This is a genomic window from Pseudomonas thivervalensis (assembly GCF_001269655.1).
GTDB classification, from domain to species: Bacteria; Pseudomonadota; Gammaproteobacteria; order Pseudomonadales; family Pseudomonadaceae; genus Aquipseudomonas; species Aquipseudomonas thivervalensis.
Genome location: NZ_LHVE01000017.1, coordinates 57,672 through 115,342, shown reverse-complemented (window position 1 = coordinate 115,342; position 57,671 = coordinate 57,672). Strand labels below are relative to the sequence as shown.

Annotated in this window: 46 protein-coding genes and 3 tRNA genes (2 of these 49 cut by a window edge); 16 read left to right on the top strand and 33 right to left on the bottom strand. The window is 61.3% G+C overall.

The features are described from left to right. The 3 genes from AD659_RS23590 to AD659_RS23580 form a co-directional block, all read right to left on the bottom strand. On the bottom strand, nucleotides 1-590 hold the 5' portion of the coding sequence (locus AD659_RS23590) for a halovibrin HvnC (protein WP_231987695.1). It extends 406 nt beyond the left edge of the window; the window shows 590 of its 996 coding nt (coding positions 1-590); the start codon lies at nucleotides 588-590; its stop codon lies off the left edge, out of view. Continuing rightward, complete coding sequence (locus tag AD659_RS23585; RefSeq protein ID WP_053125522.1) at nucleotides 587-1,513, bottom strand: hypothetical protein; 927 nt, start codon at nucleotides 1,511-1,513, stop codon at nucleotides 587-589. The genes AD659_RS23590 and AD659_RS23585 overlap by 4 nt, the downstream gene beginning before the upstream one ends. 71 nt (nucleotides 1,514-1,584) lie before the next feature. Next, nucleotides 1,585-2,970: a hypothetical protein gene (locus AD659_RS23580; RefSeq protein ID WP_053125521.1), complete on the bottom strand. Its 1,386-nt coding sequence runs from the start codon at nucleotides 2,968-2,970 to the stop codon at nucleotides 1,585-1,587. Nucleotides 2,971-3,230: 260 nt separating this feature from the next. On the opposite strand from AD659_RS23580, the gene AD659_RS23575 reads away from it, so the two are divergent. The 8 genes from AD659_RS23575 (at nucleotide 3,231) to nudC (ending at nucleotide 15,851) form a co-directional block, all read left to right on the top strand. Further along, entirely contained in the window at nucleotides 3,231-3,902 is a 672-nt protein-coding gene (locus AD659_RS23575; RefSeq protein WP_053125520.1) for a DUF3313 domain-containing protein, read from the top strand. A 235-nt stretch (nucleotides 3,903-4,137) separates the two neighbouring features. Beyond that, on the top strand, nucleotides 4,138-4,638 hold the full coding sequence (tpx, locus tag AD659_RS23570; RefSeq protein WP_018602018.1) for a thiol peroxidase: 501 nt from the start codon (nucleotides 4,138-4,140) through the stop codon (nucleotides 4,636-4,638). Nucleotides 4,639-4,829: 191 nt separating this feature from the next. Beyond that, nucleotides 4,830-6,146, top strand: a complete 1,317-nt coding sequence (locus tag AD659_RS23565; protein WP_053125519.1) for an MdtA/MuxA family multidrug efflux RND transporter periplasmic adaptor subunit — start codon at nucleotides 4,830-4,832, stop codon at nucleotides 6,144-6,146. Beyond that, nucleotides 6,143-9,238, top strand: coding sequence for an MdtB/MuxB family multidrug efflux RND transporter permease subunit (locus tag AD659_RS23560; protein ID WP_053125518.1), 3,096 nt, complete (start codon nucleotides 6,143-6,145; stop codon nucleotides 9,236-9,238). The genes AD659_RS23565 and AD659_RS23560 overlap by 4 nt, the downstream gene beginning before the upstream one ends. A 151-nt stretch (nucleotides 9,239-9,389) precedes the next feature. Further along, nucleotides 9,390-12,494 carry an efflux RND transporter permease subunit gene (locus tag AD659_RS23555; protein WP_053125517.1) on the top strand — a complete coding sequence of 1,035 codons (3,105 nt, stop codon included), beginning with the start codon at nucleotides 9,390-9,392 and terminating at the stop codon, nucleotides 12,492-12,494. Further along, on the top strand, nucleotides 12,491-13,972 hold the full coding sequence (locus tag AD659_RS23550; RefSeq protein WP_053125516.1) for an efflux transporter outer membrane subunit: 1,482 nt from the start codon (nucleotides 12,491-12,493) through the stop codon (nucleotides 13,970-13,972). The genes AD659_RS23555 and AD659_RS23550 overlap by 4 nt, the downstream gene beginning before the upstream one ends. A gap of 229 nt (nucleotides 13,973-14,201) precedes the next feature. Next, nucleotides 14,202-15,014 (top strand): crotonase/enoyl-CoA hydratase family protein, encoded by an 813-nt coding sequence (locus AD659_RS23545; protein WP_053125515.1) that lies wholly within the window; start codon nucleotides 14,202-14,204, stop codon nucleotides 15,012-15,014. A 6-nt stretch (nucleotides 15,015-15,020) separates the two neighbouring features. Further along, nucleotides 15,021-15,851: an NAD(+) diphosphatase gene (nudC, locus tag AD659_RS23540; protein ID WP_053125514.1), complete on the top strand. Its 831-nt coding sequence runs from the start codon at nucleotides 15,021-15,023 to the stop codon at nucleotides 15,849-15,851. Here nudC and AD659_RS23535 read toward each other — a convergent pair. From AD659_RS23535 to AD659_RS23525, 3 genes are all read right to left on the bottom strand, one after another. Further along, nucleotides 15,819-16,598, bottom strand: coding sequence for a TSUP family transporter (locus tag AD659_RS23535; RefSeq protein ID WP_053125513.1), 780 nt, complete (start codon nucleotides 16,596-16,598; stop codon nucleotides 15,819-15,821). The two genes, nudC and AD659_RS23535, sit on opposite strands and share 33 nt — an antisense overlap. Nucleotides 16,599-16,838: 240 nt before the next feature. Continuing rightward, entirely contained in the window at nucleotides 16,839-18,011 is a 1,173-nt protein-coding gene (locus tag AD659_RS23530; protein WP_053125512.1) for a zinc-dependent alcohol dehydrogenase, read from the bottom strand. Next, nucleotides 18,011-18,832 carry an SRPBCC family protein gene (locus AD659_RS23525; protein WP_063680153.1) on the bottom strand — a complete coding sequence of 274 codons (822 nt, stop codon included), beginning with the start codon at nucleotides 18,830-18,832 and terminating at the stop codon, nucleotides 18,011-18,013. Before AD659_RS23525 ends, AD659_RS23530 begins: the two co-directional genes overlap by 1 nt. 362 nt (nucleotides 18,833-19,194) lie before the next feature. Between AD659_RS23525 and AD659_RS23520 the strand changes: the two genes are divergently transcribed. Together AD659_RS23520 and AD659_RS23515 are read left to right on the top strand one after the other, a co-directional pair. Further along, a tRNA-Cys gene (locus tag AD659_RS23520) sits at nucleotides 19,195-19,268 on the top strand. 186 nt (nucleotides 19,269-19,454) lie between these two features. Further along, nucleotides 19,455-19,541, top strand: a tRNA-Leu gene (locus tag AD659_RS23515). A gap of 103 nt (nucleotides 19,542-19,644) precedes the next feature. On the opposite strand, the gene AD659_RS23510 is transcribed toward AD659_RS23515, so the two are convergent. Then, nucleotides 19,645-20,007 carry an NUDIX hydrolase gene (locus tag AD659_RS23510; RefSeq protein WP_053125510.1) on the bottom strand — a complete coding sequence of 121 codons (363 nt, stop codon included), beginning with the start codon at nucleotides 20,005-20,007 and terminating at the stop codon, nucleotides 19,645-19,647. Between the two features lie 283 nt (nucleotides 20,008-20,290). Here AD659_RS23510 and AD659_RS23505 point away from each other — a divergent pair, with 283 nt between their 5' ends. After that, nucleotides 20,291-20,476 (top strand): hypothetical protein, encoded by a 186-nt coding sequence (locus AD659_RS23505; protein WP_024618849.1) that lies wholly within the window; start codon nucleotides 20,291-20,293, stop codon nucleotides 20,474-20,476. A gap of 76 nt (nucleotides 20,477-20,552) precedes the next feature. Beyond that, the gene (locus tag AD659_RS23500) at nucleotides 20,553-20,780 is read left to right on the top strand and encodes a PLD nuclease N-terminal domain-containing protein (protein ID WP_053125509.1); all 228 of its coding nucleotides are present in this window, start codon (nucleotides 20,553-20,555) and stop codon (nucleotides 20,778-20,780) included. Between the two features lie 33 nt (nucleotides 20,781-20,813). Here AD659_RS23500 and AD659_RS23495 read toward each other — a convergent pair whose 3' ends face one another. The 3 genes from AD659_RS23495 to AD659_RS23485 form a co-directional block, all read right to left on the bottom strand. Further along, complete coding sequence (locus AD659_RS23495; protein ID WP_053125508.1) at nucleotides 20,814-21,239, bottom strand: hypothetical protein; 426 nt, start codon at nucleotides 21,237-21,239, stop codon at nucleotides 20,814-20,816. Between the two features lie 124 nt (nucleotides 21,240-21,363). Continuing rightward, the gene (locus AD659_RS23490) at nucleotides 21,364-21,594 is read right to left on the bottom strand and encodes a hypothetical protein (RefSeq protein ID WP_003201752.1); all 231 of its coding nucleotides are present in this window, start codon (nucleotides 21,592-21,594) and stop codon (nucleotides 21,364-21,366) included. A gap of 150 nt (nucleotides 21,595-21,744) precedes the next feature. Further along, a complete protein-coding gene (locus tag AD659_RS23485) occupies nucleotides 21,745-21,999 on the bottom strand; it encodes a DUF6555 family protein (RefSeq protein ID WP_053125507.1) in 255 nt (84 codons plus the stop codon). Between the two features lie 240 nt (nucleotides 22,000-22,239). Between AD659_RS23485 and AD659_RS23480 the strand changes: the two genes are divergently transcribed. Further along, a complete protein-coding gene (locus AD659_RS23480) occupies nucleotides 22,240-23,139 on the top strand; it encodes a polysaccharide deacetylase family protein (protein ID WP_053125506.1) in 900 nt (299 codons plus the stop codon). Between the two features lie 84 nt (nucleotides 23,140-23,223). Then, complete coding sequence (locus AD659_RS30290) at nucleotides 23,224-23,415, top strand: DUF2188 domain-containing protein (RefSeq protein WP_082342035.1); 192 nt, start codon at nucleotides 23,224-23,226, stop codon at nucleotides 23,413-23,415. A gap of 189 nt (nucleotides 23,416-23,604) precedes the next feature. Here the strand turns inward: AD659_RS30290 and AD659_RS23475 are convergent, their stop codons facing one another. From AD659_RS23475 to AD659_RS23465, 3 genes are all read right to left on the bottom strand, one after another. Then, on the bottom strand, nucleotides 23,605-25,401 hold the full coding sequence (locus tag AD659_RS23475) for a DAHL domain-containing protein (RefSeq protein WP_053125505.1): 1,797 nt from the start codon (nucleotides 25,399-25,401) through the stop codon (nucleotides 23,605-23,607). A 266-nt stretch (nucleotides 25,402-25,667) separates the two neighbouring features. After that, the gene (locus tag AD659_RS23470; RefSeq protein ID WP_053125504.1) at nucleotides 25,668-26,522 is read right to left on the bottom strand and encodes a prohibitin family protein; all 855 of its coding nucleotides are present in this window, start codon (nucleotides 26,520-26,522) and stop codon (nucleotides 25,668-25,670) included. A gap of 123 nt (nucleotides 26,523-26,645) precedes the next feature. Then, nucleotides 26,646-26,733: transfer RNA gene (locus AD659_RS23465), tRNA-Ser, on the bottom strand. Nucleotides 26,734-26,857: 124 nt separating this feature from the next. Between AD659_RS23465 and AD659_RS23460 the strand changes: the two genes are divergently transcribed. After that, nucleotides 26,858-27,529 (top strand): Bax inhibitor-1/YccA family protein, encoded by a 672-nt coding sequence (locus tag AD659_RS23460; protein ID WP_014338124.1) that lies wholly within the window; start codon nucleotides 26,858-26,860, stop codon nucleotides 27,527-27,529. A gap of 246 nt (nucleotides 27,530-27,775) precedes the next feature. Here AD659_RS23460 and AD659_RS23455 read toward each other — a convergent pair whose 3' ends face one another. Then, nucleotides 27,776-28,213, bottom strand: coding sequence for an Lrp/AsnC family transcriptional regulator (locus tag AD659_RS23455; protein WP_053125503.1), 438 nt, complete (start codon nucleotides 28,211-28,213; stop codon nucleotides 27,776-27,778). Between the two features lie 133 nt (nucleotides 28,214-28,346). On the opposite strand from AD659_RS23455, the gene AD659_RS23450 reads away from it, so the two are divergent. Then, the gene (locus AD659_RS23450) at nucleotides 28,347-29,240 is read left to right on the top strand and encodes a DMT family transporter (RefSeq protein WP_053125502.1); all 894 of its coding nucleotides are present in this window, start codon (nucleotides 28,347-28,349) and stop codon (nucleotides 29,238-29,240) included. An 18-nt stretch (nucleotides 29,241-29,258) separates the two neighbouring features. Here the strand turns inward: AD659_RS23450 and AD659_RS23445 are convergent, their stop codons facing one another. The 19 genes from AD659_RS23445 to AD659_RS23355 all read right to left on the bottom strand — a co-directional run. After that, nucleotides 29,259-30,884: an NADP-dependent glyceraldehyde-3-phosphate dehydrogenase gene (locus AD659_RS23445; RefSeq protein WP_053125501.1), complete on the bottom strand. Its 1,626-nt coding sequence runs from the start codon at nucleotides 30,882-30,884 to the stop codon at nucleotides 29,259-29,261. Between the two features lie 270 nt (nucleotides 30,885-31,154). Then, nucleotides 31,155-32,069, bottom strand: coding sequence for an autotransporter domain-containing protein (locus tag AD659_RS23440; RefSeq protein WP_053125500.1), 915 nt, complete (start codon nucleotides 32,067-32,069; stop codon nucleotides 31,155-31,157). 295 nt (nucleotides 32,070-32,364) lie between these two features. Next, nucleotides 32,365-34,824 (bottom strand): autotransporter family protein, encoded by a 2,460-nt coding sequence (locus tag AD659_RS23435; protein WP_053125499.1) that lies wholly within the window; start codon nucleotides 34,822-34,824, stop codon nucleotides 32,365-32,367. Between the two features lie 181 nt (nucleotides 34,825-35,005). Continuing rightward, complete coding sequence (locus AD659_RS23430; protein WP_053125498.1) at nucleotides 35,006-35,770, bottom strand: endonuclease/exonuclease/phosphatase family protein; 765 nt, start codon at nucleotides 35,768-35,770, stop codon at nucleotides 35,006-35,008. Nucleotides 35,771-36,042: 272 nt separating this feature from the next. Further along, nucleotides 36,043-36,807, bottom strand: coding sequence for a PIG-L deacetylase family protein (locus AD659_RS23425; protein ID WP_053125497.1), 765 nt, complete (start codon nucleotides 36,805-36,807; stop codon nucleotides 36,043-36,045). Between the two features lie 237 nt (nucleotides 36,808-37,044). After that, nucleotides 37,045-39,204, bottom strand: coding sequence for a glycogen debranching protein GlgX (gene glgX / locus AD659_RS23420; RefSeq protein ID WP_053125496.1), 2,160 nt, complete (start codon nucleotides 39,202-39,204; stop codon nucleotides 37,045-37,047). 228 nt (nucleotides 39,205-39,432) lie between these two features. Next, complete coding sequence (locus tag AD659_RS23415) at nucleotides 39,433-39,783, bottom strand: DUF2934 domain-containing protein (RefSeq protein WP_053125495.1); 351 nt, start codon at nucleotides 39,781-39,783, stop codon at nucleotides 39,433-39,435. 20 nt (nucleotides 39,784-39,803) lie between these two features. Then, nucleotides 39,804-42,590 (bottom strand): malto-oligosyltrehalose synthase, encoded by a 2,787-nt coding sequence (locus AD659_RS23410; RefSeq protein WP_053125494.1) that lies wholly within the window; start codon nucleotides 42,588-42,590, stop codon nucleotides 39,804-39,806. After that, on the bottom strand, nucleotides 42,587-44,665 hold the full coding sequence (gene malQ / locus AD659_RS23405) for a 4-alpha-glucanotransferase (protein WP_053125493.1): 2,079 nt from the start codon (nucleotides 44,663-44,665) through the stop codon (nucleotides 42,587-42,589). Before malQ ends, AD659_RS23410 begins: the two co-directional genes overlap by 4 nt. Then, complete coding sequence (gene treZ, locus AD659_RS23400; RefSeq protein WP_053125492.1) at nucleotides 44,662-46,464, bottom strand: malto-oligosyltrehalose trehalohydrolase; 1,803 nt, start codon at nucleotides 46,462-46,464, stop codon at nucleotides 44,662-44,664. The genes malQ and treZ overlap by 4 nt, the downstream gene beginning before the upstream one ends. A gap of 7 nt (nucleotides 46,465-46,471) precedes the next feature. Next, nucleotides 46,472-48,043, bottom strand: a complete 1,572-nt coding sequence (glgA, locus tag AD659_RS23395) for a glycogen synthase GlgA (protein WP_053125491.1) — start codon at nucleotides 48,041-48,043, stop codon at nucleotides 46,472-46,474. A gap of 628 nt (nucleotides 48,044-48,671) precedes the next feature. Then, nucleotides 48,672-49,634 carry a D-2-hydroxyacid dehydrogenase family protein gene (locus tag AD659_RS23390; protein WP_053125490.1) on the bottom strand — a complete coding sequence of 321 codons (963 nt, stop codon included), beginning with the start codon at nucleotides 49,632-49,634 and terminating at the stop codon, nucleotides 48,672-48,674. Nucleotides 49,635-49,645: 11 nt separating this feature from the next. Continuing rightward, complete coding sequence (locus AD659_RS23385; RefSeq protein ID WP_053125489.1) at nucleotides 49,646-50,677, bottom strand: alpha/beta fold hydrolase; 1,032 nt, start codon at nucleotides 50,675-50,677, stop codon at nucleotides 49,646-49,648. An 85-nt stretch (nucleotides 50,678-50,762) separates the two neighbouring features. Next, nucleotides 50,763-51,197, bottom strand: a complete 435-nt coding sequence (locus AD659_RS23380) for a YqaA family protein (protein ID WP_053125488.1) — start codon at nucleotides 51,195-51,197, stop codon at nucleotides 50,763-50,765. Beyond that, a complete protein-coding gene (locus AD659_RS23375) occupies nucleotides 51,197-51,643 on the bottom strand; it encodes a DUF411 domain-containing protein (RefSeq protein WP_053125487.1) in 447 nt (148 codons plus the stop codon). The genes AD659_RS23380 and AD659_RS23375 overlap by 1 nt, the downstream gene beginning before the upstream one ends. 263 nt (nucleotides 51,644-51,906) lie before the next feature. Further along, nucleotides 51,907-53,901, bottom strand: coding sequence for a methyl-accepting chemotaxis protein (locus AD659_RS23370; RefSeq protein ID WP_053125486.1), 1,995 nt, complete (start codon nucleotides 53,899-53,901; stop codon nucleotides 51,907-51,909). Nucleotides 53,902-54,004: 103 nt separating this feature from the next. Next, nucleotides 54,005-54,949, bottom strand: coding sequence for a GNAT family N-acetyltransferase (locus tag AD659_RS23365; protein ID WP_053125485.1), 945 nt, complete (start codon nucleotides 54,947-54,949; stop codon nucleotides 54,005-54,007). After that, nucleotides 54,946-56,220: a phenylacetate--CoA ligase family protein gene (locus tag AD659_RS23360; protein ID WP_053125484.1), complete on the bottom strand. Its 1,275-nt coding sequence runs from the start codon at nucleotides 56,218-56,220 to the stop codon at nucleotides 54,946-54,948. Before AD659_RS23360 ends, AD659_RS23365 begins: the two co-directional genes overlap by 4 nt. 53 nt (nucleotides 56,221-56,273) lie before the next feature. After that, nucleotides 56,274-57,671, bottom strand: partial view of an acyl-CoA reductase gene (locus AD659_RS23355; protein WP_053125483.1) — the 3' portion only. It continues 1,014 nt past the right edge of the window; 1,398 of the gene's 2,412 nt are visible here — the last part of the coding sequence; its start codon lies off the right edge, out of view; it ends in the stop codon at nucleotides 56,274-56,276.

Below are 57,671 nucleotides of genomic sequence, written 5' to 3'. Positions count from 1 at the left end.
CATACATACACCCATTGCTCCGCGATGGTGACGTTATGGTATTGGCACAGGTTGCTGTGATGGGGATAAAGATGGTACGGGCCACACACCGGGCTGCGCAGAAGGCTCCTCGCATCCATCGGGTATGAGCACATATAAAACAGCTGAGTTTTGCCCGCCGGGGCCTCGAGGAAGGGGTAGAGGATATAGCCATTGTGGTTGCCATTCTCAAAGGCATTGAAGTTGGTATCTATCCGTAAATAAGAAAAGGACACCCCGCCATTGGCGATCGAGGCTGGGCGGGGATCCCAGACTTTGTACCGCTCGGCGGGGTCTTTTATGGTGGGCTTGAACGTTACGCCGGAACAGAGGAAGGCCGGTTGAGATTCGCTCCGGTGGCAGTTGCCAAAGTTGCGGTTGTAAAGTGTGCTCAGATAAGCGGCGGTGTTCGGTCCATCGAGCACGTTGGCGCCGTTGACGCTGGTGATTTCAGGCGGTTTTGTCGTGGCCTGTGCGCAATTGACCATCAAGGTGATAAGCAGTAGGCCCATTGATCCCTGTATCAGTTGCCGCAGTGTCTTGCCCCTGCGTAGAAACAAAGAGAGTTTCATTGAGTCACTGCCTGATCGGATACGACATAAGTGAAGGTGGCGCTTCCGGCAGCGCTATTGGCGGGGGTCAGGCGAATGATCGGCACCACAATCCTTGGATTGGTGGAATTGTAGAAGTCCCGTTGGTTGTACCGAGCATCAGCCAAGCCCGCGTTGTCGCCTCCCGCAACGAAGAAAAACGCCATGATCGGAAAAGTGTTTGGCCGCCCCGGTGTCCAGGTCTTGATGATGATTTCGTTGTGCTCGTTGAACCCGCTCGTTCCTAGCAGGCCTTTGGCCCGAATGGATTCGTAAAACGCGGGCCCAGCCAGGTAATTGCGGTCATCCTGGACATCGAATCCGCATTGGCGCAGATATGCATTGCCCCCCGGCAGTGTCCATACGCCCAGCCATTGTGCTGCGGTGGTCACGCCGGCCACATGACAGGGGCGGCTGTAATTGGGATAGTCCGCGGAGGCGCCACAAGGGGTGGTTCGATTCCAGGTCCAGCCATCCATCGGGAATGAACACAAATAGTCGAGGTCAATCTTGTCAGGCGGTGCAAATTCGAAGATGGGATAGAGGATAAAGCCGTTGCCGTGCCCCCACGCCAACCTTCCGAAATTGGCGTCTGCCCGTAGATAGGAGAAGGACACGCCGCCACTGATGATTGAGTTTGGGCTGGGGTCCCAGACTTTGTATTTCTCGGCGGGGTCTTTCACCGTTACCCTCAGAGTGATGCCCGAACAGAGAAATGAGGGTTGAGAGTCGGTATTGTGGCAGTTGGGAAATCTGCGATTGTAAAGCGTGGTCAGGACCCCAGCGGTTCCCGGTCCATCAATTACCTGGACCCCGTTGACGTTGACGATATCAGGCGGTGCCGTGGTGACTTGCGAGCAACCGACCATTAACGCGATTAACAGCAGACCCATTAATTTACGCACGGTACGTTCTCCTGCAGTGGAACAGCAGCGTCAGGTATTGATCGAGATGGTGGCTAAGTCGAAAGCCCGGATCAGGCGGTCAATCTCAGAAACCATGAAAAAATAATAGGCGTGCCGGTGCCGGTTTCCCTGAGTGTCCAGTTGACCATGATGGGTTTTCCGCGGTTTTCTGCTATCCAGGCAGGGGGCACGGCCAGGTCGGTTTGGCTGGTACCGGCTGTTATCCGAATTTCGTCACCGTAGCGAGCCGTCACGCCAAACAGCGCCATTCGGGCGGTATGCGGCGTGAACAGGGCTGGATGGTAGGCCCTGAGATTGGTTTTGCTGCCGTCCAACGTTGGTTCGCGTAACGCGTGTTTTTGTGGCGTGACCGTAATGTCCAGGTCTCTGGATGGAATATCCGTAGCCGTGCCAGGCAGCCTGACGGTATAGCGAACCTCTGCGCCGGTGCCGATGCAATCCACCACTTCGTTCCTGGGCACCTGGAAGTTCAAGGTCTGTCCGGCAAAAGCGACAGTCTGGATCTCGCTACCGTAGGTCGCGTTGCGCCCAATCCAAAACACCTTTACCGTCTGCCCGGGCGCTGACCCGATGTAGTTCACTTCGACGTTGGCGAATTCCGCATAGTAGAAGTCTCTTTCGAAGTTCAGGCGCTCGCCGTTGAGTTCCATGGCCTCCAATACCCTGGGTTTTGTCAGGTCGAGGGACGGTTGGCGAATATGCACGTCGATGTAAGTGGTTCTCGACCATATCGCTTGCGGGCCGCTGGAGTTGCCCAACTGATCCGTGACCCTGAACCGCAAGGCGAACCTGGGATTGTCTTGCCAGAAGTCGGCGGTTCTCAGAATGATGTCGACTTTGCCGGCAGCGGCCTCGTTGGCATTGACGGTGTACGACATTTCCTGGCTGTCACGATCCAGTGTGATGACATCCCTATCCCTCATGTAGGGGTAGCTGAGGGTCACGATCACCCCTTGGGCGGCCCTTGCCGCATCCACGCCGTTGGCGATGACATCGGCTGGCAGGGCTAGGGACAGGTTCGGGTTGTCGCCGGGAGTCGAGACCTCGCCCCCCGGCTGTGGCCGGTGGAACAGTACGGTCAAAGGCCGCGATGTTTCGGGCTGTGTATGGCCCACACGGAGTACGCTCAAGCGCAGCTTGTTGATGCCATTGCTCAGCAGGGCATCCGGCAGGTTCAGCGTGAAATCTTGATTTTTTTCCCCCGGCAGAATGGTTTTGTTCAAGACCGGGGTGTCGGAATCACCCAGCAATAGGCGGGCGTCGTCATATTCTTCCTGCTCGATCCAGGGCCGCACCAGTAGCGGTAGCAGTCCATTGCTCAGTAAACGAAGCGGGACACCGCCGTCCGGATTCACTGGATGTACAACCGAAACCATCCCTACGATGATGGCGGGGTCAATTGCCAGGATTTCTTTTTCTTCGTTCTGGTTGGTCATTTCGCCTGCTCCTACTTGCCAAGCATCATCAGGTTTATCGTCTTGGCGTGTTGCTCTATCAAACCTCCGGCATGTGGCTTTGACTACTGTCAACTCTGACAGGTGGGCTAAGAAAGACGGTAAAACCCCATCCTTGAGGGCTGTCCCTCAGGGTTCCTTTTTGGGCCAAAAGAGTTTTCGGTTCCAGACAAGCAAAAGCCCGTCCATTGGCTATACCTGTAGTTCCGGCCCCGCCTCGTGTGGCTTACAGGAGTGACAGCATGAAGTTTTCGTCGATGATCGGCTTTGTTTGCATCGCCTCGCTCGCCTTGGCGGGTTGCTCGAGCAAAGTCACCCAGCCGGATGAGTATTCCGGGTTCCTCGGCGATTACAGCCGGCTCAAGGAAGAAAAGTCGCCGTCGGGGGCCGAGGTCATGCGTTGGATCGATCCGAAGATTGACCCGGACAAATACACCAGCCTTTATATCGAGCCGACACAGCTTTATCCGAAGCCGCAGCCGACCGTGAAGATCCCCCAGGCCACACTGTCGGGAATCACCGCGTACTACGATCAGGCCCTCAAGCGCGAAGCGGGGAAGTCCTTGCCCCTGGCGACCGCGCCAGGGCCAGGTGTCTTGGTGATGCGGGCGGCGATCACGGCCGTCAGCAGCAAGACCGAAGGCTTGAAACCTTATGAGGTGATCCCGATTGCGCTGGTGGCGGCGGCTGTCAGCACCGCCAGCGGTATTCGCGACCAGGAAACCACCCTGGGCACCGAAGCGGTCTTTCTCGACGGTGGCACTCACGCGGTGGTCGCCCAGGTGGTGCGCAAGGGCACCGGCAAGCCGCTGTCCAACGAGTCCCAGGTCATGAAGCCCGATGATGTCAAAGGGGTCATCGATGGCTGGGCGTCGGATCTGCATCAGTCGTTCCTGAAGCTCAAGGCCAAATAACATGTAGGGGCACGTAGGAACACGTAGGAGCACGTAGGAGCTGTCGAGTGAAACGAGGCTGCGATCTTTCCCCAGACACTTGAGTCTCAAGCGAAGATCAAAGGATCGCAGGCTTCGCCAGCTCCTACAAAGAATGGCGACGCCGTGTCTTTTTATGTCCGGGCATAGGTCGCACGAGCATTTCGTGGTTAACTCCGGCCTCACCATTTTCAAACCTGTCAGAAGGAATCCGTTCATGGCTCAAGTCACTCTCAAAGGCAACCCAGTCCAAGTCAACGGTCAGTTGCCACAAGCCGGTTCCAAGGCGCCAGCCTTTTCCCTGGTTGCCGGCAATCTGTCGGACGTTTCCCTGAAGGACTTCGCCGGCAAGCGCAAAGTGTTGAACATTTTCCCAAGCGTCGATACGCCGACCTGCGCCACCTCCGTGCGCAAGTTCAATGCCCAGGCCAACGAGCTGAACAACACCGTGGTGCTGTGCATCTCCGCCGACCTGCCATTTGCCCAGGCGCGTTTCTGCGGCGCTGAAGGCCTGGAAAACGTCCAGAACCTGTCGACCCTGCGCGGTGCCGAATTCATCCAGGATTACGGTGTGGCAATTGCCGACGGTCCACTGAAAGGCCTGACCGCCCGTGCCGTGGTTGTGCTGGACGAAAACGACACCGTGCTGCACAGCGAGTTGGTCAAGGAAATCGCTGAAGAGCCGAACTACGACGCTGCCCTGGCCGTTCTGAAATAAGCGGATTGAAATAAAGTATTTATTACAATTGTTAACGGCCTGGCCCTGTCCAGGCCGTTTTCTTTTGTGCTTCAAGGCTTTAGCCGACCCTGCCAAAGGTAAGCCCAAGGTAAATTGCCGGTAAAGGCGCTTTGCTAAACACCCGCCAGTGCTTATCGTTCAGCCTCCTGAAAAAGAAGTCCACGCGCCCAATGGTTGATCACCCCATGCAATCCTCTGTTTCCCGCAATTCCCGTCGCTGGCTGTTTGGCTTGTTCGTCCTGTTGGTCGTCGTGGCGCTGGCTTGGAAGTTCTGGCCCAGTGCCTGGACCGAAAAAAATGTGGCAGGGGAGAAGGCCGCCGCAGGGCATGTGGGACGCTCCGGTAGCATGCGACCGGGGTTCGGTGGGGCGACAGGGCCGATCCCGGTGCGGGTGGCGCCGGTGGCGACCGGGGATTTCCCGCTGTACTTCAAGGCGCTGGGGACGGTCACGGCCCTCAATACCATCAACGTGCGCAGCCGTGTGAGTGGCGAGTTGGTCAAGATCGCCTTCGAAGAGGGGCAAATGGTCAAGGCCGGGGACTTGCTGGCCGAGATCGACCCACGCCCCTACCAGAACGCCTTGCTCCAGGCCGAAGGCACGCTGTTGCAGAACCAGGCTCAATTGAAAAATGCCCAGGTAGACCTTGAGCGCTACCGCGGCCTGTACGCCGAAGACAGTATTGCCAAGCAGACTCTGGACACCGCCGCGGCACTGGTGGGCCAGTACCAGGGCACGGTCAAGACCAATCAGGCGGCGGTCAACGACGCCAAGCTCAACCTGGAATTCACCAGGATCCGCGCGCCGATTGCCGGTCGCGTGGGCTTGCGTCAACTGGACATTGGCAATCTGGTGGCGGCCAACGACACCACGGCCTTGGCGGTCATCACCCAGACCCAGCCCATCAGTGTCGTGTTCACCTTGCCGGAGAACAACCTCGATACGGTGCTCGCCCGCTACCGCAGCGGGGCGAAACTGCCCGTCGAAGCCTGGGACCGTGGCGATGTGAAGCTCCAGGCCAGTGGCGTGCTGCAAAGCCTGGACAACCAGATCGACGTCACCACCGGCACCTTGAAATTCAAGGCCCGCTACGAGAACCGCGACCAGTCGCTGTTCCCCAACCAGTTCGTCAACGTCCATCTGCTGGCCGACACCCTCAAAGGCGTGGTCCTGGCGCCAACGGCCGCCATTCAGTTCGGCACCAATGGCACCTTTGTCTATGCCCTGGAGGGTGACAAGAAGGTCACGATCAAGAAGCTGAAGATCGGCGCCAGCGACGGTACCCACACCGTGGTCACCGAAGGCCTGGCTGCGGGCGACCGGGTGGTGCTCGAAGGCACCGATCGCTTGAAGGAAGGCAGCGAGGTGGAAGTGGTCAACGACAGCCAGGAAGTGCCCACCACGCCGACCGAGCACCTGCAGGGCAAGTCCGCGGCGGCGGCCCCTGAACCGGCCGCGGTCGACAAGGCGAAAAAGGGCGGCGCATGAATATCTCGCGGCTGTTCATCCTTCGCCCGGTCGCCACCACCCTGAGCATGCTGGCGATCATCCTGGCCGGCTTGATCGCTTACCGGTTGCTGCCGGTGTCGGCATTGCCCCAGGTCGATTACCCGACCATCCGCGTGATGACCTTGTACCCGGGCGCCAGCCCCGACGTGATGACCAGCGCGGTCACCGCGCCCCTGGAGCGACAGTTCGGGCAGATGCCGGGCCTGACGCAAATGGCCTCCACCAGTTCCGGCGGCGCGTCGGTGATTACCCTGCGCTTCAACCTCGACATCAACATGGACGTCGCCGAGCAGCAGGTGCAGGCCGCGATCAATGCGGCCACCAACCTGCTGCCCACGGATCTGCCGGCGCCGCCGGTGTACAACAAGGTCAACCCGGCCGACACCCCGGTACTGACCCTGGCAATCACCTCCAAGACCATGCTGCTGCCCAAGCTCAATGACTTGGTGGACACCCGCATGGCCCAGAGAATCGCCCAGATCAGCGGCGTCGGCATGGTCACCATCGCCGGTGGCCAGCGCCAGGCCGTGCGCATCAAGGTCAACCCCGAGGCCTTGGCGGCCAACGGCCTGAACCTGGCGGATGTGCGCACACTGATCGGTGCGTCCAACGTCAACCAGCCCAAGGGCAACTTCGACGGCCCGACCCGGGTCTCGATGCTCGACGCCAACGACCAACTGACGTCGCCCAAGGACTACGCCGAACTGATCCTGGCCTACGCCAACGGCGCGCCGCTGCGGCTCAAGGACGTGGCACAGATCGTCGACGGCGCCGAAAACGAACGCCTTGCCGCCTGGGCCAACGAAAACCAGGCCGTACTGGTGAACATCCAGCGCCAACCGGGGGCAAATGTCATCGAGGTGGTGGACCGGATCAAGGCCCTGCTGCCAAGCATCACCGACAACCTGCCGGCCGGCCTGGACGTCACCGTGCTGACCGACCGCACCCAGACCATCCGCGCCTCGGTTACCGACGTACAGCATGAATTGCTGATCGCCATCGCCCTGGTGGTCATGGTGACGTTCCTGTTCCTGCGTCGTGTCAGTGCCACGATCATTCCATCGGTGGCCGTGCCGCTGTCATTGATCGGCACCTTCGGCGTGATGTACCTGGCCGGTTTCTCCATCAATAACCTGACCCTGATGGCCCTCACCATCGCCACCGGTTTCGTGGTGGACGATGCCATCGTCATGCTGGAGAACATCGCTCGCTTCATCGAGGAAGGCGACAGCCCGTTGCAGGCTGCGCTCAAGGGCGCAAAGCAGATCGGCTTCACGCTGATTTCCCTGACGTTGTCGCTGATCGCCGTGCTGATTCCGCTGCTGTTCATGGCCGACGTGGTCGGGCGCTTGTTCCGCGAATTCGCCATCACCCTGGCGGTGGCGATCCTGATTTCCCTGGTGGTGTCCCTGACCCTGACGCCGATGATGTGCGCCCGCTTGCTCAAGCGCGAGCCCAAGGAAGCAGAGCAGGGCCGTTTCTACCGCGCCAGCGGCGCCTGGATCGACTGGCTGATCGCCGCCTACGGGCGCAAGTTGCAGTGGGTGCTCAAGCACCAGCCACTGACCCTGCTGGTGGCGGTGGGCAGTCTGGTGCTGACGGTGGTGCTGTACCTGGCCGTGCCCAAGGGCTTTTTCCCGGTGCAGGACACCGGGGTGATCCAGGGCATTTCCGAGGCGCCGCAATCGATCTCCTTTGCCGCCATGAGCGAGCGCCAGCAGCAATTGGCCAAGGTGATCCTCGCCGACCCGGCGGTGCAGAGCCTGTCGTCCTACATCGGCGTGGACGGTGACAATGCCACGCTCAACAGCGGGCGCCTGCTGATCAACCTCAAGCCCCACAGCGAGCGGGATGACAGCGCCAGCGAGATCATTGCCCGCTTGCAGCCGCAGCTGGATCGACTGGTGGGCATTCGCCTGTTCATGCAGCCGGTGCAGGACCTGACCATCGAGGATCGGGTCAGCCGGACCCAATACCAGTTCAGCCTGTCATCGCCGGACGCCGAATTGCTCAGCCTCTGGAGCGGACGTCTGGTCGAGGCCCTGGGCCGCCAGGCGGAACTCACCGACGTCGCCAGCGACTTGCAGGACAAAGGCTTGCAGGTCTACCTGGTGATCGATCGCGATGCGGCTTCACGCCTGGGTGTTTCGGTGTCGAATATCACCGATGCGCTGTATGACGCCTTCGGCCAGCGACAGATTTCCACTATCTACACCCAGGCCAGCCAGTACCGCGTGGTGTTGCAGGCCCAGGCCGGGGAGCGGATCGGGCCGCAGGCGCTGGACCAGATCCACGTCAAGACCACCGATGGCGGGCAGGTGCGTTTGTCGAGCCTGGCCCGGGTCGAAGAGCGTCAGGCTCAGTTGGCGATTGCTCACATCGGCCAGTTTCCAGCCGTAATGATGTCGTTCAACCTCGCGCCGGGCGTGGCCCTGGGGCATGCGGTGGAGGTGATCGAAAAAGTCCAGCAGGAGATCGGCATGCCCGTGGGCGTGCAGACCGAATTCCAGGGCGCGGCCCAGGCGTTCCAGGCATCGTTGTCGAGCACCTTGCTGCTGATCCTGGCGGCAGTGGTGACCATGTACATCGTCCTCGGCGTGCTGTACGAGAGCTACATCCATCCGATCACCATCCTTTCCACCTTGCCCTCGGCGGCCATCGGCGCCTTGCTGGCGTTGATCCTCAGCGGCAATGACCTGGGCATGATCGCGATCATCGGCATCATCCTGCTGATCGGCATCGTCAAGAAAAACGCCATCATGATGATCGACTTCGCCCTCGACGCCGAACGCAACCAGGGCATGGACCCGCAGACGGCGATCTACCAGGCGGCGTTGCTGCGCTTTCGCCCGATCCTGATGACCACCCTGGCGGCACTGTTCGGTGCCGTACCGCTGATGCTCGCCACCGGCTCCGGCGCCGAACTGCGCCAGCCCCTGGGCCTGGTGATGGTGGGTGGGTTGTTGGTGAGCCAGGTATTGACGTTGTTCACCACGCCGGTGATCTATCTGTACTTCGATCGACTGGGGCGTCGGTTTGCCCGGCCTGAGGCGAAAGAGGTGGAGGTATGACGGCATTCTTGGCGTGCAAGGGCTTTTTGTGGCGAGGGAGCTTGCTCCCGCTGGGCTGCGCAGCGGCCCCTTTTGTGAGCGCTGCGCACTCAAGCGGGAGCAAGCTCCCTCGCCACGAAAGCCTGTCCATTGAAGCAAGGGGCTGCGGCCGATGAACCTCTCCGGCCCCTTCATCCGCCGCCCCGTAGCAACCATGCTCCTGAGCTTCGCGATCATGCTGCTCGGTGGCGTCTGCTTCGGCCTGCTGCCGGTTTCGCCGCTGCCGCAAATGGATTTCCCAGTGATCGTGGTCCAGGCCAACCTGCCAGGGGCCAGCCCCGAGGTGATGGCCTCGACAGTGGCAACGCCCCTGGAGCGCTCCTTCGGCGCCATCGCCGGGGTCAACACCATGAGCAGCCGTTCCAGCCAGGGCTCGACCCGCGTCATCCTGCAATTTGACCTGGACCGTGACATCAACGGCGCCGCCCGGGAAGTGCAGGCGGCCATCAACGCCTCGCGCAACCTGTTGCCCAGCGGCATGCGCAGCATGCCCACCTATAAAAAGGTCAACCCGTCCCAGGCGCCGATCATGGTGCTGTCGCTGACTTCGGATGTGCTGGAAAAAGGCCAGCTCTACGATTTGGCGTCGACCATCCTGTCCCAGAGCCTGTCCCAGGTGTCGGGCGTCGGCGAGGTGCAGATCGGCGGCAGCTCGTTGCCGGCGGTGCGCATCGAGCTGGAGCCGCAGTTGCTCAATCAGTACGGCGTGGCCCTGGACGATGTGCGCACCGCCATTGCTGACAGTAACGTGCGCCGGCCCAAGGGTTCGGTGGAGGACGACCGGCGCATGTGGCAGGTCCAGGCCAACGACCAGTTGGAAAAAGCCAAGGACTACGAAACGCTGGTGATCCGCTATCAGGATGGCTCGGTGCTGCGGCTCAAGGACGTGGCGAAAGTCACCGACAGCGTCGAGGACCGCTACAACAGCGGTTTCTTCAATGACGATGCCGCCGTGTTGCTGGTGATCAACCGTCAGTCCGGCGCCAATATCATCGAGACGGTCAACGAGATCAAGGCGCAACTGCCGGCATTGCAGGCCGTGCTGCCGGCCAGCGTCAAGCTGAACCTGGCGATGGATCGCTCGCCGGTGATCAAGGCGACGTTGCATGAAGCGGAAATGACCCTGCTGATCGCCGTGGCCCTGGTGGTGCTGGTGGTGTTCCTGTTCCTCGGCAACTTCCGCGCCTCGCTGATCCCGACCCTGGCGGTGCCGGTGTCGCTGGTGGGCACGTTTGCGGTGATGTACTTGTACGGTTTCTCCCTGAATAACCTGTCGTTGATGGCGTTGATCCTGGCGACCGGGCTGGTGGTGGACGACGCCATCGTGGTGCTGGAAAACATTTCCCGGCACATCGATGAAGGCGTGCCGCCGATGGAGGCGGCGTACCGGGGCGCCGAGGAAGTGGGCTTCACCTTGCTGTCGATGAACGTCTCGCTGGTGGCGGTGTTCCTGTCGATCCTGTTCATGGGCGGCATCATCGAAAGCCTGTTCCGCGAGTTTTCCATCACCCTGGCGGCGTCCATCGTGGTGTCGCTGGTGGTCTCGCTGACCCTCACGCCGATGCTCTGCGCCCGTTGGCTCAAGCCCCACGTACCCGGGCAGGAAAACCGCTTGCAGCGCTGGAGCCAACGACTCAATGAACGGATGGTCCGTGGCTACGCCTCCAGCCTGGACTGGGTGCTGCGCCATCGGCGTTTGACCTTGCTGAGCCTGCTGGTGACCATCGGCGTAAACGTCGCGTTGTATGTGGTTGTGCCGAAAACCTTCATGCCGCAGCAGGACACCGGCCAACTGATCGGTTTTGTGCGTGGCGACGATGGATTGTCGTTCGGCGTGATGCAGCCGAAGATGGAAATCTTCCGCCGCGCCGTGCTCAAGGACGAGGCGGTGCAAAGCGTCGCCGGCTTCATCGGCGGCAACAACGGCACCAACAACGCCTTCATGCTGGTGCGCCTCAAGCCGATCAAGGAACGTAATATTTCTGCGCAAAAGGTCATCGAGCGCCTTCGTAAAGAAATGCCCAAGGTCCCCGGCGCCCAGTTGATGTTGATGGCCGACCAGGACCTGCAGTTCGGGGGCGGTCGCGAGCAGACCACTTCCCAATATTCCTACATCCTGCAAAGCGCCGACCTGGCGTCGTTGCGCACCTGGTACCCCAAGGTCGTGGCGGCCTTCCGGGCCTTGCCGGAACTGACCGCCATCGATGCCCGCGACGGTGGCGGGGCGCAGCAAGTGACGCTGGTGGTGGATCGTGACCAGGCCAAGCGCCTGGGCATCGACATGGACATGGTCACCTCGGTGCTCAACAACGCCTACAGCCAACGGCAGATTTCCACCATCTATGACAGCCTCAACCAGTACCAGGTGGTGATGGAGGTCAATCCCAAGTACGCCCAGGACCCGAGCACCCTCGAACAGGTCCAGGTGATCACCGCTGACGGCGCACGCGTGCCGCTGTCGACCATTGCCCATTACGAGAACAGCCTGGAGGACGATCGGGTCAGCCATGAAGGCCAGTTCGCTTCCGAGGGCATCTCCTTCGACATGGCCGAAGGCGTCACGGTGGAGCAGGGCACCGCCGCCATCGAGCGGACGATTGCCAAGCTCGGGATGCCCGAGGATGTCATCGTGAAGATGGCCGGCACCGCCGACGCGTTCGCCGCGACCCAGAAGAGCCAGCCGTTCATGATCCTCGGCGCGTTGCTGGCGGTGTACCTGGTGTTGGGGGTGCTGTATGAAAGCTACATTCATCCGCTGACCATCTTGTCCACCTTGCCCTCGGCCGGGGTCGGCGCCTTGCTGTCGATCTACGCACTGGGCAGCGAGTTCAGCCTGATCTCGTTGTTGGGGCTGTTCCTGCTGATCGGCGTGGTGAAGAAAAACGCCATCCTGATGATCGATCTGGCCTTGCAGCTGGAGCGTGCCGGGCAGACGCCGCTGGAATCGATTCGCAGTGCTTGCCTGTTGCGGTTGCGGCCGATCCTGATGACCACATTGGCGGCGATCCTGGGCGCCTTGCCGCTGCTGCTCGGCGCCGCCGAAGGCTCGGAAATGCGCCAACCGCTGGGCCTGACCATCATCGGCGGGCTGGTGTTCAGCCAGGTGCTGACGCTCTATACCACGCCGGTGGTTTACCTTTATCTCGACAAGCTGCGCCATCGCTTCAACCGCTGGCGTGGCGTGCGCACTGATGCTGCCCTGGAAACTCCGCTATGACCGACCGTTCGCCTTTCAATCTTGCCGCCACGCTGGCGACCGCCCGCGGTTCGCGGGTGCTGAGCCTGGCGCTGTGCGTGGCGATGCTCAGCGCCTGCGCCATCGGCCCGGACTACCAGCGTCCCGCGGCTGCCGCTCCGGTGCAGTACAAGGAGGCCCAGGGCTGGCGCCAGGCCAATCCCAGCGATGCACTGGCCCGGGGCGCCTGGTGGGAGCTCTACGGCGATCCTCAACTCAATGGCCTGGTGGACAAGCTCAATGCATCCAACCAGACCGTGGCCCAGGCCGAAGCCCAGTACCGGCAGGCCCAGGCGCTGGTGCGCAATGCCCGTGGCGCCTTTTTCCCCACCGTGGACCTGACCGTTGGCAAGACGCGTTCCAGCCAGGGCACCGGTAGCAGCAGTTCGAGCCTGAGCAGTTCCTCCAGCGGTATTCGCGACACCTACAGTGCCCAGGCCGGCGTCAGTTGGGAGGCGGACGTGTGGGGCAAGTTGCGCCGTACCCTGGAAGCTGATGAGGCGAGCGCGCAAGCCAGTTTCGCCGACCTCGCGGCGATGCGCCTGAGCCAGCAATCGGAACTGGTGCAGAATTACTTGCAGTTGCGGGTGATCGATGAGCAGAAGCGCTTGTTGCAGACCACCGTCGACAACTACCAGCGCTCGCTGAAAATGACCGAAAACCAGTACCGCGCCGGGGTGTCCGGCAAGGACGCGGTGGCCCAGGCGCAGAACCAGCTCAAGACCACCCAGGGCGACCTGATCGATCTGATCTGGCAACGGGCCCAGTTCGAAAACGCCATCGCCGTGCTGATCGGCCTGCCTCCGGCCGAATTCAACCTGGCCGAGTCCCAGAACATTCCGACACTGCCGCAAATCCCGGTGGCGCTGCCGTCGCAACTGCTCGAGCGCCGGCCGGACATCGCCTCGGCGGAGCGCTCGGTGATGGCCGCCAACGCCAACATCGGCGTTGCCAAGGCCGCGTATTACCCGGACCTGACCCTGAGCCTCAGCGGCGGCTACAGCAGCAGTACCTATGACAACTGGGTGAGCGTGCCGAACCGCTTCTGGTCGGTCGGGCCGCAATTGGCGATGACGCTGTTCGATGGCGGCCAGCGCTCGGCGGAGGTCGACCGTACCGTCGCGGCCTACGACCAGACTGTCGCCACCTATCGCCAGACCGTGCTCGACGGCTTGCGCGAGGTGGAAAACTACATGATCCAGCTCAAGGTGCTGGAAGACGAAGCCCGCGTGCGCCAGGAAGCCCTGGACGCCGCCCGGGAATCCCTGCGCCTGACACAGAACCAGTACAAGGCCGGATTGATTGCCTACCTCGACGTGGTCACTGTGCAGGCCACGGCGCTGAGCAACGAACGCAGCGTGCTGAGCCTGCAGCAGAGCCGCCTGATTGCCAGTGTGCAATTGATTGCGGCGCTGGGTGGGGGTTGGGATGGGCAGTTGCAGGCGGACGAGAAGCCCTGAATGATTGGGTAGCGCCGCAACGTGCTTTTGTGGCGAGGGAGCTTGCTCCCGCTTGAGTGCGCAGCGCTCATAAAATAGGGGGCTGCTACGCAGCCCAGCGGGAGCAAGCTCCCTCGCCACAGAGTTATGGCTGCCAACAGTCCCGCTTTTGGCCGATGCACTGCCTACGTCCCGTGGCGATGGCTTGTTATAGTTCAGGCCTCTTTTCAGCCGGTAAAGGATCACTGCCATGTCGCAATACCAAGCGTTCAACGTCGAACTTGCAGACAATATCGCCCATGTGCAGATCAACCGCCCGGAAAAGATCAACGCGATGAACGCGGTTTTCTGGCGCGAGATCATCGAGATCTTCCAATGGATCGACGACACCGATGAAGCGCGGGTGGTGGTGCTCAGCGGTGCCGGCAAGCATTTTTCCTCCGGCATCGACCTGATGATGCTCGCGGGCGTGGCCAACGAACTGGGCAAGGACGTGGGGCGCAACGCACGGCTGCTGCGGCGCAAGATCCTGCAGCTGCAAGCGTCGTTCAACGCCGTGGACAAGTGCCGCAAGCCGGTGCTTGCGGCCATCCAGGGTTATTGCCTGGGCGGTGCCATTGACCTGATCTCCGCGTGCGACATGCGTTATGCCGCCGAGGACGCCCAGTTCTCCATCAAGGAAATCGATATCGGCATGGCCGCCGATGTTGGCACATTGCAACGCTTGCCCCGGATCATCGGGGACGGCATGCTGCGTGAACTCGCTTATACGGGGCGCACCTTCGGTGCCGACGAAGCGCGCAGCATCGGTCTGGTCAATCGTGTCTACAGCGACACCGCCAGCCTGCTCGACGGCGTGATGGGCATCGCTCGGGAAATAGCCGCCAAGTCGCCGATTGCCGTGACCGGCACCAAGGCAATGATCAGCTACATGCGCGACCACAGCATCGATGACGGCCTGGAATACGTCGCCACCTGGAACGCCGCCATGTTGCAATCGACCGACCTGCGCGTGGCCATGGCCGCCCATATGAGCAAACAGAAACCCGAATTTCTGGACTGACTGACCATGATTTCACGCTGGACCACCGCAGTACTCGATACCGATCTTCCTGGCGGCTGGGCCGTCGCCCGTAGTCCGGAAGGTTTTCTGTTCGATGACAATGGCGCGCTGTTTCCCCGCGAATGGCTCAAGCGCCAGGATTTGTCGATCCTCGCCGAACACGGTATTGGTCACCTGGATGGCGAGCCGGTCTACCTGTTGGAATTGCATAGCCCGTTGGACATCCCCGGTTGCAACTGGAAAGGCCTGCGGGCGTTCATGCTCGAGGACGACCACACGCTGTACAAGGTGTTGGGTTATGCGGCGCAGGTCGGCACTTGGGCTCGGGAACATCGTTTCTGCGGCAGTTGCGGCACGCGCATGAGCCAGATTCCATTGGAGCGGGCCATGTATTGCGACGCCTGCGACCTGCGCCATTACCCACGGATTTCACCGAGCATGATCGTGTTGATTACCCGCGGCGATGAAGTCCTGCTGGCCCGTTCGCCGCGTTTCGTCACGGGGGTCTACAGCACCCTGGCGGGGTTTGCCGAGCCCGGCGAGTCGGCTGAGGATTGCCTGGTCCGCGAAGTGCGTGAAGAAGTCAGTATCGAGGTAAAGAACATCCAGTACATGGGCAGCCAGTGCTGGCCGTTCCCTCATTCGATGATGCTGGGTTTCCATGCCGAATATGCCAGCGGCGACATCGTGCCCCAGGAAGATGAAATCGAGGACGCCCAATGGTTCAACGTCCACGACCTGCCACCGTTGCCGGCCTCGCGCTCGATCGCCCGCTACCTGATCGACCTGTATGTGGCGCGGCGTTTAGGCCACGCTGAACCAGTGCTGCCAGGCTAGGCGCACGGTCAAGCCCAGCACCACGGTGATGAACACCGGTCGGATGAATTTCGCGCCGCCACTGATGGCGGTGCGAGCACCGAAGAACGCGCCGACCATCACCGACAGGCCCATGCTCAGGCCGATGACCCAGTCCACCTGGCCGGAAAAGATGAACACCGACAGCGCCGCGATGTTGCTGACGAAATTCATGCTGCGGGCCACGCCACTGGCCTTGACCAGATCGATGGGGTAGAGCAGCAGGCTGCTGACGGTCCAGAACGCACCGGTGCCCGGCCCGGCCACGCCGTCATAGAAGCCCAGGCTGAACCCCTGGGGAGACTGCCACTTCTTCTTGATCGGTGCGTCGCTGTCCAGCGGTGCCTTGGGTGTGCCGCCAAACAACAGGTACAGGCCGCAGGCGAAGACGATTACCGGCAGCATCTTGTTCAGCCATTCGGCCGGCAGGTAATGGGCGACAATGGCGCCGGTCAGGGCCCCGACCAGTGTGCCGACGAGGGCATGGGTCCACTGCCTTGGGTGGAACAGCTTGCGCTTGTAGAACGTGAAGCTGGCCGTGGCGGAGCCGAAGGTCGAGCTGAGTTTGTTGGTCCCCAGGACCAGGTGAGGCGGCAAACCTGCAGTCAGCAGCGCCGGCGTGGTCAGCAGCCCACCGCCGCCGGCGATGGCATCGATGAAACCGGCAATGAAGGCGACAACGGCAAGGATAGCGAGGGTAGTGAGGTCAACGCTGAGTTCGAAAGGCATGGAATGGGCTTATTTGGCAGGACGCAGAAGGGCTGCGGGGAAGGCCGGTATGTTACCCATAATGGTGCAAGGCTGCGACTGCCTCCAAGATCGCTGACATTCTTTGTGGCGAGGGAGCTTGCTCCCGCTGGGTCGCGGAGCGGCCCCAAACTTCCAATCAGCGCACCACAGACCGAGCCGCCTGCCTCAAGGCTGCTGCGCAACCAGCGGGAGCAAGCTCCCTCGCCACAAGTTCGATCGTCACTCTGGCCGAAACACCGCTCGCAGACAGTTCTGCGTCTTCTCCTTGAACATCGCATAACCTTCCACCGACTGCTCCAACCCCATCGGGTGGGTCAGCAGATAGGAAGGGTCCAGTTCACCTTTCTGGATGTGCTCGAACAATCGCTCCACATAACGCTGCCCCGGTTGCTGGCCGGCGCGCAAGGTCAAGGATTTATTGACGATGGCCCCCATCGGGAACTTGTCCAGCAGCCCGCCATACACGCCGACCACCGACACGGTGCCGCCTTTGCGACAGGCCCGGATCGATTGGCGCAGCACGGTCCCGCGTTCAGTGTGCAGGCGCATCATCTGCTTGGTCTTGTCGTAGAAGTAATCGATCTCTGTGCCGTGGGCTTCCATGCCCACGCAGTCGATGCAGCGATCCGGACCCCGGCCACCGGTCAGCTCCAGCAGGGCGGCATGCACGTCGGTGGTTTCATAATTGAGGGCGATGGCGCCGGCTTTTTCTTCGGCCAGTTGCAAGCGGTCGGGCAAGCGATCGATCGCTATGACCCGTTCGGCCCCCAACAGGTAGGCGCTGGAAATCGCCATCAGTCCGACCCCGCCACACCCCCATACCGCCACCGTATCGCCCCGTTGGATATTGGCGTTATCGGCAGCGAAATAACCGGTGGGCACGGCGTCGGAGACGAATACCGCCTGTTCGTCGCGGACACCGTCGGGGATGCTGAACAGGTTGACGTCGGCGAACGGTACGCGGATATAGGTCGCGTGACTGCCGGCATAACCGCCAAACGCATGGCTGTAGCCGATGATGCCGCACGCCGGTTGGCCATAGGCGATGTCTGTTGCGCTGGGGTTGGGGTTGGAGTTGTCACAGCAGGAAAAATCCGAGCGCCTGCAATGTTCGCATTCGCCGCAACCGATGATCGATACCGTGACAACCCGGTCGCCTTTGCTGAACGACCTGACGGCGGAGCCGACCTCCACGACTTCGCCCATGAACTCATGGCCAATGATATCGCCGGCCTGCATGGTCGGCACGTAGCCGCCCAGCAAATGCAGGTCTGATCCGCACACCGACGACATCTGCACCCGTACGATCGCGTCGCGGGGGTTGAGGATGGACGGATCGTCGACGGTTTCGACTTGTAGTTGGTTAGGGCCTTGCCAAGTCAATGCGCGCATCAGGCGTTACCTCCAGTAGAAGGCTGGTAGGGCGGTGTTTGAGGGGCCTCTTTGGCCGGATGAACGAACAGGAAGTCCTTCGTACCAGAGGCGTGCATGCGGTTGGTGCTCACTTCGCCGGTTTCCAGTTGTTGCTTGATGCTGCGCAGCAGGTGCAACAAGGCTTTGTCCGAGAACTTGGAAATGGCCGCGGCCAAGGCATATCCCGCGGCACCGAGGGGAGCCTGGCAGGCGACGATGACCTTGAGCTGCGTGCCTCGGCCGGCAGGCGCGTCATTGAAGTGCATCTGGATGTCATGCTTGAATCGTGTACCCGGGCCGGCAGTCCAATGCAGCTTGCGGCCGTCCTTGGGCTCGTTCTGTTCGATGTCGCAGTGCAGGGTCTTGTCCATCGGACCGTGGGCCACCCAGCGGTAGGTGTGCTCACCGGTCTGTTCGATCGCATCGATCCAAGGCACCAGTGCGCCCAGGTTGCCTGGGTTGCGACAGAACGCGAAAACCTCTTCCCGTGGCTTGCCCACCGTAATGCTGCGGGAGATGATCTTGCTGCCGCTCCAGTCGCGATCCTGTTCAAAGGCCTGCTCGAACGGGGTGTGGGTCAGCGCACGCTTGATCCTGCACGTGCCCGAATAGCCACGCCAGGCGGCACAAGCGCCCAACAGCACCTGGGGCCAGCCTCGGAGCCCGCCCTGACGCAGCCCGTTGGCGATCAGCAGCGTGCCGGCCAGCAGAGACACTGTCCGTTCCGGTGTGCCGAGATTGGGGTGCGACGGGGTCGGCACGGCTGCCCGGCTCGCAACCAGCTTGGGTCGTTCAGACATGATGGTTTCCTCATTCTCCAGGGGCGACATAAGGAATGAACCGAGGGCAGGTGCGGTTGTTCCATCAACGTGCGTGCTTTCCGATGAGGCGAATCATGGCGCTGTGGTCCAGAGGTTCGCCAGGCAGTCAGGGCTTCGCCGGCAGGTTTGGCCAGGGAAGGGCAAAGCCGACCGTTCGACGATTTTTTTTTGAAATCAAGGGGTTGTCAGCCTAGGTAAATGAGTACATAATTGCGCCCATCGAACGCACTGGGACGTAAAAAATCTCAATGTTTTCAAGGAGATAGCGCTGAGTAATTGTCCTGTTTCCTGATCAGGTTTGTACCGCGGTTGATGTAGCTGCATCGCATCAAGCGTCTTGAGGCCGAATAGCAAAATGGTTATGCAGTGGATTGCAAATCCACCTACGCCGGTTCGATTCCGACTTCGGCCTCCACTTTTAAAAAGCTCTGTAGATCTATGATTTACAGAGCTTTTTTATTTGCGAAGCATTTGAAAGTTTTTGTCTTGAAAAGGGCATGAGCCACCTTGCTTCACGGGGGAGGGATGTATATATTCCCCCTCTTGCTGCACCAGCCAGGACATCGGATTTACCGATGTTGCCAGGACTGACCGCGCTACCGCCCGAATGGCGAAACTGGTAGACGCATGGGACTTAAAATCCCCCGCTCGTAAGGGCGTGCCGGTTCGATTCCGGCTTCGGGCACCATATAAAATCAAGGGTTTGCGAGCGAAAGCTAATGCAAACCCTTGTTCATATCCGGCTTTTGAACGCTTACGATTTCTTCGCTCCAACTGTCCGTGCCAGCTCGTCACAACCGACGGCGAAACGCCTCCAAGATATCCCGCATGCCCTTTTTCATTTGCAGTTGGGCAATGGCATCCAGTGGGTGCCAGAGGCAATCGATGATTTCATTCTGTGGCCTGGCCGCCGTCAAGTCGCCGACCGACGCTTCGAATACATGATGCTCGGTTTGGCCGTCATTGATTCGCATCAGGTAGAGCAGGTTCTCGACATCCAGGCCTGTTTCCTCTGCCAATTCCCGAATGGCTGCCCCGGCATGGGTTTCGCCGCGTTCGACGGTGCCCCCGGGTAACGCCCAGCGGCTGTTGGCTTTACGAACCAGCAGGATGTGGCGATTGTCCTCGCAGATGACGGTCGCTCGAATTTTCATGGCGGTACTCGATCTGTGACTGTCATTAAACTGAAATATATCTGCAATATTTGAGCCTGGCATTAACTGCTCGTTCAAATACCCGATTTTTTTCACAGTCTTATCAGTACGACCGCGGCGGGCTGGAAACGACTGAGTTCATTTAGGCAGTCATTGCTTCAGACGATCTGTCCGACCGCCAGCGCCGGGCTTTCGACCGGCTATCGCCTCAAATTGAATCAGCTCCCGAAAAATGAATCCATCTTGGGTGCAATGGCTGGCCCCGAAGGGGAAGGACAGACAGATGACCACCGTTGAAGACTTCAAGATCAAATCCCATGAGCTCCTGGTGGAGCTCGATACGGCGACAGCGGAAATGATGAAGCTCATATGTGTCCATCAAATGAGCGGATCGACTTGGGATGAGGCGGTCCAGCGTCAACATGAAGCCTATGAGCAGTGGGTCGCTTATCTGAATGAGCGGGGTTAGGTGCCCTGGGCGAAAATTCTTTGAACGGCGACTGAGCAGCTGTGCCTAATCCTTAGACCGACAAGAGGATTGGACCATGTCTGAATTAGCCAGTTACTTCTGGATCGCTGTGGCGGTGCTTTTGCTGCTCGTGGACTTGTGGGCGATCGTCAGTGTGTTTCGAAGCGACAAGTCGGCCGGCACCAAGGCCGGCTGGGCGCTGCTGCTGATCGTCCTGCCGGTGCTGGGCCTGGTCATCTGGGGCGTCGCCGGGCCTCGTGGCGTCAAGGAGCCACCGTCGTCACCGGAACACAGCAAGGGCTAGCCAGGAACAAACGGTGTTGCGCGGGCCGGCCCGTCACTGGTTCTTCCACTCGCCGCCGGTGGTTTCGCAGTCTTCCTGGGCCTGCTGCAACTGCTCGACGCCGTAGTAGTACCACGCCACGTTGGCGTTATCGGGAAGGTTGGCCGAGCCGCCGCGCTTGTCTTTACTGGTTGAGCGAGGGTTGGCCAACGCTTCCTGGGTCAGCCTGGCCTGGCATGTCGCCACATACCCTTGGGCACAACGCTCGACTTTGCGCTTTTGGGTGCTGAGCGTTCCCTTGCTTTCGTTGCTGCAAGACCAATCGAGGGTTTCGGCGGGTACACCTTTGTATTCGTAGCAGCTATGGCTTTCGATCACCGGCACCGACGGGCTCTGGGATCGGGTGATGACGTCGCAGCCTTGGGCCATGACGGCGGCGGGGCTCGCACAAACGATCAATAGCAGGATTCTGGCATTCATTGTGATTTCTCCCTTTGCGGCTTTTTGCACCCATGCCTATCAGTTTCGAGGCGCAAAAAAAGCCCGCGTTCCATCAGTTTTCCAACCGGTAGAACCCAGGGGGAAACACCGCTGGCGCGGCGCGTCAGCGGAACTTGGGCAGCGGCGGTTCAGCGGGCTTGAGTGAGGTCAGCGCGCTCTGGATCGACGGAGCATCCTTGTCGATGTCATTGAGCCGGTCCCGGATGCGTACAGCGGTAGGGTGCCCGCCTTGGTGGTCGACCCAGTCGGCGATTTCCTTGCAGGCTGCCGTGAGCCTGGCCTGGCGCGATTCCAGCAAGGTGAGCAGGGTGGTGATGGACTCTTTTTCGGACATGTCACACCTCCATTCAGGGTTGATGAGGCAGCACGAAACCCGCCAGGGGCGGGTCTTGCTGTGGTTTAAGCGTAGTTGAGTTCTTTCGGATCTGTCGAAGAATCCGGCGCCCGGCTGGACAGCCGGTGCGCCGATAACGTCGTGAGTATGTCAGCCGGACTCCTTGACCCAGGACGGCGCGACGCTCGCCCGCCAGCGCACATCGGTAATGCCATATTTTTCCGCAAGGGGTTTGGAAACCCGCTTGACCTTCTCCCTGCCAAACTTCGGTATGCGCCCGACCCCCGCGTCGCAACTGGCCCAATGCCAAGCCTCGGAATTATTCATCACTTCTGCGCGAATAATGAACGACTTGGGTTCGCCATGGAGCATGTAGTCAATGATGTAAAGCGATGGCCCGCCCATAAATCCTCCCTAATTAGTTCTATACGGATGGATACAAAGGCATTCGGAAAATTCCATCGAATTTCCAGACGGTCAAATTAATGCCACCCGGGCTCAAGCGCGGGGCAACCGAAAATTTTGCGAACCGCCATTGTTCACAGCAAGGAACCAAACCCGGTTACCCTTCTCCAAGGTGGGCTTCATCACACCGTCGGCCAGGGACCAAAGGCGAAAGAACGCGGCATCAACTAAAGGCAAAACATGAAAAACATCGCCAGGGTCCTGTTCATCGCAGCCCTCGCCATTGGTTTGTCGGGCTGCATTGGCGCTCCCATCGAACTGACGTCGCAAACCGAGCAACGCTTGCTCGAACAACCCCCGATCCGTTTCCTGCTGACATTCGATGATGGTCCCAGCGCGTCGCCTTTCTGGAACCCCAGCCTGGCGGTGCTGGATGCCCTCGCAGACAATCCCGTACAGCCCGGCATCAAGGCCGTGTTTTTTCTACAGACACGCGGGCCTCGGTCCGGTGGCAGTGACGTCGGTCGTTCGGTGATGCGCCGTCAGCAGCAGGAAGGCCATGTACTGGGTTTTCATACGGCGACCTACTGGCACACCAATCACCGATTCCTGAGCCCTGATGAACTGGAGCAATCGCTCACCAACGGTGGCAATGATATTGCCGCCATGACCGGCGCGGCACCGTCCCTGGTCAGGCCTCCCTTCTGGAGCTTTGACAGGCGCACCGCTGCTGCCTACCGACAACACGGCCTGCACATTTTGTTGACCGACATGAGTGCAAATGACGGCAAGGTCTGGGGCATCACGATGAGCCCACGGCGGCGGATCAACCTGATCCGACAACTCTCCGAAGTGCGTGAGCGCATCGCTGCCGGACAACTGCCTGCGGTGGACGGGGCTATCCCCGTGGTGGTGACGTTTCACGACATCAATCGTTATACCGCCCGACATGCTCGCGAATACCTGCAAATCCTGCTTGACAGCGCGAAGGCTACAGGGGTGAGGACCGCCGCCAAGCCGTTCTATGATGATCGTCAAGCGCTGGAGCGAGCGGCCTTGGCTCGGACGGTCGATCGCAGCGCTGAGCCTGTACATCTGCCAGGGCTTTGGGACTGGGTGTGGGATTCCGATTCCCACTGAGGCGCTACCGACGTTCGGTCGGCCCCCGTGGACAATCAGCGTGTATGGTAGGCGATGCACCCTTGGTTGAAGTCGGAGGTGACTATGAGTACGGCAATGATGACGAAAATGCACATCAATGGTTATGACGTGCTTAGCGTAAACAGTGGCCCATGGCGAGTCTGTACCCAGGCTGACCGGTTGGGCTCCTTTGTTTCCCGCGAGGAAGCGTTGGCCTATGCTGCTGCGTTGCCAACCCGGAGAAACCGTAGCGGCCGGGCAGGGAACACGAAATAGGGTCGACAAACCCGTGGCGAGGGAGCTTGCTCCCGCTTGAGTGCGAGGCGCTCACCAAAAGGGGCTGCTACGCAGCCCAGCGGGAGCAAGCTCCCTCGCCACAGGGTAAGCGCTTTTCAAAAGTGAACAGCATGACCCTGTGGGAGCGAGCCTGCTCGCGATGGCGCAAGCCAGCCTGCAGCTTACTGATCAGGCACCGGCCAGTTCCAGCGGGATCTCCAAGGTAAACAGGGCACCTTGCCCCGGCCCATCGCTATGGACGTGCAGCCGGCCGTTCATTTCTACCGCCGCCAGGGCGCAGCTGTGCAGGCCAAACCCATGGCCGTCCTTGCGTGTCGTAAAACCGTGATTGAAGATGCGCGCCAGGTTTTCCGGGGAAATGCCTTCGCCACGGTCCTTCACGCTCAGGCATAGCGTCGTTTCGTCGAGAATGCGGATTCCCAGGGTCATTTCGCGCGGATGTCCGTCGGTGTGCGACATCGCGAACTTGGCGTTGCTGATCAGGTTGATCAGGATCAGCAACAGCCTGTGCTTGTCACCCAAAATCATGGGAACGTCCTGGTAATCCTTGATGACGGTGACGTGGTGCCGGCTGAGAGCGCCCGAGTTCATGCGCAGCGCGTCTTCGAACAGGTCGCTGACCTTGAGCGGTTCGATCAGCCTGGCGGCGCCCGCATACGTTTGTTGAGTCGTGACGATTTCCTTGATGTGATCGACGCTCTTGGTCAACTGCGCCAATTCATCGATCAGCAGCGCCTGTTCGGCAGCGATGGAGTCGGCCAACTCGTTGAAATAACGTGGCAGCAACCGGCCTTTTTCATCATGGGTAATGAAGTGGCCCAGATCCTCAGCATGTTCATTCATCATGTTTACCGCTCTCGCCAGTCCCGACGTCTTGCTGTGCCTCAACTTGCGGGTTACCACTTCGGCTGAAATATTCACGCTGTTGAGCACGTTACCGACATTGTGCAACACATTCGTCGCGATTTCGGCCATGCCCGCCATCCGGGCCGCCTCCACCAGTTCGCGTTCGGCTTCCATCAGCTCGCGGGTGCGCTCCTGTACGCGTTCTTCCAGGCGTTCGTTGGACGATTGCAGCGCCTGGTTGATCTGGTTGATCAAGGCGTAACTGCGAACCAGCCGTACCGCCAGGTAGATCATCAACAGCGCCATCAGGCTGGCGCACACGGCCAGGTATATGTGGTACTGACGGTCCGTTGCGGCTGTCCTGCGCTGTGTCTCGTTCAATAGCTCATTGATGTTGTCCAGTTCCTGGGCAACCGGAATGACGCTGATGCGGTCAAGCAGGTCGTTGACGACCGGCTGTTCCTCGACAATGGTTCTCACGTGCTGGACCAGGGAAATGAACGGCGCCTGATCAGTTGCGGATAACCGGGCGATGTAGGATTCCAGTTCAGTTAATCTGCCTTGCACTTCCTTGGCTTTGTCCGCCGTGACATAAAGCGCGAACTCCAGTGTCGTCAGGGTCAATTCAAGCACATTGGACGCTGCGGTCAGGCGCTCCAGGGGGCTTTCGATATTCATGTCTTTGAGCCGCGTTTGAATCTGGTCTTCGACCTGTGGCAGCGCATCCAGGGATGTTCGTAGTTGGGCGCTGTGTTGCTCGAATTGCTCCACCAGCAAGGCCTTGTTCTTGACGGCATCCACATAACCTTTGCGCCTGGACGCCCAAAGCGCCGCCAAGGGGCCGGCGTTATTGAGCCGCTCCAACTGCTGCCAGCGACTGTCGGCCTCGGGTGGCGGCGCCAGTGACAGGTTGTTGTTCACGCCGATCTTTTTCCTCAGGATCTTGCTATTCCAGTTCGCGTCGGATTGTTTGAGCTGGCGAATGAAATCGCGGGATTCGAAATAGGTCGACGAGTCGTACGTGTATGACTTGATCAGAAAGAATATCAGCGCAGAAAAGACAATAAGCGCGACGGCCAACAGGGCGGGCCATTTATATTTTTTTATCAGAGTGGTCACGCTGCGCTCCTGTCCAGGGTGCTTATCGAAGGCGTCGCTGAATTCCCCAAGGGAGGGAGGTGCTCAAGGCATGAGCCGAAGGGGAGGCGAGGTAATCGTCGTACGGTGGGTTGTGTCGGTTTGCTTTTGCCTGGATGCACGTTGAGCTCCCTGCTAACGATGAACGTCGGGTTCACTGCCGAGTGTAGCGCTAACGAGCGGGGCGATGCGTGCTGAGGGCGCTCCGGGATGGAGCTGGCGCGGCCAGGCAGGCCGCGCCAATGGGGTTACTTGATGTCGATGAAGGGCATGGCGCTGTTCGGTAGGACGGTGGTTGGCAGCACGCCATTCCAGCGTTCGGCCTTGGTCAGCTCCACCAGGTTCTGGTTGCTGGCCAGGGCCTGGGCCCGCGCCTTGATGGCCTCGGCTTCGGCTTTCCCGCGCAGCTCGGTAGCCAGAGCGTCTGCCTTGGCCTGGGCCACTTGCGAATCAGCCTCTGCCTGGGCCTGGGTCACGCGGATTTGCGCCTGGACCTGCTCGGTGGCGAGCTGTTGTTCGCGAGTCTTGACCTGGACTTCCGCGGCCATGCGCGCTTCGATGGCTTTTTCGTAGGCGTCACTGAAATCGATGTTCTCGACCTGTACGCTGTCGATGATCACGGGCCCGGTGATGGTGGCCTTGATGGCCGTGGAAATGTCATTGACCAGTTGGACGCGGTTCTGCACGGCAGCCACGGCGTTGAACTTGCCGAAGACGTTTTCTACCTGCGTCGGTACCTGGCGGCTGATCATCCGGTCGCGGATGCCTTCCAGATCCTTGAACTGGGTATAGACCTTCGCCACATCGGAGGGCGCGATATGCCAGGACACGGACACCTTGAGCTGGGCGGACTGCTGATCCTTGCTATAGGCCTGGAGGTCTTCGTAGGCCGTGACCTGGCTCTGAACGCTGATCAGCCGTACGGATTCGATGAATGGCGTCTTGAAGGACAGGCCTGGCTCAACCACCCCGACCAGCGCGCCGTTGCGCAGCAGCACGCCGCGCTCGGTCTCGTCGACCGTGTACCAACTGCCAAAGAATACGCACAACAGGACGACGCCCACGATTGCGGCAACGATGGAGCCAATGGTTTTGCTGGTCATTTTTCTTTCCTTGAGTGGCTGGGTAGAGTTCGCCATAGCGGTGTCCAATGCTGAAGCTGGGTAGGTATTCTGAATGCCAGACACGAAAAAGCCCTGAATAATCAGGGCTTTAACGTTGAAAAATGGCGGAGGCGATGGGATTCGAACTCATGGACCTGTTACAGTCGACGGTTTTCAAGACCGTTGCCTTAAACCACTCGGCCACACCTCCGTATTGCGTTGCGGGCGCCATAATACCCGAATGAAACACACTGTCAAACTCTCTACGTAGCTTGTTACAGAGCGTCTGTTATGATCCTTGCCACTGAATGTTTCAAAACCGGAGGAGTGTCGCCATGCGCGAACAGGATTACGCAGTGAACAACAGCGTGCAGGCTGAGCAGCTAGAGGTTAGCCGCGTCCTGCGCAACACATATGGCCTGCTGGCACTCACGCTCGCTTTCAGCGGTGTGATGGCCTACGTCGCACAACAGATGCGGGTGGGTTACCCGAACATCTTCGTCGTGCTGATCGGTTTCTATGGCCTTTTCTTCCTCACCAACAAACTCCGTGATTCGGCGTGGGGCCTGGTGTCGGCGTTCGCCCTGACCGGTTTCATGGGTTTCCTGCTCGGCCCGATCCTCAATCGCTACCTGCAAATGCAGGGCGGCGCCGAAGTGGTCAGCTCGGCCTTTGCAATGACCGCGCTGGTATTTGGTGGCCTGTCGGCCTACGTGCTGATTTCCCGCAAGGACATGAGTTTCCTCGGCGGCTTCATCACCGCGGGTTTCTTTGTCCTGCTGGGTGCGGTGCTGGCCAGCTTCTTCTTCCAGATCAGCGGCCTGCAACTGGCGATCAGCGCTGGCTTCGTGCTGTTCTCGTCGGTCTGCATCCTGTACCAGACCAGTGCGATCATCCACGGCGGCGAGCGCAACTACATCATGGCGACTGTCAGCCTGTATGTATCGATCTACAACCTGTTCGTCAGCTTGCTGCAGCTGTTCGGCCTGATGGGTCGTGACGACTGATTGCATTTTGATGAGTGAAAGGTCCGCTTTGGCGTGATGCTGTTCACATAGAAGAAACGGCGTTTTTCAGAGATGAAAAGCGCCGTTTTTTTTGGGTATCTATCTTCAGCAGGCACGAAGTCCATGTGCACCGCGAAACCTGTGGGAGCGGGCTTGCTCGCGAAGTGGCCGGCACATTCAACATCAATGCAAACTGACCCACCGCCTTCGCGAGCAAGCCCGCTCTCACATTAGGGGCAAACCCGCCTACGCCATCGGCGGCAACCGCCGCTTGACCGGTGTCTTCTTGACGATGGCCGTATTGGTCTCGGCATGGACATTGAGCTTGTCCAACACGGTATCCAACTGTTCCATCGAGCGCACGTGCAGGCGCGCGATGAAGCAGTCGTCGCCAGTGACCTTGTCACATTCGGTGAATTCAGCGATGGCCTGGATCTGCCGCTCCACTTCCTGCAACTGTCCCGGCAACGGGCGGATACGCACGATGGCCTGGAGTTGATAGCCGAAGCACTTGGGGTCCACCTCGACGGTGTAGCCCCTGAGCACGCCGCGTTCTTCGAGCCGGCGAAGGCGCTCAGCGACGCTGGGGGAGGACAGGCCGCTGAGGTTCGCCAGGGCCTTGAGCGAGCGTCGGGAATCTTCCATCAGGGCACTGATGAGGATCTGGTCAATATCGTCAGTCATTTCAACTCCATTAGGCGAATGTTTGAAGTTGCCTTGATAAAAAAGGTGAAAGTCGAGTTTAGCCTTTTTCAAACCATGGAGAAGCCCCCCGTCGGCTCGGCATACTGTGCCCACTTGCTGAAGGAGACTGAAGATGGACAAGACCTTACGCCGCGGTTCGCTGGAAATGACCGCCGCCATGCTGATTTCCGGAACCATCGGTTGGTTCGTACTGGTTTCCGGTTTGCCGGTGCTGGATGTAGTGTTCTGGCGCTGTGTGTTCGGCGCCGCGACCTTGTTGTTGATCTGCGCCGGTTTCGGATTTTTGCGCCCCGGCATCCTTACCCGTACCACCTTCCTGCTGGCGGTGCTCAGTGGTGTGGCGATCGTCGGCAACTGGGTGTTGTTGTTCGCCTCTTACTCCCGCGCGTCGATTGCCATCGGCACGGCGGTGTATAACGTCCAGCCGTTCATGTTGGTGGGGCTGGCGGCGTTGTTCCTGGGGGAAAGAATCACTGCGCAAAAGCTGTTCTGGCTGGCGGTGTCGTTTCTCGGAATGCTGGCCATTGTCAGTGCCCATGGTGAGCAGGGGCAGGGCGGAGATGACTATCTGCTGGGCATCGCATTGGCGCTGGGGGCTGCGTTGCTGTATGCCATCGCGGCGTTGATCATCAAGCGCCTGACCGGCACGCCACCTCATCTGATCGCGCTGATCCAGGTCAGTACCGGTGTACTGCTGTTGGCACCTTGGGCGAATTTCTCGGCCTTGCCACAAGATGCCCAGGCCTGGGCCAGCCTGTTGACCCTGGGCATGGTGCACACCGGCGTGATGTACGTGCTGCTGTACAGCGCCATTCAACGGTTGCCGACCGCGTTGACCGGGGCGCTGTCGTTCATCTACCCGATCGCGGCGATCTTCGTCGACTGGTTCGCCTTCGGCCATCGCCTCGAGCCGCTGCAATGGCTGGGTGTGGCGGCGATCCTGCTGGCGGCTGCCGGCATGCAACAGGGCTGGGGTATCAAGTTGCGTCGCCCAGCCCTGCCGTAGTCACCGTTCGGGCGTGGATCAGAAGATGTAGTCCGTGGTCAGGAAATTGGAGTCCCGCTCACGGATGATGTCGCTGATCAACGCTTTGTTGTTTTCCTGGAACTTGGTCGCCACCAGCGTGCGGATGGAAAAGGTGCGCAACGCATCGTGAACGGACAAGGTGCCCTCGGCCGAATTTTTCCGGCCATTGAAGGGGAACGTGTCCGGGCCACGCTGGCACTGCGCATTGATGTTGATGCGGCCGACCTGGTTGGCGAAGGTGTCCACCAGCTTGCCGACTTCCGCCGGGTTAGTGCCGAAGATACTGAGCTGTTGACCGAAGTCGGACTCCAGCACGTAATCGATGACAGTATTGAGGTCGCGGTACGGGACGATGGGCACGACCGGGCCGAATTGTTCCTCGTGGTAGACCCGCATCGCCGTGTTCACCGGGTACAGCACCGCCGGGTAGAAGAACGAGCTTCGTGATTCGCCGCCGTGGGCATTCTGCACTTCCGCGCCCTTGGCGACCGCATCGGCGACCAATGCGTGCAGGTAATCGACCTTACCCGCTTCGGGCAATGGCGTCAGCGCCACCCCGTCTTCCCACGGCATGCCGGGTTTCAGGCTGGCGAGCTTGGCGTTGAATTTCTCGATGAAAGCCGGCGCCACGTCTTCATGGACAAACAGGATTTTCAACGCCGTGCAGCGTTGGCCGTTGAAGGACAGCGAGCCGGTCAATGCCTCGCTGACCGCGTTGTCCAGGTCCACATCCGGCAACACCAGCCCGGGGTTCTTCGCATCCAGCCCCAGGGCGGCACGCAAACGGTGCGGGCGCGGGTGGAGTTTCTTCAGGTCGCTGGCGGCTTTGTTGGTGCCGATGAAGGCAAAGATGTCGATCTTGCCGCTGGCCATCAGCGCGCTGACGGTTTCCCGGCCGCTGCCGTAGATCACGTTGATCACGCCTGCCGGGAAGCTGTCGCGGAAGGCTTCGAGCAGCGGTCGTACCAGCAGGACGCCGAGCTTGGCCGGCTTGAACACCACGGTATTGCCCATGATCAACGCCGGAATCAGCGTGGTGAAGGTTTCGTTCAGCGGATAGTTGTAGGGCCCCATGCACAAGGCCACGCCCAGGGGCACGCGGCGGATCTGCCCGAGGGTGTCCTGTTCCAGCTCGAACCGGCTGGAGCGGCGGTCCAGTTCCTTGAGGGCATTGATGGTGTCGACGATGTAATCGCAGGTGCGGTCGAATTCCTTCTGGGAGTCCTTGAGGTTCTTGCCGATCTCCCACATCAGTAACTTGACCACGGCCTCGCGCTGCTCGCGCATGCGCGCCAGGAAGGTTTCCACATGGCGGATACGCTCGGCGACGCGCATCGTCGGCCACTGGCCCTGGCCGCGATCATAAGCCCGGACGGCGGCGTCCAGGGCGGTGAGGGCAGTCTCGGCATCCAGCAGCGGCGTACTGCCGAGAATGACTTGTTCGTCACCCAGCTCGCCGGTCAGGTAGACGGGGCTGCGGACGACGGCCAGCGGCCCTTGCCAGCTTTTCAGGACGCCATCGACCAGGTATTCGCGCTGCTCGATCCGGCCTTCGAGGCGGTAGGCATCCGGGATGTCGGCGGCACCGGGAAACAGGTTGACGAGGAAGGGGGCTGTGGTCATGTCGTTACTCCATCAATGAAATGAGCCATGGGCAGACGCTTGCAGGCATAAAACGCTTTTAGCGTTATACGCCTTAATAGAGGTGTTTTTTAAGTGGCGGCAGATTGCTTGCGCCGGACTACGTTGTAGACGCTGTGTAGGCGCCGTGTAGGAGCTGACGAGTGCAACGAGGCTGCGATCTTCCTCCAAACACTTGAGTCCCAAGCGAAAGATCAAAAGATCGCAGCCTCGCTTCGCTCGTCAGCTCCTACACGCCGAGCTATCGATCACTCACCAGCGCATCCGCACCCCCATGCTGGTAATGACGCCGTTGAGGTCGTTGTCGTCGACGTCACTGCTGTAGTCGGCGCTGACATACAAGCTCACCGTCGGCGTGACCCGGGCCACCAGGCCCAGGCCGACTTCGACGGTGGAGGATTTTCGGCTGCTGCTGATCTTGTCGACTTTATCCAGGGACACGGTGCCGGCGTTCTGGACGGTGTGCCACAAGTTGGTTCGTAGATAGGGTTCCACGCCGAGACCGTTGACCTGGTAGCTCCCTTTGAGGCGTGCGCCAACACGGCCGCTCCAGCTGCTCAGTTCATCACCGGTGCCGTTCTCGGCATTCGGTGTGTCGAGGGTGACGCGCTGGTTGATCAGTTGCGCTTGGGGTTCGACCACCCAGTGGGTGCTGATGCCAATGGGGAAGCCACCTTCTACCGACAGCGTCACCGCGTGGCCTTCGGTGGTCTGGCGCTGGCCTTGTTCGGTGCGGCTGTAGCCGTTGACCCGGCCGCCGCTGGCGCTGAGGTCGACGTGCCAGCCTGCCGGGCCAGTCAGGCTCCAATAGGCGCCGAGGCTCGAGCCTTTCAGGTTCAGGGCATCTGTGCCCGGGTCGGCCAGGGCGGGCATCACCAGCAGGCCGCCGCCGGTTGAAATGATCTGGTTTTGTCCGCTGATCAGCCCCATGCGCTGGGTATGGCCGCTGTCGTTTCGCAAGGTGAACAGGGCGGGGCTCTTGCCGGAAGGGGGCTCGGTTGCAAAGCGTGCGGTATCGAGATGGGTGGACGGTGTTCGGCCATACCAGGGCTGCGTGGACTCCTCGGTAGGCCAGGCCTGTACCTCCATGGATGAAAGCAGCAGCAACGAAGTCGAGACGGTCTGGAACGTGGTGGTGAATTCTTGCGGGCGGAGGGAAGTTTTCATGGGGGCCTGCCTTGCAATCGCATGCATTTCTCGCTTTTCTGGCGTCTCTCCTACCCCGAATGAGGGGCGACCGAATGGATTGGGGCAAGCCTCTGGCGGCCCGTCTCGGCGGGTTCCAGAGGCCTGCCCCTGACTGTGTTTCCGGGGGTAGTACGGTGTAGTCAAGAAGACTGATGACGGTGCGTCAAGAAAATGAACGATGAATGGCAGGATGAAATCAGCGTCAGTAAAACGCTGATTTCAATTGGTTATCGAGGTGGATATTTCGGCGTCAAACCTCCGTCGCAGCGCCTTCCTACCAACTGATCCGTAGACCGATCCTGCCCGCCACACTGCGCTGCTGATTGCTGTCGAAGTTTTGGCTGTAGTCCGCGCCGGCGTACATGGCGACCGTGGGCGCCAGGCTTACGGTGACGCCAAGGCCCAGGTCGCCAGTGGACGCGCGCTGTTGGGTCTCGACCCGCTCGGTGTCGTCGAACGTCACCGAATCGGTGCCGGAAAACGTATGCCAGAGGTTGGCGCGCAGGTACGGTTCCACGGGCATGCCGCTGACTTGGTAGCGACCCTTGAGGCGAGCGCCGAGCCGGCCGGTCCAGGCACCGTCGGAATCGAATTCGACCTTGGAAACGCCATCGTCTTGCGTATCCAGGGAAACCTTCTGGTGGATGATCTGGGCCTGGGGTTCGAACACCCAGTCGGAGGTCACCGCGAAGGGATAGCCGGCTTCCGCTGAAACGGTCAGGGCATGCCCGCGATTGTCGATTTTCAGACCGCGCTCGGAACGGTTGTCGCCGTCTAGCCGCGTGCCCATCAACACGGCGTCGACGTATCCGCCGCTGGGATCGATGAGCGTCCAGTAGAGCCCGTAGCTGTCGCCGTCGAGTTCTATCTTGCCGGCGTGCCGGCCTTCGAATCCCAGGTTGAAGCCTTTTACATCGCCGTTCAGTTCCGTATGACCGACGAAGAAGCCAATGCGCTGGGTCTGGCCGCCGGACAGGAGCGAACTGTACAGGTCGTTGCCCACCTGAAACCCTTTGATCGAGCCATCGAACTGCGGCGTCACCGTGCCAGCCCAGGTTTTATCCAGGTCTGCGCCATAGATTCGACCCCAACCCGCGCCGAACGCGCCGGTTTCCGTGAGCAGGCGCTGGTCACCCTGGCGGTCATGGAACGTGCCGAGGGCCATCAACGTCAGTTGCGCCGCCGCCGGCGGCAACACCGACCAGGTCGGCACTTCGGGACGATACAACGGGATGGGCGCGGCGCCGGGCACCGCCGTTGGCAAGGGCGGCAGTGTTGGCGCGGGTGGCGCGCCTGGCGCGGGAGGGGCCGTCGGGATAGGTGCTGCTACCGGTCCGTCGACCAAGGTGGAGCGCAGGTACCAGTTGTTTTGATTGCCGGTCGCGCCGCCTTTGAACAGGCGGTATTCAAACGCACCGGCCGAGACGGACTGGGCCAGGGAGAAGGCGCCGATGTCACTGACGGCACCGCCCTGGGCCTGGACCACTTCGATACCGTCCTGGGTCGTCCGTGCGCCCGTGCCGCCCAGGTTCGTGACCATGATGGCGGTATTGCCGGTGAGCGTCCCGCCATTGACCACCAGTTTGTCGCTGGCGGAGCCATCGGCACCAACGGCCGTTTGCACACGCAACAGGCCATTGTTGCCAACGTACTTGCCTTGGACGGTGAGCGTGTCGTTGGTGCGGGTGTTGCCCTGGGTAAGGTCTATCGTGCCGGCGTTGTTGAGCGTCGCCAGTTGACCGGCAGTAAAAGGGGCGATGACGCCTTGGGTCGCCGTCAGCGTGCTGCCGTTTTCGATGTTGAGCGTCCCGGTGGCGGTGGCGCTGTCACCCAAGGTCAGAGTGTCGTTAAGGTCCAGTTGCGAGCCTTGGGTGAGGTTCACCGTTTCCCAGTTGAGGTAGCGGGCGCCGGTGCTGGAGGTGCTGCTTTCAAAGGTCAGGACGTCTTGACCCAGTCCGCCATTCAGGCTGGGGGTGACGCTCAGCCCGGTTTCATCGAGGTTGCTCAACAGCGCTGTGTCGCTGCCGTCGCCCATCAGGATGGCCGAATGAATGAGGCCGCCGCTCCACTGGAACTGGTCATCACCGGCACTGGCCCGGACCTCGCCGAGGATTTCGCCACCGCTGACGGTGATGCTGTCGTTGCCGCCGCTGACACTGACATTGCCGCCGATGCGTCCCGCGGAGAGGATGATGGTGTCCTGGCCGAAACCGGTTACCAGGTTGCCAATAATATTGCCGCCGGACATATCGAAAACGTTGTCATCGAGCTTCATGTCGACCCGGCCAATGGCACCGCCGGTCATTGTGGCGATGTCGCCGTCTTCGAAGGCGTCGACGATGGTCCCGCCGGTCATCAGGAACTCATCGAGGCCATCGCCCTGGGCCAGGGACAGGATCCTGCCGCCATTCATCTCGAAGTAATCGGCTTCCGAGCCTTGCTCGACGTCACCGTCAATCACGCCGTTGGCATTGATCACAATGCTGTCGACGCCGGTGCCAAACGTGACATCGCCGCTGATCACACCGCTGCCGTTGGCGGGCATGGTCAAGCTGTTGTTACCCGAAAGGTCCGTCAGCCCGGGGCTGGTGCCGCTGTCGCAGACGTAGGTGTCATTGCCTGCGGTGGGGGTCAGTGTGCAGGCCGCCATGGTGGCGGGTGCGGGTAACAGGAAGGGAACCGATACCCACAAGGCGTTGAACAGCCGATTGAATCCTTTATCGTGCCGAATCATGTGCTATCCCTCTGCATCGGCGTCCCCGTGGACACCGGTTTCAGCATCGGTTGCACAACAGATGGCACACAGGGCCTGGCAACGCTCGCTGTATGGAATGGCACCCTAGCAACGAATACAGAGCGTCGCTACTGTCAGAACTTACAGGTCAATGCACAGAAAGCATGAGGGAAGGCCCGTTCTACAAGTGCACTTCCACTGAAAGTGGCAGGTGGTCGCTCAGGTGAGTCCAGGGTTTATTGCCCAGTATTTGCGGGGAATGACTGCTGGCGTTACGCAGATAAATGCGGTCCAGCCGCAACAGCGGGAAGCGGGCCGGATAGGTCCTGGCGGGGCGGCCGAGGTGATGCTCGAAGGCTTCGTGCAGGTATCCACGGCGAGCGAGGGTGAGGTTGCCGCGCAGTTGCCAGTCGTTGAAATCGCCAGCGATGATCACCGGGGCGTCCTCGGGCAGCGAATCGAGCAGTTGGCAGAGCAGTTTGAGTTGTAATTGGCGATGGCTTTCCAACAGGCTCAGGTGCACGCAGATTCCGTGGACCGCGGCGTGGCCCGGTACATCCAGTACGCAATGCAACAATCCGCGTCGCTCCGGTCCGGTGATGGACACATCGAGATTGCGGTACTGGCGAATCGGGTATTTGGAAAGCAGCGCGTTGCCATGATGGCCATCGGGGTAGACCGCATTGCGACCGTAGGCGAAGTCGGTCCACATGCTGTCGGCGAGGAATTCGTACTGGGACGTCTGGGGCCAGTTGTCGTAGCGTGACGCGTGGCGGTCATGTTCGCCGAGCACTTCTTGCAGGAACACCAGGTCGGCGCCGGTACTGCGCACCGCTTCGCGCAATTCGGGCAGGATGAAGCGCCGGTTGAGGGCGGTGAAACCCTTGTGGGTATTGACCGTCAGGACCCGCAACCGATGAACCGCCGCAGGCGCGTCCGATGGCATTGATTCGACGGCTCGCCCATCGGGAACTTGAGTCACGTTCACTCCTGAATCAGACGTACTTGTTCATGCGACTGACCCAAGGCACCGGCAGTTCCGGATTTTTCGCTCCTTGCTGATCGCCATCGCGAGCAAGCTCGCTCCCACAAGGACTGGTGGCGTACACAGGTGTTGCATTTCCTCCGCAGACCCAATGTGAGAGCGAGCCTGCTCGCGATGGCGGTGCATCTGAACCGCCGCCATCGGCAAGCAAACCCGCTTCCATCGATGCGTATTCAGATAAAGACAATCTCATACGGCAAGCCCATCCGGTCAAGAATGACCCTGGGCAGCAGTGGAGCGATGCCGCTCGCCGGTTCGCCGGTGAGTTGGCTGACATAGGCGTGCATGGCGTGGCGCTTGCGAGCGGTGGTCCAGACGTCGAGGCGCAGTTTGCGGGCCCGATGCCAAGGGATTTTATTCTGTTCGCGGACCGGCCAGTGCCAGGCCCACACCGGCAGCTCGTTGAACGCCACCCCGATCCTGTCGGCGGCCAGGGCCCCGGCGCGTCCGACGGTGTCGTGGTCGCTGTCGCCATCCTGGCGCCAGGTGCTGAAGACCACGTCCCCGGGGCGCAGGTGACGGGCAATGAAAGAGGCCAGTTGCGCTTCGTGTTCGGCCAGGTTTTTTTCCGGGAAGCCGCCGCGCACCCATTGCAGGCCATGGGCGGCGATGCCCAAGCGATGTAGGGCGTCGACACTTTCCTGGGGATGAGGGCGGTACGTACGCAGGCGCTCGTCGGTCCACAACGGTGAGCCGGGGTGGGCCAAGGCGCCATCAGTGACTGAGACCAGGAGCATGGGCTGCTCGAGGTTACTCAGCAACTGCAGCAAGCCGCCGCAGGCTCCGACTTCATCGCCCGGGTGCGGCGCGAGGATGACGGCGCGGGCGCCGGCGGGAATGAGCGTCTGGGTACTGATGATCGGAATATCGGCCAGTTGCGCAGCACTGTTCCAGATTTGCGGGTGCTGCCGGCCAGGCAAGCGAGAGGCGGGCTTCATAAGCGACATCCTTGTATGTGTTCAATCTTTCAGCCATGCACCGGGCTCACTGTCCGATGACGCCCCCATAGGCATGGCTGCGATTCACAGCGCTCCGAATCCTGGAGACTACCGCAGGGAGAAGTATTGACCATGTCGACCGATTCGTCTCGTGACATGTGTATCTGAACTGCTTTTTTTGGCTAACTGGACGGTTTGGATGGAAAAACCGCGTCCTTGCGGTTAACTGCGAATCGTTCAATCCTCTTCTTCGCGTTGCAACTCGAACAGCAGCAGTGAGCGTCCGGTGACGGAATACTCGGATTCGAAATCGAAGCGCTCCTGTCCACGAACGTTCGGCTGGTTGGTGTCGACCATGCAAGTCCAGAAACTGCCCTCGGGGACTTCCGGCAAGCGGAAGTTGACGATGTCATGATGCGCATTGACCACAAGCAGCAGCGTCGCGTCGCCGCCCTTGCGCCGAATGCCGGTTTCCTGGGCGCGGCCGTCCATCAGCATGCCGAGGCAGCGACCATGGCCGTCCTGCCACTGCTCGATGGTCATTTCGCTGCCGTCCGGGGCCAGCCAGGTCACGTCCTTGACGCCGATGTCCTCGTTGTAGTTGCCCACCAGGAAGCGTCCACGGCGCAGGATCGGGTAGGTCAGGCGCAACTTGATCAGGCGCTTGACGAACTTGAGCAGTGCCGCGCCATCCTCGCTCAGGTCCCAATTGATCCAGCCGATTTCACTGTCTTGGCAATAGGCATTGTTGTTGCCATGCTGGGTACGGGCAAATTCGTCACCGGCGACGATCATCGGCGTGCCTTGGGCCAGCAGCAGGGTGGCGAAGAAGTTGCGCATCTGTCGATGGCGCAGCGCGTTGATCTCCGGATCATCCGTCGGGCCTTCGACGCCATGGTTCCAGGACAGGTTGTTATTGCTGCCGTCCTGGTTGTTCTCGTCGTTGGCTTCGTTGTGCTTGTCGTTGTATGACACCAGGTCATGCAAGGTGAAGCCGTCGTGGGCGGTGACAAAGTTCACCGAGGCGTAGGGGCGCCGACCACGCTGGTTGAACATCTCGCCCGAGGCTGTCATTCGGCTGGCGAAGTCGGCGAGCTGGCCGTCGTCACCCTTCCAGAAGGCCCGCACCGTATCGCGGAACTTGTCGTTCCACTCGACCCAGCCCGGCGGGAAACGTCCCACCTGGTAGCCTCCCGGGCCACAGTCCCAGGGTTCGGCGATCAATTTCACCTGGCGCAGCACCGGGTCCTGCCGGCACGCGACGAGAAAGCTGTGGCGCTCGTCGAAGCCGTCATGGTAGCGGCCCAAGATGGTCGCCAGGTCGAAGCGGAAGCCATCGACGTGCATTTCCGTGGCCCAGTAGCGCAGGGAGTCGGTGACCATTTGCAGCACGCAGGGATGGCTCAGGTCCAGGGTGTTGCCGGTACCGGAGTCGTTGATGTAGTAGCGTTTGTCGTCGGGCATCAGCCGGTAGTACGAGGCGTTGTCGATGCCGCGCATGGACAGGGTAGGCCCCTGTTCGTTGCCCTCGGCGGTGTGGTTGTAGACCACGTCGAGGATGACTTCCAGGTTGGCCTCGTGCAGGTGGGCAACCATTTCCTTGAACTCGGCGATCTTGCCGCTGGCCAAGTAGCGCGGGTCGGGCGCGAAGAAGGCGATGCTGTTATAGCCCCAGTAGTTGGTCATGCCTTTGTGCAGCAAGTGCTGGTCATTGACGAAGGCATGGATGGGCAGCAGTTCGACCGAGGAAACCCCGAGCTTGCGGATATGCTCCAGCACATCGTCGACCATCAGCCCGGCGAACGTACCGCGCACGTTTTCAGGCACCGAAGGATGGCGCATGGTGAGGCCGCGCACGTGGGTTTCATACAGGATGGTCTTGTCCCACGGCACGCTGACGCGATGGTCATGGCCCCAGGTGTGCGCGGGGTCGATGACTTTGCACTTGGGGACGAACGGGGCGCTGTCACGCTCATCGAAGCTGAGGTCGCCGTCGGGGTGGCCGATGGTGTAGCCGAACAGGGATTCGGACCACTTCAATTGGCCGACCAGTTGCTTGGCATAAGGATCGATCAGCAGCTTGTTAGGGTTGAAGCGATGACCGTTCGCCGGGTCGTATGGGCCGTAGACCCGGTAGCCATAGATCAATCCCGGATGGGCATCCGGCAGGTAACCGTGGTAAATCTCGTCGGTGTACTCCGGCAACTCGATGCGTTCGAGTTCGACTTCGCCGGCATCATCGAAAATGCACAGCTCGACCTTGGTGGCGTTGGCTGAAAACAGCGCGAAATTGACCCCGAGGCCATCCCAGGTTGCACCCAGTGGAAAAGGCAGCCCTTCACGAATCCGCGAAGCCTCGACAACGGGCGGCGGCGTGGTTTTGTTTGGACGGGTCATAGTTGCTCCTGCAAAAGACAGACAGATACAGCGATGCGTTTCACTTGGGGTGGATGGCGCCACCCTTTACCTGTGGCGAGGGGATTCACCCCCGCTATGTGGGACAAAGTGGTTTCTCTGTGGGAGCAAGGCTTGCCCGCGATGAAGCGACGCGTTCCTTCAGGCATCGGGGCGCCTGTCTCGCGAGCAAGCTTTGCTCCCACCTGGCGAAGAGACCGATAGTCTGAGTCAGACCGCCGGCGGCTTGCGCGGTGCCCGAGGCTTCTTGTCGGCCGTTTTGTTCGCCGGTGGCACTATCGCAGCAGTCGCCGCGGAAGGCTTGGCCGCCGGCTTGACCTTGGGCGTGGTGTTTTTCGCAGCGGTCTTGGCCGTACTCTTGGCGGCAGCAGGCTTGGCGCCATCGGTCTTGCTGGCCGCTGATTTACTCGCGGCCTTGGGTGGCTTGCTCGGCGCCAGCGCTTCGGCTTCGGCGAGTTTGCGGGCCATTTCCCAGTGGCGTTTTTCCTGCCCGGCGGGCTTACCCTCGGACTCCCAGATCTGATAGGCGAATTCACGAATGCGTTTATCGTCGGTACTCATCGCAGTGCTCCTGATTCAACTCAAGATTGGATAAAGACATTGACCGGGAAATTCCCCAGCACGGCGCTGATCAGCAGCTCCCTTTGGGGTGTGACTGTTGCGCTTGAAAAAAGTCCCTTCAGTTTTTCATCCTTGGCGGCGAACGGTAACGACACGCGGGTGTCGCCCCAATCCGACGCAGCCACCAGCGGCACGGCACTGTTTTCCAGCAAGTGCGCCGCCTGGACAGGTACGACAATGATCGCCCGTTGTTGCGAGTCCTCACGCATGAACGCCAGTACCCGATGGGCTTGCTCGCCGAGCACTTCCAACGGCTGGTAGCGGCCCTGGCGCCATAGCTGCGGATACTCCGCCCGCACGGCCAGTGTCCTGGCGATCAACGCCTGCTTGACCCGGCCATCACGCCAATCGCGTACCAGCGCGGCTGGGGTGTTGTCAGCGCGCATTGCCTCGCGGCGCGCCTGGAAATCCACCGGGCGGCGATTGTCCGGGTCCACCAGGCTGAAATCCCAGAACTCGTTGCCTTGGTACAGGTCCGGTACGCCGGGTACGGTCATGCGCAGCAAAGTTTGCGCCAGACTGTTGAGGGCGCCCGCCGGCGCCACCGCCTGGACAGCCTCGGCGATGGCGCTGCGCAAGGGCAGCCCCTCATCGCCCAGCAGCAGACGCTCGAGGAACATCTGGGTGGCTTGCTCATAGGCGTCGTTGACCGCCGCCCAACTGCTTTGCAGCTTGGCTTCGCGCAGGGCCTTGCGTTGCCATTGCCACAGGCGCTCGTTGTATTGGGCCAATGCCTTGTGGTCCTGGAGGTCGAGGTCCAGCGGCCAGCTTCCAGTCAGCGCCTGATACAGGATCAGCTCATCTCCGGTCGAAGGCGCCGCCGGGTCGCTGTGCAGCGAAGGCGAGAGGATGCGCCATTGCTCGACGCAGGCGGCGTACCAATCGGCGCGCTCGCTGAGCACGGCCAGCCGGGCGCGGGTGTCTTCGCCGCGCTTGTGGTCGTGGGTGGCGGTGGTGATCAGGTTGTCGGGAAAATGCTCGAGGCGTTCGAGACACGCGTGGTGGAACTCTTGCACCGGGGCGCTGAAACGCTCGGTGTTATAGCCGACGTCATTGCGCGACAACAGCACCGCCGAGCGATAGAGCGCGGTGTCCTCGACGGCCTTGGCGGCGGCTGGTGAGGTCAGTTGCTGGAAACGCACGCAGGCATGGCGCAGGCGTTTACGCTGGCTGCCGCGAGGGCGTTGCCGCCAGGGCATGCCACCGAGCCAGCGGGCCAGGCAATCGAGCACCGGCCAGTCGGCTTCGCTGAGGGTTTGCCGGGCGCCTTCCAAGGCCTGGTTGAAAAACACCTGGTCTTCGGCGGAGCGTCCTATCGGCGTGATGTAGGTGCGGTACACCGGGAAATGCACGATCAACTCCTGCAAGGCCCGCCGAATCGCGCCCAGGGTCAGGTCGCGGGTCATCACATCGTCCCGGGCCACTTGCAGCAAGGCCTGGGCGACACTTTCGAAGTCCCCGGCCAGGGAGCCATTGAGTATCTGTTGGCGGGCGAGGCGGGCTTCTTCGATGAAGTGTGCCGGTCGTTCGCTGTGCCGGCTCCAGAATTCCGCCAGAGGGGCGGCGCCGGCCGGATCATGCTGCAGCAGCGAGACCTGGTTCATGAACTCGTAACCGGTGCTGCCGTCGATGTTCCAGTCCCGCCGCAACGTCTCACCATCGCCGAGAATTTTTTCGACGAAAATCGGCAAATGCCGCGACGGCGACAGTGAATCAAGGCGTCTGCGTAATTTTCGGCAGTAACCGCGAGGGTCGGCCAGGCCGTCGATGTGATCGATGCGCAGCCCATCCACCAAGCCTTCGCCGATCAATTCGAAGATCTTGGCATGGGTGGCTTCGAACACCGCCGGACGCTCGACCCGCAGCCCGCCCAGTTCGTTGACATCGAAAAAACGCCGCCAGTTGATGTCATCCGCTGCGGTGCGCCAGCTGGCGAGCCGGTAGCTCTGGCGCTCCAGCAACTGATGCAGACGCTCGAAACCCTGAGGCTGGGTGGAGTCATAGCCAGCCAGGTTGTCCTCGATGGCGGCGAGGATGCCGGCGTGTGCCGCCAGGTCCTGCAACTCTGTTTGCAGGGGGCGGGCGAGGGTGTGGGCATCGGTCTGGTAGTTCAGCGTGGTGAAGCGCTCGGCCAGGGCCTTGAGCGATTCGGTCAGCTCGATGGGCAAGGTATCAGCAGGTTTGAGCAACTCGCCATAGTGCATCGGGCAAATGGGGAAGCGGTGCTCGTAGTGCTCGACGTAGAAGCTGCCGTGGGCGGCGTCGAAGCGCAGTTGCAGCGTGCCTTCCTGCAAGGCTACGCCGTAGTCGCTGCCCAGGAACGGCAGCAACAACTGGCCTTCCATCAGCGGGTCCGGGGAGTGCCACTGGATGTCGAAGAATTCACCGTAGGGGCTGAGCCGGCCCCATTCGAGCAGATCCAACCACCAAGGGTTGTCATTGCCGCCCACGGCCATGTGATTGGACACGATGTCGAGGATCAAGCCCATCTGATGTTCACGCAACGCTGCAACCAGGCGCCTGAGCGCCGTTTCGCCGCCCAACTCGGGGTTGACCAGGGTCGGGTCGACGACATCGTAGCCGTGCATGGATCCGGCCCGGGCCTTGAGCAGCGGCGAGGCATAGATGTGGCTGATGCCCAGCGCGGCGAAGTACGGCACCTGGGGCACCGCATCGTCCAGGGTAAAGCCTTTATGGAACTGCAGGCGCAACGTTGCCCGCAGGGGTTGGATCAACGTCTGTTTCATCGGTCACGCTCGTTCGCCTGAAGTCGCGCGCAGGCGAGTATTTCCAGACGCCGGGCGGCGTCCGGGTGATCCAGCAGCGCCTGGCTCGGCTGGGCCAGGCGGCGGCGCCAATTGGGATGGGTGTCGACGGTGCCGGGCAGGTTGGCCTGCTCCTCGATACCCAGCGCATCTTCGAGCGGTAGCAACACCAGCGGTGCGCGGGTGTGGCCAAGGAAGCGCACGCTGGCATCCAGCACCTGGTCAGTCTCGCGGTGTTCTTCGCGGAAGTTCTGCGGATCCTGGTTCAGCACCTGGCGCAGGCCCTCGCGCTCGCGCTCGCGGTGTTTGCGCCAGTCCATTTCGGTGTGGGAATCGATCAGGTCCAGCCGCGCGTTCCAATCGATGTCGTGACCGTGCCACCAGCCATTGAGCGTCGGCAAGTCGTGGGTGCTGGTGGTTGCCAGGGCGTTGTCCGGCCAATCGAGGATGGGCTTGAAGTGGGTGTTGTCCTGTTCGAACAACAGCACGCGCATGCCGAGGATCGAGCGGGCGCTGAGCTTCTCCCGCAGGCCATCCGGCACGGTGCCGAGGTCTTCGCCCAGCACGATGGCCTGGTGACGATGGGATTCCAGGGCCAGCAGGCGCAGCAGGTCGTCCACCGGGTAATACAGGTAGGCACCGTCGCAGGGTGGGACGTCGTTGGGGATCACCCAGAGACGTTGCAAGCCCATGACATGATCGATGCGCAAGCCGCCGGCATGGGCGAAGTTGGCCCGCAGCATCTCAATGAAGGCACGGAAGCCGTTGCGCACCAGGCCTTCCGGGGAAAACGCCGAGATGCCCCAGCCTTGGCCGGAGCGGTTGAGGATGTCCGGCGGCGCACCCACGGTCAGCGAGGCGAGCAGTTCGTCCTGCCGGCTCCAGGCCTGGCTGCCGCCGCCATCGGCGCCCACCGCGAGGTCGGCGATCAGGCCGATGCCCATGCCGCTGGACTTGGCGGCGCTCTGAGCGCGCTCCAGGCAGCGGGCAATCAACCATTGGCAAAACGCGTAGAAGCCGATCTCGTCAGCATTCTCTTCGGCAAAATGCGCCAGGGCCGCACTGCGTGGGTCACGCAGTTCTTCCGGCCACTGCCGCCAGTCGAGGCTTTCGCCCCGGGCCGCGCGTTCGGCCTGCAAGGCTTCGAAGCGGCAGTGGTTCTCCAGGGCTTCGCCGCTGCTGTGACGAAAACTGCTGAAGTCTTCATGCAGCGGGTGCGCGCCTTGGCTGAACCCGTCGTAAAGGGCACGGAGAATCTTCTGCTTGGCCTGGGCGGCGACCGGCCAATCGATCAGCGGCTGCTCTTCCAGGTTGCGCAGTTGATTGGTCAAGCCGGTGGCATCGATGGCGGTGCGCAGGGCACGTTCACCGAGGATCGTGCCGGGCGCGGCGTACAGGCTGTTGAGGAACAATCGGCTGGATGGCGAGTAGGGGCTGTAGCGTCCGGTGTCGCTGCTGAACATCGCGTGCATCGGGCTGATGGCAATGGCCTCGGCACCGCGCTCACCGGCCACACGCGCCAGTTCCTCCAAGGCCTGGGTGTCACCAAAACCACCGTCACCGGGGCGTCGTAGGGCATAGAGCTGCGCGCTCAGGCCCCAGGCCCGTGGCGTCGGATCGTCCACCGCGTCGGCCACGCTGTAGCAGCGGGCCGGCGCGACGGCCAGGGTGAAATGCTGGTCCTGGATATGGACGTGCTGGTAACCCACCGGGACCATCCCCGGCAGCCTGGCCTCGGCATCGAGGTTCAGGTGCAGTGTCGCGCCATCTTCGAGCTTGATTTCGCAGGGCGTCCCGGGCTCGAAGTAGCGGCTCAAGTCCAGGCTGGTCCCGACATCGGCGGTGATCAGCGGTGGCAGTTGATGGTTCTGTTGATCTTCCTGCAACTGCAGCAGGCTGGCGTCGATTTCCTGGGCGCTGCCGGCGGGGTGGCCCAAGCCGGTGAGGACCGAACGCAAGACCGCCGGCGAGACTTTCTGAGCCCGGCCATTGGCATCGATCCAATCCACCGCCAGGCCCGCTCGGCTGGCGAGGATTTCCAGTTGCGCATCGCTCATTGGCGCTCTCCAGTGATGTTGGGCAAGGTTGTCGCCTGCGTCAGACTGACCAGCGCGCTGTAGGGCGCGAGGAGGCCCTGTTGCAACAGACCCGCGGCCTGCTGTGGATGTTCGAAAAGAATGCGTGCTTCTTCCGGGGCGCGGTGTTCGACGGACTGATCACCGAGGTTCAGGTCGATGCGCAACACGCTGCCATCACCCAGTCGCCAGCGTGCGCTGACGGCGCCATGGCCCAGCACATCGGCCCCCAGGGCCTGGGTGCCGGGCAGGCGGGGGACGATTTCTTCACGACGGATCTTCAGCAGTTGGCGATACAGTGCCTCGCTGGCCTGCTGCTCCGGTCGTTGCGGTTCCAGGCTTGGGCGTGACGCCTCGAACGTGCTGGCCGCATTGGGGTCGGGAATCCGCTCGCGTTTCTGCGGATCGGCAAACGCGCTGAAGGCCTTGAACTCGTTGCGTCGGCCTTCGCGCACGAGTTCCGCCAGCTCGCCGTGGTGACTGGTGAAGAACAGGAACGGTTGTTCGGCGGCCACCTCATCGCCCATGAACAGCAGCGGGATCATCGGTGACAACAGCAACAATGCCGTGGCCGCTTGCAGGGCCTGGGGCTCGGCGAGTTGGTGCAGGCGTTCGCCCAGGGCACGGTTGCCGATCTGGTCATGGTTCTGCAGGAACAGCACGAACCCGCTCGGCGGCAGGTGACCACTGGGCTCGCCCCGGGATTCGCCGTGGCGATTGATGTGGCCCTGGAAAACGAAACCCTGGCTGAGACAGCGTGCCAGTTGCTCCGTCGGTTGCTCGGCATAGTCGGCGTAGTAGGCGTCGGTTTCGCCGGTCAGCAGTACGTGCAAGGCATTGTGGCCGTCGTCGTTCCACTGGGCGTCGTAGCCCTGTTCCAGCAGGCTGGCCTGGTTGTGTTCGTTCTCCACGGTCAGCCAGACATGCCGGACCGGGTCCACCTGCTCGCGCACCCTGGCCGCCAGCTCCTGGAGAAAGTCCGGGTCTTCGATGGCATGCACCGCGTCGAGCCGCAGGCCGTCGAAACGGTACTCCAGCAACCACATGAGCGCATTGTCGATGAAAAAGTCCCGCACTTCGCGGCGTCGGAAATCAATCGCCGCGCCCCAGGGGGTGTGCTTGTCTTCGCGGAAAAAGCCCTTGGCATAACGGTGCAGGTAATTGCCGTCGGGGCCGAAGTGGTTGTAGACCACATCCAGAATGACGCAAAGCCCATGGCCATGAGCGCTGTCGATCAGATGCTTGAGCTGTTCGGGTGTCCCATAGGAGGCCTGCGGTGCGTAGGGCAGGACCCCGTCATAGCCCCAGTTGCGATCACCGGGAAACTGCGCCAGTGGCATCAGTTCGATGGCGGTGACGCCGAGGCCGGCCAGGCGGGCCAACTGCTGTTCGACGTCGTTGAAGCCGCCCAGGGCGCCCACGTGCAACTCGTAGATCACGGCCTCGTGCCAGGGACGGCCGGACCATTGAGTGTGCCGCCAGGGGTAGGCATGGGGGTTGACCACCACGCTGTGGCGGTCGATGTCGCCGGCCTGGGCGCGGGAGGCCGGGTCCGGCACCTCCAGCTCGCCATCGATGTTATAGCGATAGCGGGTGCCGGCGGGGCAACGGGTCTGGATCATGAACCAGCCGTCGGCTTGGGGCAGCAGTGGTATTGAATCTCCAGTGTCGAGTTCGACACTGACAAAAAAGGCATCCGGGGCCCAGAGGGCGAAGCGGGTGTGCTCATCATCCAGCATCACCGCGCCGTGGGTCCATGTCTCAGGCGTCCTTGACGTCATTGTTACCTCATTGTCTGGCCGATTTTCCCAGTGACTTCGCCACCAGCTGTTCGTAGAGTTCGGCGTAGGGTTCCACGGCCTTGCACCAGTTGAACGGCGCCGACATGGCCCGGCAGCGCATGGCGTTGAGCAGGTCGGGGAACTCGAAGACCTTGAAGGCCCGGCTCAAGGCCTGTTTGTAGCTCTCCACGGTGGACTCATCGAACAGGAAACCGGTGATGCCATCTTCAATGGTGTCCGCCAGGCCTCCGGTATTACGCGCCACCGGCAGCGAGCCGAAACGTTGGGCGTACATCTGGCTCAAGCCGCAGGGCTCGTAGCGTGACGGCATCAGTAGGAAATCGCTGCCGGCGAACATCCGCCGGGCATCGGTTTCATTGAAGCCGATGCGTACACCGATGCGGCCCGGGAAGCGCAGCGCCAGTTCACGCATGGCTTGTTCTTCCTCCGGTTCGCCGCGGCCGATGATCGCAATCTGGCCGCCGGACTCGACAATGAACTCGGCGACGGCTTCGGTCAGGTCCAGGCCTTTCTGGTAGACCAGGCGCGACACCACGGCGAACAACGGGCCAGTGGAGTCGTCGAGGCCAAACAGTTCACGCACATGGCTCGCGTTGACGGCCTTGCCTTCCCAGTCGCCCATGGCGAACTGGCGGAACAGATGGCTATCGGTGGCCGAGTCCCAGCTTTCATCGATGCCGTTGGGAATGCCGCTGAGCAAGCCTTGTTGAGTCTTGGACGCGAGGAAGCCGTCGAGCCCGCAACCAAACGCCGGGGTCGTGATCTCCTGGGCGTAGGTGGCGCTGACGGTGGTGATATGGCTGGAATAGGCCATCCCGGCCTTGAGGAATGACAGCTTGCCGTAGAACTCCATGCCCTCCTGTTGCAACGCGTGTTCTGGAATGCCCAGTTCCGGGCAGGACGCCAGGCTAACCACGCCCTGGTACGCCAGGTTGTGGATGGTGAACAGGGTCGGGGTGCGTTGCCCGCGCCAGTGCATATAGGCCGGTGCCAGCCCGGCCGGCCAGTCATGGGCGTGGACCAGGTCCGGGCACCAGTGGATCTGCGCGAGGTTGGCGGCAATGTCGGCCGCGGCCAGGCCCAGGCGGGCGAAGCGAATATGGTTGTCGGGCCAGTCGCGACCGTTGTTGGCACCGTAGGGCGAGCCTTCGCGGGCAAACAGTTCCGGGCAGATCAGGACGTAGATCACCAAGCCGTCGGCCATGTCCATGCGCCCGATCTTGCAGGGCGGCAGCGCTGCGTGGCCGCCCAGTTCGCCGATGATGTGGATCGGATTGCCGCTGTTCATCACTTGCGGATAACCGGGGATCAGCACCCGGACATCATGTAGCCCGGCCATCGCACGGGGCAGTGCCGAGGACACATCACCCAGGCCACCAGTCTTGACCAGGTCGGCGATTTCCGAAGTGACGAACAGGATTTTCTTGCGATTGGGATTCTGTCGAACGACAGGGAGCAGTGCCTTGCCACCGGTGGCCAGCACCGGAGCCGTCGGCGATTCGGCTGCCGGCGGTAGTTGTGAACGGACTTGTTGTGGTTCCAAGGCAGCACTGATCATAAGTTTCTCCCATTTTCTCGATCTGTTTCCGGCAGGCGCCAGAGCTGTTGTTTCATTGGCCAAATCCTGCGGCCAGGCGCACAAGCGCTACGCAAGGAAAGCGAACGGCTACCCAAACGCGGCGAAGCGAATCAGCTGAAGGAGCTGTTGCAATGACCAGTGCAAGGACTGCACCAGTCGCTGTTGCCCTACCTCTAACCTGACCTGTCGCCGTTGCGAAAAGTTTCGACTTTTTTTCGTCTGGATGACCGGTCGGTTTTCCCCCCGGTTAGGCAGTCTAGGTCAGAACTTAGAGCGGTGCGGCTCGGTTCGTCGCATTGTCCGACAATCACGTTTTTTAGCGGCAATGTCTTACACGACGACAGGGAATACGCACCGACGAAGTGCACATTTCTGAAAAGAAAAATGTGTATGGGGGGAGGTCTGTTTCATCGGCGTGCGCGATGGAATGGCGCGGCGCACCATTGGAGGGCGGGTGGCATGGAGGCGTTTTAATGGCCAATAAAACACAGTGTCTCCTGTGGGAGCGAGCTTGCTCGCGATAGCGGTGTGCCAGTCACCAACCTTGCAACTGATCCGCCGCTATCGCGAGCAAGCTCGCTCCCACAAGGGAATAGTGATGCTCAGTTCAACCCGCCGACGTCAGCAACCGAATCGGCTTACCCGTCGCCCAGGCCAGCAGGTCCTCGATCATCAGGGAATAGAAGCGCTGGTAATTCTGTCGGCTGACGTAACCCACATGAGGCGTGGCCAGTACGTTATCCAGGGTTCGGAAGGGATGGGCGGGCGGCAAGGGTTCCTGGGCGAAGACGTCCAGGGCAGCGCCGGCGAGGCGCTTGTGCTGAAGGGCGTCGATCAGGGCACTTTCGTCGACGATCGGCCCGCGGGAGGTGTTGACCAGCAGCGCCTCGGGTTTCATCCAGGCCAGTGCCTGGGCGTCCACCAGCCCGCGGGTGCGTTCGCCAAGCACCAGGTGGATCGAGAGCACGTCGGCCTGTTCGAACAGTTCTTTTTTGCTGACATAGGTCACGCCCACGTCGGCGGCTCGCTCAGCGCTGAGGTTCTGGCTCCAGGCAATGACCCGCATGCCGAACACCTGGCCGAACTGCGCCACCCGTGTACCGATGCTGCCCAGGCCGAGAATCGCCAGTGTCTTGCCGTGCAAGTCACCGCCCAAGCCTTGCTGCCACAGACCGGCGCGCAGGGCATTGGCTTCCTGCACCAGGTTGCGGGTCAGGGCCATGATCAGCGCCCAGGTCAGTTCGGGCGTGGCATGCTTGTAGCTGTCGGTACCGCAGACCTGGATGCCCAGCTCGGCGGCGGCCTTCAGGTCCAGGGCGGCATTGCGCATACCGCCGGTGAGCAGCAGCTTGAGATTGGGCAGGCGGCGCAGCAGGCCTTCGTCGAATACGGTGCGTTCGCGCATCACGCAGATCACTTCGAAGCGCTGCAAGCGGTCGGCGAGGGTGTCGCGGTCGGCGGGGTAGTCGTGGAGAAACGTCACCTGGCCGACGCTGTCCAGCACCGACCAGTCCACCACACCACGTGCCACATCTTGCCAATCGTCTATGACTGCTATTTGCACCGCCATGGATCACCTCGTCAGGGAATGGGTTTGTCCAGCCAGCCGAGCAGGGCCTTGTGGAACCGATCCGGCTCTTCCATTTGCGGGGCATGCCCCAGATTGGGGAACTCCACCAGGGTCGAGCGCGGAATCAGCCCGGCCACCTGCTTGCCCAGCGCCTCGTAGTGGCCCAATTTGGCCTTGACCGCCGGCGGTGCAATGTCGCTGCCGATGGCGGTGGTGTCGGAGGTGCCGATCAACAGCAGGGTGGGCACGGTCAGGTCCTTGAACTCGTAATAGACCGGCTGGGTGAAGATCATGTCGTAGATCAGCGCCGAGTTCCACGCCACTTGCGTATGACCCGGACCCTTGTTCAAGCCGGCGAGCATGTCCACCCAACGGTCGAACTCAGGTTTCCAGCGGCCGGCGTAATAGGTCGTGCGCTCGTAATTGCGAATGCCCTCGGCGGTGATCTTCAGCTCACGGGCATACCATTGGTCCACGGTGCGGTAGGGCACGCCCAAGGCTTTCCAGTCTTCCAGGCCAATGGGGTTGACCATCGCCAGGCGTTCGACCTGATCGGAAAACTGCAACGCGTAGCGGGTGGCGAGCATGCCGCCGGTGGAATGGCCGAGGACGATGGTTTTCTGTACGCCAAGGGCCTTGAGCAATGCCTGGGTGTTGGTTGCCAATTGATGGAAGCTGTACTGATAGTGGTCTGGCTTGCTCGATGTGCAGAAGCCGATCTGGTCCGGCGCGATGACCCGGTAGCCGGCCTCGCTGAGGGCCTTGATCGTATCGCCCCAGGTGGCGGCGCAGAAATTCTTGCCGTGCATCAGCACCACGGTGCGGCCATTGACCTTGCCTTGGGCCGGCACGTCCATATAGCCCATCTGCAATGATGTGCCCTGGGACTGGAAGGCGAAGTGCTTGAGGGTGTAGGGATACTCGAAGCCTTCCAACTGTACGCCGTAGGCCGGGCCTTCTGGCGGATTGGCGGCCTGAGCAAGCAAGGGCAGGGCCGCGGTGAGGAACAGGCTGGGCAACCAGCGGGGGGTGGTTCGGGACATGGTCAATCTCCTTGTGGCCGCCGCCGATCCTGGCGCGACCCGATTATGGCGACATTAACCACAGGCAACCGAACGGCCCGAACGTTCAACCCATCCAGCCCAGCGTGGCCAGGGCGAGCACGCCGTAGCGCAAGCCCTTGGCCAGGGTCACGATCAGCAGGAAGCGCCGCCACGGCTCGCCCATCACGCCTGCTACCAGGGTTAGCGGATCGCCGATGATCGGCAGCCAACTGAGCAGCAGCGACCAGCGTCCGAAGCGCTGGTACTGCACGCGGGCCTTGTCCAGATGGGCCGGGCTGACCGGAAACCAGCGCCGATCCTTGAAGTGCTCCAGGCGCGTGCCCAACCACCAGTTCACCAGCGAACCCAGGACATTGCCGAGGGTGGCGACCCCCAGCAATAGCCAGGTTGCGTGGCGTTCGCTGAGCAACAGGCCGACCAGCAATGCTTCGGATTGCAGCGGCAGCAAGGTCGCCGCACCGAAAGCCGCCAGGAACAAGCCGATATAGGCTTCGCCCATCAGTGGGCCGGGTAATCCGCCACTACGGTTTGGGTCCCGTCTTTTTTCAGGCCGATCACTTGATACGCGTCGCTCATGCCGTCCATTTCCATGCCGGGCGAGCCCATGGGCATGCCTGGAGCGGCCACGCCGAGCAAGTCATCGCGCTTGCTCAATGCCAGTACCTGATCGGCGGGGACATGACCCTCGACGAATTTGCCGTTGATCTCGGCGGTGTGGCACGACCGCAGGTTCGGCGCCACGCCCAGGCGTTGCTTGACCGAGCTCATGTCGGCCTCGACGTGGTCGTTGACCTTGAAGCCGTTTTCTTGCAGATGAGAGATCCACTTCTTGCAGCAGCCGCAATTGGCATCGCGGTGCACATCGATGCTGATCGGTTCGGCGGCGTGGGCCAGGGTAGTCATGAACAGGGCGCTCAAGGCGAGCAGGTGCAGGGGATTGGCCATGAAGGAGGTCTCGTGTCGAACGGTTTGGAGGGAGGATAACAGAGTAGCGAGGGCGAGCTGACAGGGGGCTGAGGCGGGGATTACAGAATTGTCAGTTGAGAGTGCAATGCCGCTTTGTGGCGAGGGAGCTTGCTCCCGCTGGGCTGCGAATCAGCCCCAAGACAGCTTGCTCAATCAACCTGACACACCGAGGCGCAGGGCAAAGGGGCTGCTGCGCAGCCCAGCGGGAGCAAGCTCCCTCGCCACAGGTCTGTGCTTGGGGGCTAGCGCACCTTGAACCGCCCCATGATCGCATTCACCCGCGTGTTGGCTTCCAGCAGTTGCCGGGTATTGCTCTCGCTGGCCAGGCCGCTTTCCACCAGTTCCTCCACCATGTGGCGGATTTGCACCATGCTGCGATTGATCTCCTCGGTCACCGCGCTCTGTTGCTCGGCGGCCGTGGCGATCTGCGTGCTCAGGCTGTTGATCTGGCTGACGGAGCCGGCCATTTCGTCCAGGCCCGAGTTCACCCGTGACGTCGCATCGGCGGCCGACTGGCAACTGGCTTGGGTATTTTCCATGGCCGAGACCGACGAACTCACGCCTTGGGTCAGGCGGGTCAGCATTTCGTTGATTTCCGAGGTGCTGGCCTGGGTGCGGGCGGCGAGGGCGCGGACTTCGTCGGCCACCACGGCAAAGCCACGGCCTTGCTCGCCGGCCCGGGCGGCTTCAATGGCGGCGTTGAGGGCCAGCAGGTTGGTCTGCCCGGCGATGGCGCCGATCACACCCAGGATTTCGGTGATGCGCTGGGCGTCCTGTTGCATGCTCTCGACCTTGCGGGTGGCGCTGGCCACTTCATCGATCAACGCCACCACACTGTTGGAGGCCTCGCCGACCACCACGCGGGAGCGGTCGGCATGCTCGTTGGCGCGTTGGGTGAACGCGGCGGTCTCGGCGGCATTTTGCGCGACGCTTTCAGCGGTGGAACTCATCTGGGTGATGGCCGTCACGGTCTGGTCGGTTTCCGAGGCGTGGCGCATCAGGATTTCGCTGGTGTGGGCCGAGGTCCGCTGCAGATCACCCAGGCTCGACGCCATGGCGCCGGTGGCCTGGGTGACTTCACCGATCATGCCTTGCAAGTAGGCAATGAAACGGTTGACCGAATGACCAATCGCCCCCAGTTCATCCTCGGCCCGGATGGTGATGCGCCGCGTCAGGTCGGCATCGCCGGTGGACAAGGCGTCGATATTGCCCTTGAGGATCTTCATGCGCTGGGTCAATTGACGAATGGCGTAAAGCTGCATCAAGACCAGCAGAATCACCATCGGGATCTGCAACAGGCTCAGCGTGTTCAGGACATCGTCGCGTTGGGCCGTGATCAGCCGGGTCGGCAACGCCGTGGCCAGGAACCACGGCGAACCTTCGATAGGGCGCATGAAGAAGGTGCTGGCCTCGCCCTTGTTGTCGAATTCGACCCGTTGCAGCGGCTGGTCGCGCTTGTCCAGGCCAGCCTTGACCTGGGTGGCGAATGGCGAAGTGGCCGCCAGTTCGCTGATGTTCTTCAGTACGATCGGCCCGCTGATGCGCGAACTGTTGCTGATGATCTTGCCGTCGCCTTCGACGATCAGCATCTCGGCGCTCAGGTCGGCTTCCTTGCGTGCCACCAGGTCATTGAAGAAGCCCAGGGTCACGTCAATGGTGGAGACGCCGTAAGGCACACCGTTTTTCTGAATGGCCATGGCGCAGTTGGTGCGTGGCTCGGCGCTGGCGTCGTCTTTATAGGCCGCGGCCCAGGCGCATTTGCCAGGCGGGGTGGCCATGCCGCCCTTGTGCCAGGGTTGTTCGTAATAGTTGGGCGCGGCGTCGCTGTTCCAGAACGTATTGACCGTCAGTTTGCCGGACGCGTCGCGGTGCCAGAACGTGCTGAATTTGCTGCGCCCCTCGGCGCGCTGGTTGGGCAATGGCCAGATCCCGCCGCCGAAGACTTTCAACTCACCGTATTGGTCCACCAGCCCCGGCAACACTTTGTCGATGGCATCGCTGTCGAGCAACGGGATGGTCTGGGTGATGCTGCGTTGCTGCGCCTGCACCTTGTTCAGTTCGCCCTGGATCTGCTCGGCGACTTCGGCGATGCGGTTCAATGCCACTTGTTCCTCGGTGAAGCGCAGCTTGGGTGCGACCAGATAACTGATGCCAACGACAGTCAGGATGGACAACACCAGCATGAACAGAACCAGAAACAAGGTGTAGCGGGCCTGAATGGTGCGCAATGAGGGCATGGGTATTCCTTGCACGGAGGCGTCTTTCGGAAGCAAATGGGATGAGCGTTCCAATTTGTGTCGGCTTCCTGGCCGAGAGCTTGAATGCCGCAGACCCCTTTCGTCAGGCGGCCGAGCTGGCCTGCGTGTCTTTCCAGGCTTGGGCGCGTGCCTGCCAGTCATCGTGGAGCCGTTGCATGGGGGCGGAATGCAGGCTGAGCCTGCTCGGCTGTGCAACCCGGTGGAAAAGCGCCTGCCAATCTTGTGCGGTGTCGATGGGCATTATCCCAGTGAAGAAGAACCCGGCGGTCATCAGCAGGCGACAGTCCGTGTTGAAGTGCCGACCGAGTCCGAGCCGCACCGAGAGTGGCCAGTGGACCGGCAGGCGTCGCAACTGCTCGACGAGGCCGGCGTCTACGCGCTCTGCCACGATGTCGACTCGTCCGGGCAGATGGCTGATCCGCAAGGGTTGAACCCCTGCCGGGCTTTCATCAATGCGTGTCCCGAATTGGGACGCCAGCGGCGCCATCAGCCATTGGTACTGCGCGGGCCATTGGCGCTCCGACAGAGGTCGAAGGTGGCCGCTGACGATCTGACAGCCGATCACAATGGTTTCGGCCTGGTCCATTGCGAACGGCGAGGGCACGAAGTCGGGTAGCAAACCGACGTCGTGAAAGCCAAGCCGTTGGGCCAGCCGTTGGCTGTAGGGATGGCTGGTGACTTGTTTGATCGACAGCCTGGCGAGCCCAAGCGCCTGGCTGCCGTCCACCAGTTGTCGGCCCAGTCGCGAGGCGATTTGTCGGCCTTGTAGCTCGGGATCCACCGCAACCAGCGCCAGCTCAGCGTCTTGCGCGACCGGCCCGTGGCGGCACAGCGCGGCATGACCGACCACGCGGCCGTCTGTTACGGCGACCCACGAATGCCACCGGCCCAGCAGGTTGTGCTGGCAAATCACCTGCGGCATGTAGACGTCGGGCGAGACGTAGTGATCGCCATACACCCGGCGGAACAGCTCGCAGGTGCTGACACTGTCCGTCGACCTGAACGGTCTGATAACGAAATTGCTCATCGGACGCACCCCGGTGCCAGGGGACCGTAGACCCGACGATCCACTATCGACAGGTGCTTGCCGGAACGGGGGTGGCGTTCCAACTCCCCTGCGTGGCAGGCCCGGACGTCCAGGTGGAGGTGATCCAGCCCTGGGTATTGCTCAATCAAGGCGGCCCTCAGCGCATGGGATCGAGTTTGGCCAGCGTGCGCCGGTGCGTCGGATACCCACTTGAGCGACACTCGGTCATTGCCCTGGATGTGCTCGATGAGTAATTGCCACTGCACACCGCCGCTCACGCGCCGGGTGATCTCGCCGATCTCTTCGGGAAACAGCGACAATACGCCAACCCGTACGCGACGGCTTTCAGCACTGCGCCCTTGAAGGGCGAACTTGCGCTGGGGGGTGCCGGCAGGCTCGCACCAGCTGGCCCGGTCTCCCACCGGGTATCGGACAATCGGCATCAGGGTCCGGGTGAAGTTCGTCACCACCAGGTTACCCGTCTGACCACATGCCTCGATCGCCTCGCCGCTCAGCTCGTCGAGGATCTCCACACGCGTCTGTTCATCAAACACCCGGTGCTCGCCCAAGCCGCAGTCCGGTGTGCTGGCACCCACCAGGCCGGCATCGACGCTGGCGTATCCGATTGACGCGAAGCGAGCATTCGGCAGGGCGCGCTTGAGTGTCGGTAGCTGGCTTTCGAAAAGGTTTTCGCCGCCAAACAGCACGGTGGTGACTTGTGGCAGCATCCGCCCCTGGGCATTCACATGGCTGGCGAAGGCCAATAAATGCGCAGGTACGCCTACCAGCACGTTGATGCGGTGTTCGACGATTGCGCCGGCCAACACGTTGAAGTCCACCGACCCGGAAAAGGGGAATTCGGTAATGGCGGCCTCTACGCAGCAAAGCGCGCCGTGGATAAACAGGAAGCTGGCATACAAGTCTCCCGAAAAGAACAGATTGGCGATCCGATCCCCAGCGCACAGTTGGGCGGACAGGCTGCGTCCAAAGCATTCGAGCATCAACTGCCATTCCGCGTGGGTGTACACCGACAGTTTGCCTTGGCTGGTCGTACCGCCGGTTTTAAAAACCAGTGCATCCCTGACTTCGGCGGTCAGCACCTGCCAGTTATCCAGGTCGTGGCTGCCTCGCCAAAATTCACTGACATCCACAATCGGTAACTGATCGAAATCCCATCCCTGGTCAGGCAAATGGCTGAGTTGCCCTTTATAAAATGTCGAATACGTGCGGATGTGGTTGAACCATGGCTCGTAGGGGAAAGAAGCGTTCATCAGGATTTTCTCAAGGCTTGAAGGTCTGCTTGGCGAATGGCGGGTGAACTCAACTAACCGGGCATCCTGCGGTCGATCACCTGCGGGACTTTGCCGCTGTGTTTGGTACGTTCGAAACGCTCGACCGGACAGTTCTGGACTTCCACGACCAACAACGCGGCATTGATGGACGCGCGTAGCGGCGCCATTTCCAGCACATTGCTTCGTACCGTTTCGGCGTCGCCATCGGTGCGGATCAGTAAACGCTCGCAACCACTGCGTTCACGGTCGAGCACGATCTGGATGGCCGCCTGCGCCCGCTCGGCCAGTTCGCCGGTATTGATGAAATGCGTAGCGATGCGCACCACGCGACCGTGGCGCTCACGCAGTTCGAATCTCGGCGACTCCAGGCCACACATGCACGGGCCGGAGACCCAGCGGCCGAGATCGCCGACCTCATATCGCTGCAGAGGGCGCGCCTGGCGAATGCGGGAGCTGAACAGCAGGCGTCCGGTTTCCCCCGGACCGACAGGTGTGTCCTGTTCCACATGGACGATCTCCAGAGATTGGATGTTATCCATCAGGTGGAACACGCCGTCGTCGCTGCCGATGCAGGCATGGCCGAGCGGGCCTGCGTCCACCGTGCCGTAGATGGCCGAGCGAATGCAGGTGGCACCGCATTGCTGGAATAATGTGCGGCTGTCTGGCCCCAGGTGCTCGCCGCCAAGCATGATCTTGCGAACGCCACGGTAATCTTGGAGCGCTGCACGCTGGGAAGAGAAGAGTCGTTGCAAGGTACTCGGCATGCCGATAAGCGTGTTGATCCGGTGAGCGACGATCAGTTGGGCGATTTCCTCGAAGTTGTCGTCCGGTGGCCCACCCATCGGGTAATGCACAACGTTCATCTGTTCCAGAATTTTGGTGAAACTCAGGAACCCGCCATACAGGCTGCCGCCATAAAACAGGTTCATGACCCGATCCTGTGCGGGGTCAAGGCCCGCCGCGCGCAGCCCGTCGGCGGCGGCGCGCATGTGGCGATCGAAATCGCGATGCGTGTAGGGGGACAGCACGGGGGCGCCGCTGCTGCCACCCGAGCGGAAGAGCAGTTGTGCCTGAGGGGCTGGGGGCAGGGCGAGGAACGCGGCCTTGTCCATGATCGGTGTCGAGGCGTCATGGGATAAAACCGGCGCAGGTGCATCCAGCGCCACGCGATGGCGCGCTGCATCAGGCTCAAGGCCGACCGATACCCGACGACTCAGTCGCTGGAGCGCGTATACGCCATCGTGGGGTTCGCCGTCATAGCCCTGCTGGATCTGCGCAGTGGACGCCACGCGGGAAACGCCAGCGCCGATCAGGCGGCGCGCCAGTGCCGGTGCCCGTTCCGGCTCACAGATAAGCGCGCAACTCTGCAGCACGTTCCGCCATGGCAGCAGGGTTTCAGCGAGCATCGCTTCGGGTACTGGCCGTAGCAA

What these genes read in the sequence shown, in the direction of transcription:
- AD659_RS23580 (WP_053125521.1), bottom strand. Translation starts at nt 2,970, where the DNA reads ATGACCAACCAGAACGAAGAAAAAGAAATCCTGGCAATTGACCCCGCC.
- AD659_RS23575 (WP_053125520.1), top strand. Translation starts at nt 3,231, where the DNA reads ATGAAGTTTTCGTCGATGATCGGCTTTGTTTGCATCGCCTCGCTCGCC.
- tpx (WP_018602018.1), top strand. Translation starts at nt 4,138, where the DNA reads ATGGCTCAAGTCACTCTCAAAGGCAACCCAGTCCAAGTCAACGGTCAG.
- AD659_RS23565 (WP_053125519.1), top strand. Translation starts at nt 4,830, where the DNA reads ATGGTTGATCACCCCATGCAATCCTCTGTTTCCCGCAATTCCCGTCGC.
- AD659_RS23560 (WP_053125518.1), top strand. Translation starts at nt 6,143, where the DNA reads ATGAATATCTCGCGGCTGTTCATCCTTCGCCCGGTCGCCACCACCCTG.
- AD659_RS23555 (WP_053125517.1), top strand. Translation starts at nt 9,390, where the DNA reads ATGAACCTCTCCGGCCCCTTCATCCGCCGCCCCGTAGCAACCATGCTC.
- AD659_RS23550 (WP_053125516.1), top strand. Translation starts at nt 12,491, where the DNA reads ATGACCGACCGTTCGCCTTTCAATCTTGCCGCCACGCTGGCGACCGCC.
- AD659_RS23545 (WP_053125515.1), top strand. Translation starts at nt 14,202, where the DNA reads ATGTCGCAATACCAAGCGTTCAACGTCGAACTTGCAGACAATATCGCC.
- nudC (WP_053125514.1), top strand. Translation starts at nt 15,021, where the DNA reads ATGATTTCACGCTGGACCACCGCAGTACTCGATACCGATCTTCCTGGC.
- AD659_RS23535 (WP_053125513.1), bottom strand. Translation starts at nt 16,598, where the DNA reads ATGCCTTTCGAACTCAGCGTTGACCTCACTACCCTCGCTATCCTTGCC.
- AD659_RS23530 (WP_053125512.1), bottom strand. Translation starts at nt 18,011, where the DNA reads ATGCGCGCATTGACTTGGCAAGGCCCTAACCAACTACAAGTCGAAACC.
- AD659_RS23525 (WP_063680153.1), bottom strand. Translation starts at nt 18,832, where the DNA reads ATGTCTGAACGACCCAAGCTGGTTGCGAGCCGGGCAGCCGTGCCGACC.
- AD659_RS23510 (WP_053125510.1), bottom strand. Translation starts at nt 20,007, where the DNA reads ATGAAAATTCGAGCGACCGTCATCTGCGAGGACAATCGCCACATCCTG.
- AD659_RS23505 (WP_024618849.1), top strand. Translation starts at nt 20,291, where the DNA reads ATGACCACCGTTGAAGACTTCAAGATCAAATCCCATGAGCTCCTGGTG.
- AD659_RS23500 (WP_053125509.1), top strand. Translation starts at nt 20,553, where the DNA reads ATGTCTGAATTAGCCAGTTACTTCTGGATCGCTGTGGCGGTGCTTTTG.
- AD659_RS23495 (WP_053125508.1), bottom strand. Translation starts at nt 21,239, where the DNA reads ATGAATGCCAGAATCCTGCTATTGATCGTTTGTGCGAGCCCCGCCGCC.
- AD659_RS23490 (WP_003201752.1), bottom strand. Translation starts at nt 21,594, where the DNA reads ATGTCCGAAAAAGAGTCCATCACCACCCTGCTCACCTTGCTGGAATCG.
- AD659_RS23485 (WP_053125507.1), bottom strand. Translation starts at nt 21,999, where the DNA reads ATGGGCGGGCCATCGCTTTACATCATTGACTACATGCTCCATGGCGAA.
- AD659_RS23480 (WP_053125506.1), top strand. Translation starts at nt 22,240, where the DNA reads ATGAAAAACATCGCCAGGGTCCTGTTCATCGCAGCCCTCGCCATTGGT.
- AD659_RS30290 (WP_082342035.1), top strand. Translation starts at nt 23,224, where the DNA reads ATGAGTACGGCAATGATGACGAAAATGCACATCAATGGTTATGACGTG.
- AD659_RS23470 (WP_053125504.1), bottom strand. Translation starts at nt 26,522, where the DNA reads ATGACCAGCAAAACCATTGGCTCCATCGTTGCCGCAATCGTGGGCGTC.
- AD659_RS23460 (WP_014338124.1), top strand. Translation starts at nt 26,858, where the DNA reads ATGCGCGAACAGGATTACGCAGTGAACAACAGCGTGCAGGCTGAGCAG.
- AD659_RS23455 (WP_053125503.1), bottom strand. Translation starts at nt 28,213, where the DNA reads ATGACTGACGATATTGACCAGATCCTCATCAGTGCCCTGATGGAAGAT.
- AD659_RS23450 (WP_053125502.1), top strand. Translation starts at nt 28,347, where the DNA reads ATGGACAAGACCTTACGCCGCGGTTCGCTGGAAATGACCGCCGCCATG.
- AD659_RS23445 (WP_053125501.1), bottom strand. Translation starts at nt 30,884, where the DNA reads ATGACCACAGCCCCCTTCCTCGTCAACCTGTTTCCCGGTGCCGCCGAC.
- AD659_RS23440 (WP_053125500.1), bottom strand. Translation starts at nt 32,069, where the DNA reads ATGAAAACTTCCCTCCGCCCGCAAGAATTCACCACCACGTTCCAGACC.
- AD659_RS23435 (WP_053125499.1), bottom strand. Translation starts at nt 34,824, where the DNA reads ATGATTCGGCACGATAAAGGATTCAATCGGCTGTTCAACGCCTTGTGG.
- AD659_RS23430 (WP_053125498.1), bottom strand. Translation starts at nt 35,770, where the DNA reads ATGCCATCGGACGCGCCTGCGGCGGTTCATCGGTTGCGGGTCCTGACG.
- AD659_RS23425 (WP_053125497.1), bottom strand. Translation starts at nt 36,807, where the DNA reads ATGAAGCCCGCCTCTCGCTTGCCTGGCCGGCAGCACCCGCAAATCTGG.
- glgX (WP_053125496.1), bottom strand. Translation starts at nt 39,204, where the DNA reads ATGACCCGTCCAAACAAAACCACGCCGCCGCCCGTTGTCGAGGCTTCG.
- AD659_RS23415 (WP_053125495.1), bottom strand. Translation starts at nt 39,783, where the DNA reads ATGAGTACCGACGATAAACGCATTCGTGAATTCGCCTATCAGATCTGG.
- AD659_RS23410 (WP_053125494.1), bottom strand. Translation starts at nt 42,590, where the DNA reads ATGAAACAGACGTTGATCCAACCCCTGCGGGCAACGTTGCGCCTGCAG.
- malQ (WP_053125493.1), bottom strand. Translation starts at nt 44,665, where the DNA reads ATGAGCGATGCGCAACTGGAAATCCTCGCCAGCCGAGCGGGCCTGGCG.
- treZ (WP_053125492.1), bottom strand. Translation starts at nt 46,464, where the DNA reads ATGACGTCAAGGACGCCTGAGACATGGACCCACGGCGCGGTGATGCTG.
- glgA (WP_053125491.1), bottom strand. Translation starts at nt 48,043, where the DNA reads ATGATCAGTGCTGCCTTGGAACCACAACAAGTCCGTTCACAACTACCG.
- AD659_RS23390 (WP_053125490.1), bottom strand. Translation starts at nt 49,634, where the DNA reads ATGGCGGTGCAAATAGCAGTCATAGACGATTGGCAAGATGTGGCACGT.
- AD659_RS23385 (WP_053125489.1), bottom strand. Translation starts at nt 50,677, where the DNA reads ATGTCCCGAACCACCCCCCGCTGGTTGCCCAGCCTGTTCCTCACCGCG.
- AD659_RS23380 (WP_053125488.1), bottom strand. Translation starts at nt 51,197, where the DNA reads ATGGGCGAAGCCTATATCGGCTTGTTCCTGGCGGCTTTCGGTGCGGCG.
- AD659_RS23375 (WP_053125487.1), bottom strand. Translation starts at nt 51,643, where the DNA reads ATGGCCAATCCCCTGCACCTGCTCGCCTTGAGCGCCCTGTTCATGACT.
- AD659_RS23370 (WP_053125486.1), bottom strand. Translation starts at nt 53,901, where the DNA reads ATGCCCTCATTGCGCACCATTCAGGCCCGCTACACCTTGTTTCTGGTT.
- AD659_RS23365 (WP_053125485.1), bottom strand. Translation starts at nt 54,949, where the DNA reads ATGAGCAATTTCGTTATCAGACCGTTCAGGTCGACGGACAGTGTCAGC.
- AD659_RS23360 (WP_053125484.1), bottom strand. Translation starts at nt 56,220, where the DNA reads ATGAACGCTTCTTTCCCCTACGAGCCATGGTTCAACCACATCCGCACG.